Origin of the sequence: Fodinibius sediminis (genome assembly GCF_900182555.1) — a bacterium.
GTDB lineage: Bacteria > Bacteroidota > Rhodothermia > Balneolales > Balneolaceae > Fodinibius > Fodinibius sediminis.
The window spans coordinates 1-57,671 of record NZ_FXTH01000015.1; the positions used below are offsets into that span (position 1 = coordinate 1).

Below are 57,671 nucleotides of genomic sequence, written 5' to 3' on the forward strand. Positions count from 1 at the left end.
GCAGCTAGCCATTCGATTTGGAGATCGGCTGCCACTGGACTTAACCCGTAACCCTGAAAAATAAACAAACCGGACAGAGTTTAGTTTACACACCCAAATTTTAAGATGAATCAGAATCATTGATTTACGACTGATGGATGTTGGCCAGTATTTTGGCACCACTTAACTACTCCATCTTTTACCCAAAAATGACTCTGGCATCCTTTATTCCTCCATACTGAAGGATGAAGGGTCGGCCTGCTATTTTTAGAAGTATTAAAAGTTCAATTGGGATTTTGTTCTTTTTTTAGCGGCAAAGTAATGACCTCATGACAGCCACAAGGGCATTCAAAAAGAGCCCAATACAGTTTGTCTTTATATTTTACAACTATAAACTCTTCAGTATTGACCGAACTTTTTTGGGGAGTTGACTCAACAAATTTTATTGTTTGATAGTAAACATTCCTTGTGCTTTCGTCATCAAAAAGAAATGGTAAAACCCTTTTGATGAAACCGATAAGCTTTTTTTTAAGCCAATTAAACATTACTCGGGACTTTGCCTAATTGTGGAGTTTCCAGCCGATTTTTCCCTTCATCTTTAAGTAGTATAGTGCCTTCTTGACAATAGATGCACTCAGAATCTATCCTGGGCTTATTACTATGAATATCCATATGTACAAAATCAATCCAGATGTTGTCTTGCCTTAAATCCGAAGGTAATTTTCTAAATTGACTTATCAAATTCATTAATGTTGCAACAGCATTATTTGCGGTTGCACTCGTAAAAGGACCTATGCCCGGCGATTGTACGTCACTTCCAAAGATATAGTAATCTTTTGCTAAGGTCTCGGAATCTAACTCTCTTAGCTCTGGATTTTCCTTTAACTTCTGTTCTCTATAAAGCTTCTGATTATTTACTACATTTTGGCATCTTAAACACGCTCCCGACTCAGGTAATATACAACTGACTCGACCTTTCTGAGTTCTTAAACGAGGAATTCCGTTAGAGTCATCTTCTACATTCCCAGACATCCCAGAGTCTATATATACTTGACCATAATAATACATCGCTTGATTTAGATAATCTCTGCTTTGAACACTATCTGTGCACCCAAATATGATATCAGCACTGGATAAAGCATCTATAGCTTTTCCTGTTTCACCTAAGTATTCCGGTATTGCTTTCACAGTTACCTCTAAACCTAAATCTTCAATAAATGAAGATAATGCCTCAGCTTTATTTGAGGATATGTCCTTATTAACATAGCCCCTGACTCGATTCATATTAGTTTTATCTAGCTCATCACCATCAATAAGTATTAGTTCGCCAATCCCTGTTCTTGCTAATAGGGTTGCAACTGGTGAGCCCGTTCCACCTAAGCCTACCACTGCAACTCGGAGTGATTGAAGTTTTGCGTTAAATGGCTTGCCAAATGCTGCTTCTTGACGTTTAAGATTTTTAGATGTTTGATTCGGCGTTTTAATTCCTTGAAGATCTACCTTGTCTGAAAGGATACCTATATGCCTTACCTTTTTAGCCTGGCTTGGTTGTTGGCCATGTCTGACTCTTCCAATCCATTGCCTATCAACCAGTACCAATGATACCAAATAAGAGCCTTCCCCATTGCAACCAGACAAACCATAAAGAATATTTTTCTCGTTAGTGTCATCTCTCGAAGAAAAATCTACAAATCCATCTGGATGATTGTGGACGAAACCTAATTCCAGGTTTTCATTTTCACAACGGTAATATATTTCTGGAAATTGACGCATATTTATCTTCATATGCGTTTTTGAGCTCTCAATTATCCACTCCTCGGTCATCTTTATTATATCAACAGCAACGAACCTATCTGACTTTGGAAGATCCTTAATAGGTCTTGAAAACCGTCGGAATAAAATAATTGCACCCCGCTCATGTCCATGGGGATGTCCAGTTAACCAATCTTTAAGATCTTCTTCCTGCGAACCTAGTAAGGTTATTCTTGGGTTGTTCATTGATTAGTATCTGGTTTGGTTAAAGCCCAAGTAATTCGATCAATAATTTTTTGAATATTATCTTCTTTTGGTTTCCAGGATTTGGGTTTATTCCAATGCCTTGACCATCGACAATATTCTTTACCATCATAATGACGTGGATCAGTGCCATTTACATCAGAAGCTCTAGGAATGGCCTTGCCATCTGCTCTCTTTAAAACAGGATGTGTCCAAAACATGTTGTTACCCTGGGTATTATAGTTAGGTGGGATTTCTACTAAAACCTCCACCTCAGTCAGCGGGTCCCCGTCATGGACATATAATCCATCTTTTAAGGGGAAGTTTTTGAGAATTAAATACCTCTTGGACTCTTCTTCCTCATATTCTAATCCTGAACTCTCAAGAATTTCATAGTCTTCATCCAATAACAATGCCATCACGAACCAGGGGTTGAATCTGCAACTTGTGAGTAAAACTTCTCAATTCCGGGATCATCCAAATCTATCTTGTCGTCATCTTCTATTAATTCACCAGGTTCGCCGCGTCTTTTCAGAAATAAATCCATATTGTCAGGAATGCCTGGTGGTATTTCCCGTACTTCTTTTCCCGTGATATATTGCTTATCCCATTTATGGGGCTCATTTTCAATTTTAAACTGGAACTTGTCTTTAGACATAATACATCTGTTTTAATTAGATTTAATCGCTCAGAGATAGTTCCCTCTCGAAAAACTATCTGTGCATTAAACCTAAAGGGCAATGTGACAACATCCTGTCACCCCACTTGATTAGAAATTGTTAATAAAGAGAAGCTGAACAATTTACCGGCAAGGATTTAATCCCAATCTGCTTCGCCACAAAATAGGTCGAATTTCCATCTATGATATCAAAAAGACCTTTTTCTTCTTCACTTGGTCTAATAGAAATAGGCTTTCGCCTAGGCATTATCCCCTGATACGCTTGTCTCATGTAGATAAACCCATTGACAATGCCCTTCTGGCGCTTTCTTGTCAGCCGAAGCCAGCTGATAGGCACAATGGCCGTAGCTTTATTCATATCAAAGAAACAATCTAGCCGGTTGGGGTCCATGCAGAACATACGCTGGTAATTTTGGAGGTACGTCCCAACTTGTTCCATATTGATCCAACCAGTGAGAGGTACCTCTACTAGCTCATTATTAGTATAGCTGATTTGTATTAACTGACCTGTTTTATCTAAACATAGATACAGTTTATTGTAGTCATGATACTGGCGGTTGATTTCATTGAGATGATCAGTGAAATTGTGCAACAAAGTAGATGGATTACTGGTATCGGCAGTTGCTTTCATATATACCATCTATAGGTTTTCCTCCTGCGGATTATCCCTAATTAGCCTAATTATGTTATCCACTTCCGACTTTTTGCAAAGCTTAATAGCTTTTCGACCATTTTGGATGTTTCGACCATAGCTTCGGACCGTCAACAGCTCGCGATATCCGCATCGATAGAAAGAGGTGCGGGAAATACGGCCGAGCTGCTCACACATATAACTGATCGCTTCTCCAATCGTCATGAAATCCTCGTTTTGGGAGGGGTTGTTTGGGACTGGAGAGAGCTGGTTTTCAGGATTTTCGAAATTAGACATAACCTTTCTTATTTTCTTAGACGCCATAGTTAAGTGTAGTAAAAACTGATAGTTAACCGCCTAAGAAATCGCCAAAGATTCATCTTAGATGTCTTAGGCCAATCTTAGAGTTCTTAGGCGCTTCTTAGGTGATTTCTTAGATATATTATTATTAACTAACTTATTATTTATTATATACTTACAGGGGGTTGTTTTGTGGTAGAAATGAGGATCTAAGAAAATAAGATGCTTTTTTATAATTCTTGGATAATCTCATATTTCCCAAAAAAACTCCTAAAATGGAGGTTCAATTTTTGAACCATTCATTACAATGTGTTCATCCTTTTGTTTGGATTGTTGTTTCATCATGATCACCGCTTCTTCTCGTTTGCCAAAGGCCCGAAGCCAGGAGGGTGTTAAGTTTTTTCTGGGCAAGTGATACCCGTGTCGGTTTTCTTGGACAGTTCCTTTTACGGGATCTTCATAGCTGTAATAATTGGTTTTTGCCTTTCCGTGCAGGTCTAAGGCTTCTATTTCTTCACGGACAATATCCTGACTGATATACTCGCGTCCTTTATTGTAATTGGTGTAAGCGTCCCAGATACCGCTCCAATACATGACGAGTCCATCTTTGCTGTTCCATCCATAGTAGCGTTTCGGCAGTTCCCCGTTATCATTCATGATCTCAATACTGGCCAAAAACTGTTGCAGAGGTGTTTGGTGGACTTCCTTTTCAGCTGAATTAGCTAAAAAAGTTACTCCGTAGCGGAATATTTCTGTGGATGTGCGATTCTCACGGAGCAGTTGTTGCATCTCCTGCCGATCTTCGGGGCTTACTGTATGTTTGTTATCCTCCTCCAAGGATTGTTGAACAAATTCCGCGAATTCCACATCACTGGGCCGACAAACAAATAGATCCACCGTAATAAGGGCCGCCATATTTTCAATTTGACGGTCTTTAATCTGGAACCGAACCCCTTCCTGGTCACTTCTCCGTTCTAACTCTTCCTCCACGGCTTCGGTCAGCAGGCGTTTGATCCAAAGCAGCTCATTTTTGAATAGCTTTCGATTGAAGTCATTAAACTTGTAGAGCAAAGACAGAAAGAGCTGCTGCATTTCCTTTTTATGATTATCAAACCACCACAGGTTGTGAACTGAACCCCGTTTTTCTTTGGCATATTCAATCATGATACATCGCGACCGGAAGTGGTCTTCGGTCGGTTTGTAGTTTGAGATGAACATGAGCTGCGATCGTACGGGGCTCCAGGCGTTTTTAGATCGATCATGGGAGGCACTAACCCCACGTTGTCGCAACTCGTACCACATGTTAAATACCTGTGGCGTGATCTTGCCTTTGCCGGGGACAAACTCGTCCATGATCACGGGAATCTTACTGTGGTTGGCCAGTTTGTTTTCTGCGGACTTAAGCGTAGGATTGGAATCTACATCTGTAAACGATTGCCCAAAGAAATTGAGCATAATTTGAGACAATTGTCCTTTACCCGTGGAGGGTTCTCCATACAGGTATAGAAAAACTACATGTTTAAACACATCGTAGGTCTCGTCGAAAAACAGAAAGGAGAGCATATAGGAGAAAATAAGATAGCCCTCGGCCTTCTTCTCAGGTTGTTGCCCAGCAATTAGTTCTCCGAATTTATCACGGACTGTGTCAGTAAAATACCGGAGCTCATTACCGGTAAAAAGCTGATGTTCGTCGTCGGTATGAAATCCATCCTTGGCTGGGAGCAAATCTAATAGTGGCGCCGGTTCAATCCGGCCAGGCTTCACGTAAAAGGTGGTGTCGGCAGCTACCATCGGGAACAGCCCGGAATCCGGATTTGGGGCGATGATATACTGGGGTTCCCTCAGGTGATCATTGGGGATGTTGATAAGTGCATTTCGGGTTAGGTAAAACTTGTAGCCGTGATGCTCGATAAATCCGTAATAATTGAACTCATACACCGTCTGGGGCTGCCACCGGTTACACAAGAAGCTCATAAAGAAGAGGATTTCATCATCGGATTTGAACCGGGCCGACTGGTAGGAATGCTTAAAGATCTGAATCTGGAATGCCTTCTTGGACAACAGGTCCTCCGGTTCCAGTACGAAGAGCTCGCTTTGAGTCAGGGTCCTCGACTCTGGGGTAAGCCAGCTCACCTGGCATTCGTAAAGCGTAGAATCCCATTTAAGGGTCTCGGGATTGTAGCGGATAATCTTGGAGTGGATTTCAATGTCGAAGGTACCGATTCGGCGGCTGGTGCCATCGGTTTCATTACGGTACCATCCAAAATCCAGTGGATCGGAGCTGTCGATATATTCAAACGGTTCTTTTTGCGTATCAGAAAGAGCAGATGGTTCAGAGTCATCTGGGCTGTTTCGAGTGTTAGATGATAGGAGCTTCAGAGAGCCTTCCCGGGTGTTGCTGCTGCTCATGTAGTTGTTGTTGAGATATTAAAATTTTGTGTTCGCTCACATAGCTGAGCTTGTAGAGATCATTTCCATACCCATGGATCACCCACAGATCGTAGCCTTCGACGATCTGTGTTTCGATGAGACGGACAGTTTCTTTGCAATGGATACCATCGCCGTTAAGAAATTCAATGGTATCCCCAAGGGTATAGCGGGTGCGTATAGTAGCCATGGTATTTGTCAGGTAGATAATTGAATGCCTTTGGCCTTGCGAAGAGCGTCAATAGAAAGATCGAACTCATCGGTAAGCCGAGAGGTGAGCGTCTGCTCTGAAATCCCTAATGCCTGCTCCATGTTACACAAGCGCTGGTCTGAAATGTAGTATGGTTTTTTGAACCACTGCCGAAAAGTGTTAAGCTTTATCTGAGGGTATACGGCCCTCCGAAACTCATCAATGGTGTCGTATTGATCGATTATCTGGCCTTTGATGATGCTTAGCCGTAGCCGGTTTATATCATATTTAGTTATAGCTGAGTACACTGAAAAATTCTCTTTTTAATAATGTTGGTTAGCAGTATTATAAGCGCGTTATCGGTAAACATTACCGTTACCGCAGGGCCTAATTTAGTGACGCGAAAACAACGAAACAATATAAATATGTCGCGATTACAACATTATGCTATGAAGAGAGAATGCAAGTACGGCTAAAACAATCACTTAAGTAAGGACAAAAAAGTGGAAGAAATTGAACAGGATATCCTCCAGGAAAATATTCAATATCTGCTGGATGAATACTATGATGGGAACGTTTCAGAAATGCAACGCCAAACGGGAGCGAATCGCTCCGTCATATCTGAGCTGAAGAATGGCACGAAAAGTGAAGTGAATAGCTCCACGTTACGTCATTTTGCGGAGGCAGGTATTAATATAAATTGGCTGTTGACTGGAGAAGGGGCCCATTTTGTGATCGGCAATGAGGAGGAACTTAAAACCGAGCTGAAGCAAAAGCAGCTGCTTGAGAATAGAATGGTGGAGATCAAAGGATTGGTGTCAGAGATCGATCAGCAGTTGGAAGAACATCCGGAGCTAAAACTGGATCCGGATGTTATGTCAGCACTGTTGGACTTGCTTAAAAGAGCACTGTAGGAGCGACTGCCAGTTTAGCCATTCTGTTTAAACATCCGTTCGATCACACGCCGCTCAAAGTATTTTCGACGAGCCCCTGCCTGAAAACTAGGAATATGTTTTTTATGACCCGGAAGGAAATTGCTCCGGTTTAAAATCGTGCGATGCGAAATGCCAAACTCGGCCTGAATCTCTTGTGCCGTCATATATTTCGATTTGTCGGGTTGTACCATGATGGAGTCTAAAACAAAATCGAGCTTGGCTTCCAGGGTAGCTATAGTTTGGAGAAGAGAATCCTTGGGGTCTTGTGCTGTCATGAACATTCCTTTGATGCGTTTATTTTTGCCGCAAAAAGAAATGACATTTCCGAACAAAATGCACTTTTTAAATCAACATTTTTTAACAAAAACCTCTAACCAACCTGACTTTTTATAAGCCCATTTCTACTGGCGGTATTGAGCAAATCATTAGCAACCAGGTGGACATATTTGTTGGTTACCTCCAAGCTTTTGTGTCCCAACATATTCTTCACTTCTATTACATTAAATCCGTTGCGTAATAGAAAGGTAGCACAAGAGTGCCGGAGACCGTGAAAATGGATAGAGTCTTTTAGCTTGGCTTCTTCGGTTGCGTAATACTTGAAGCGTTTTGATACATTATCACCCATCATAGCAAGTTCACCATTGGGTATGGATCGGGGGCTGGGGAAAACAAGTCCCTTTTTAGGTTTCCCATTAAATTTGTGCCACTTACTTAATTCCTTATACAGCTTATCAAAAATGGGAACCGTACGTTCATAACCATTTTTTGTGTCGGTAACTCTGAGAAATCGATTCTTCAGATTTACATGCTCCCATCGAAGTTGAATAATCTCTTTTCTGCGAAGTCCGGTGTAAAAGGCTAAGGTAATAAGCGGGATAAACCAATGTTGTTTTTGCTCATAGGTAGAGATCGCGCCAGACTTTTGGTGTTTCTTCTGATATGCCTTGAACTTTTTAAAAATTTCGTTGAGCTCTTCTTCATCAATGATTTTGTCAACAAGATTATCTCTGGTCTTAGGCAAGCCGACCTTGTCACAAGGATTGACTTCTAACACTTCCTTTTCGACGATCCAGTTAAAGAAAGCTTTTAAGTGTTTTAGGTAGTTCCTTTTTGAAGCGTTTGCCAATTTAGGTCGTAGGCAAAAAGATCTGATATCATTGGCATCAATCATTGTGACTGGCATACTATGGCCAACCTGATCCATGAATTGCCGAATGATGTATTTATATGTTCTTCTCGTTTTCTCAGTAACGTTAGTTTTCTCCCTCAAGAATTGCTTCTGAAGGGTATTGATTATTGGACTGGTTAGAGAAGTTCCTTCGAGCTCTTGCTCTTTTTCATAATCCTGCAGATTCCAATTGTCATCAAATGGATTTATTTGACCGGCATCATAAAGCTTCTCGTATTCAAGCTTCTTTTGCTCGGCTATCTTTTTGTATTTCGTACCGAGGGCATAGGTCTTTTTATAAGACTTACCATTTAAGGTGGATTTAAAAACTATCGAGTAGTACCCGTTTCTCTTGGTTAAACTTGCCATGATAAATTGGTTCGGATTTGTTTAGGTGTACACCAGTAATGTAGTACCATATGTAGTACCGAACAAGGAAAATAGGGGCTATTTGGGAAAAGGTTTCCCGAAAAGTGATAGGGGTAGATATGGTATATACCAACAAAAAACCCCGCCTATCGTTAAATAAGCGGGGTTTTTGAAGTGTTTTAGAGGAGTACGCCCGGAAGGATTCGAACCCTCAGCCTTCTGATCCGAAGTCAGACGCTCTATCCAGTTGAGCTACGGGCGCATACAAAATTTGTCAAAAGTAACCTGCCTTGGTGTTAGTCATCCGTAAAAGTGTTTGGATGAATTGTAACTGCAGGTCCTGTAAAAAAGGATTCTAAATATCCCGCTTTGCAAGACAAATTACAACCTTCAATTCTTTGTTTTTGAATTGCCCCTTGAATGCCCTTGCAAAGAAATAATGAAGACGGTTTATATCTTTTTACGCTGTATATTGGTAATTATCGAACGATTCGCGTTATTTGTTAATTCAATAATATGTCGGTTTGAATGAAAATATTAGCGATTACGAGGTCATTATGTATAAATATTTGTCGATGTTATTAGCTGTAGTTTTGATTACAGCCTGTAATGCAAACACAGAACCTGATAAAGAAGCAGAAAGTGCGGATGCTGGTCAGGAGTATACCATGGAGACCATCATCACCGAAATTGATGTGCCGTGGGGATTGGATTGGTTGCCGGATGGAGATATGTTAGTTACAGCTCGAAGCGGTGATTTATGGTTGTACAGTGATGGAAGTTTGGCCGAAGAGCCCGTTGCGGGCGTGCCCGAGGTTTGGTCCAATGGTCAGGGCGGTCTGCTTGATGTTAAAGCCCATCCCAATTATGAGCAAAATGGCTGGATTTACCTGACGTACTCCAGTCCCGAGGGAAGTGAGCCCGGGGCCAATACCGCACTGATGCGTGCCAAGCTCAATGAGGATAGAACTTCACTGGTAAATCAGGAAATATTGTATAAGGCGGAGCCTAATACTGAGCGGGGTCAGCACTTCGGCAGTCGGATTGTCTTTGATAATAATGGACACGTCTTTTTTGGGATCGGTGATCGTGGTGCCCGGGATGTAAACCCGCAGGATATAACACGTGATGCCGGTAAAATCTATCGCCTTAATGACGATGGGAGCATTCCCCAGGATAATCCCTTTGTAGGCAAAGAGGGAAAGGATGCCATTTTTGCTTACGGGGTACGAAACCCGCAGGGGATGGCTTTGCATCCTGAAACTGGAGAGCTATGGGAGAATGAGCACGGTCCCCGGGGCGGTGACGAGGTAAATATTATCAAGCCGGGAAATAATTATGGCTGGCCCGAAATAAGTTTTGGCATCAATTATAACGGAACTTCTTTTACCGATGATACGGCCAAGGCTGGGATGGAGCAGCCCGAATGGTATTGGGATCCTTCTATTGCGCCGTCGGGGATGACGTTTGTCACCAGTGAAAGGTACCCCGACTGGCAGGGCGACTTGCTGGTGGGATCACTGAAATTCAGCTACCTGGTGCTGTGCACGGTGGAAGATGGGGGCATCACGGAGGAAGAAATTCTCTTTGAAGAGATCGGCCGGGTGCGCAATATTGAGCAGGGGCCCGACGGCTACCTGTATGTTGCCACCGAGGGTAACGGTATCAAGCGGATCATAGCTGAACAATAAGTCATTCGCTTTGTACGATAACCTATTGGATCAGGCAGGGGAGGGAGCTTCCACCCCCTGCTCATCCAAATTTTCCACTTCATCCACTTCTTCAAGCTTGAGGTAATCGACCAGCTCTTCTTGTAGCGAATCCATGATACGATCCGGGTGCGTTATTTTGGTATAGAAAATGGTAAAGTAAATTACCTTGATGCCGGTTACAGTACGCTCGATAACACTGCTGAACAGCTTGCCCATCCACAGGGCGATGATGACGGGAATCCAACTGAACTGAAGAGTTTCAAACCAGTAGTCTGTCGGGACCTCAGCGCCCTGTATAACCGTGGAGGGCAGGGAGCCGGCGAGGTAAATGCCCAGGGCGATGGATACGATGCCGAGTCCAAAATAGATGGGAAGCACAATCTTGCGGGTCACGCTGCCCAGAAAGTCGATGCCGAAAACTCCCACCAGTGATTCGGGAACCTGGTCTTTCAGTTTTTTCATTTTCTTGACAGCCGGTGTAATATCCAGGTGGTCGACGGCAACCGAAGGTAGCAGGTAGTGGTTGATCAGGTCCCACACCTCTTCAACGCCGTTGATAAAAAAACGGATGAGGGTCATCAGGAATCCCCCGCCGGACTGTTGTTTGGCTTTGCCTACAAAGGCCATCCCGATATCGATCCATGCAATTTTCCGGGTCTGCGACTGGATGGGTTTGCAGGCCGCTACGGCCGAGGTAAAAGAGGGGTCGTTGCCGATAATGGTTTCGTAGACGATATGACTCAGCCGAACCTCCTGCTTGTTATAGTAGAAATATTTGTAGAAGAAAAGGGCGATGGCCAGGAAAAGGCTCCATCCTTCTAGTGGAAGGTCGTACCACCAGCCCAGCCAAGCATAAAAAAGACCGCTCACCATGATGAGGTTGTAGATCAGCATGCGTATCCACGGCTTAATGATATCCTCGTCTTTCCCGATGATGGTAAAGGTGTGTTTGACCAGGTTGCCAATCGATTTCAGCCGTTCTGAAAAAGATAAGTTATCCAAGGCCTGTTCGGCTTTTTTAAAGTCCAGATCCATATCCCGTCCTGTTTTGTTGATGATAGATTGCTATTTAGATATACGTAAAGGCGGGCAAAAATAGCTCAAAGTACCGGTACAACTTTGGTCTCATTATTTTTACATTGATGCATTAACCGCAATCAAAAGAGGAGAGGGATTATGGAAAAGGCAAAAAAGCTCTGGTGGTGCCTCGGGTTGGCACTGGTGATGATGAGTTGCAACGCCGGGGAGAGTGATGAATTTATTGACCGCATGGATAAAGAACACAAAGGGGATAAGCCTGTGGCCAACGCCTCCACGCAAGCGGATGGGATGTCGAACATCGCTGGTGAAGAAGTGTCCTATGCTACCGTTGACGGCAGGGAGATCACCGGCTATCTGGCCAGGCCGGAAGATACGGAAGAAGACGGACCCGCGCTGATTGTGATCCACGAGTGGTGGGGGCTGAATGATAATATTCGCATGATGACGGACAGGCTGGCCGGGGAGGGATATACGGCGCTGGCTGTGGACCTCTACAACGGGAAAGTTGCAGACGCTCCCGACAGTGCCGGCACTTATGCCCGGTCGGTGGAGCAGCAGCAGGCGCTTGACAACCTCCGCCAGGCCTATGCGTACCTTGCCGAAGAACAGCGCGCGCAAAACATAGGAACCATCGGCTGGTGTTTCGGTGGCGGATGGTCGTTGCAAACCGCACTGGCCCTGCCCGAGCAGGTTGATGCCGCCGTGATCTATTATGGGCGCCTGATTACGGACGCGGAACGGCTTGCAAAGCTCCAGATGCCGGTGCTGGGTATTTTCGGTGCGGAGGACAGTGGCATTCCCCCGGAGCAGGTCAAAAGATTTGAGTCGGCACTTAATGAAGCAGGCGTCACGAATAGTATCCATATTTACGAGGGGGCCGATCATGCCTTCGCCAACCCCTCCGGCACGCGCTACAATAAAGAGGCGGCCGAAGATGCCTGGCAAAAGACAGTTGCTTTCCTGGCCCGTACCCTGAAGCAGGAACCGTAATGGCCAGCCATTAGGTTTTTATGGTTGGGATGAATGAAGAAGTGATGAAATGCATTGTATAGAAATCATAAGTAATGAATAAACAAGAGGACTATGAGTCATACGGTAAGTATTCGCAATATTCGCCAAGTCACCCACGATGTCAAGGAGTTCAAGGTGGACAAACCCGATGAATTTGAATTTGTTCCCGGCCAGGCTACGGAGGTATCGATCGACAAACCCGGGTGGAGAGATGAAAAACGCCCATTTACCTTTACAAGCCTGAATGGGGAGCCCGATCTGGAGTTTACCATCAAGATATATGATGACCATGAGGGCGTAACCAATGAGCTGGATTCCCTTCATGTCGGCGATCAGTTGATTATCCGGGAACCGTGGGGAACCATCCAGTACAAGGGACCCGGGATCTTTTTAGCCGGCGGCGCCGGCGTGACGCCTTTTATTGCCATTTTGCGGCGCCTGGCCCGCGAAGAGCAGCTGGAGGGCAACCGTCTTATCTTTTCAAACAAGACCGAAGAGGATGTCATTCTCCAGGAGGAGTTTGAAGCCATGCTGGGCAGGAATTTCACCAGCGTGCTCACCGACGAGCCCGCCGATGGTCATGTGTACCAGGATGGCTTTATTGACAAGGCGTTCCTGGAAGAGCATATTTCGGACTTCGATCAGCCTTTTTATGTATGTGGTCCCATGCCGTTTAACGAGGCGATGCTGGGTTATCTGAAGGAGCTTGGAGCCGATCCGGATGCCCTCGTTTTTGAGGAGTAGTATCCAGAGGCCGTTCCTTTTTTAAAACCGGTTGAAGCAATAGCCTGCTTCGGCAGATTCACAGGAATGTATTAGATATGATTGATGGCAGTTAACATAAGGCAGCTTACAGGCATAACCGAAACATTGCTGATCCCGCTGATGGGAAGAGCGCTGGAAACCCGGAAAGGGGATGGTATTCTGAGTGATCCCAAATCACTGGAGATTTTCCAGTCACTAAACTACGATTTTGAGAAATTCCGTGACCCGGGCTCCCGTCGAAGCATGCAGCGAACGACGATACGAACAGCCATCATCGATAGTATGGTCCGGGAGGTGCTGGACCGGCATCCGCAGACAACCATTGTGGAACTGGGGTGCGGGCTCAATTCCCGCTTTGAACGGCTGGACAACGGTCGTCTGCAATGGTATGACCTTGATGTGCCGGAGGTGTATGAGGTATGGAGGGCGTTTTTTAATGAGTCGGACCGACGGACTTTTCTGCCCTGCTCTGCCTTTGAGGAAGACTGGATACGGCAGCTGAAGAAAGAACAAGCCGGCCCTTTTTTATTTATTTCTGAGGCATCGGTCATCTATTTCCCGGAACGGAAGGTACAGGCGCTCTTCAGAAACCTGCATATAAATTTTGCCGGTAGCTATTACCTGTTCGACAGCGCTACCCCGGCTTTCCTGCATGATTTACAGGACCATGATGATGCACTCCGGTACTGCAGTGCCCGGCTGCAGTGGTCTATTGAACACCCGGAACTGATTAGGGAATGGGTGCGGGATATAGAAATTATCAAGACGATAGATTTGGAACATTCGGACCACCGGTTCCGTCACTTTTATCCGCCCGATTTCAAAGAGGGCACCAGGGGGTATCGATTGAATTTGGCCAGACTGTGAAAAATGCCTGCCTGCTTATTGGCGTTTCTGTCGGTGCACGAGGGAAGCGTGCGCTTCTTCCAGCATCGGGGCCCGACTCCGGTACTACGGGGAAAATTCAAGTGGATAAAAAAGCATTTTATTGAAAAATTAAATATTTCATGTTATATATAAAGTAACCGGTTAAATAGGTTGACAGAATATCTTTTATAACTGCCTGCTGTACAGATGATAAGGGGACTGTCGGGATGTGATAATGCAGCATTGTTGTGTGCCGGGCATATTGAATAAAGGGAAAGCCGCCTGAGGGATGGGCTGCTATACTGCAGTATACAGCTGTCGGTCGTGGGCGTCGTCCTGGATTAATGGCAGAGGCAGGAGTTCTTGAAATAGTATTTCAGTGTTGAACAACCCAGGGCAGCGTTCGGAAGACAAGCGCGGTATGGGTGGAAACTTTAAACTAAATAAAACTTAAATAAGGGAAAGATATGACACGTAAAAATATAACACGGAAGGACTTCTTGAAGAACGCAACAGGTGCCCTGGCAGGCGGTATGCTGGCCAAACCGATGGGCGCTTTTGCGGGCGCTCCCAAACAGGCGGCGAAAAGAAGAGTCGCGCTGGTTGGTACGGGTATTCGGGGAATCACATTCTGGGGGAATACGGTGCGCGAGCGCTATGGTGATATTATAGAGTTTGTCGGGCTGTGTGATATCAATCCCGGCCGTCTTGAATATGGCAAGGAGTATATCGGCGCCGATTGCCCGACCTTTACTGATTTCGATGAAATGATGGATACGGTGGAGCCGGATATGCTGATTGTGACAACGGTAGACGCCACCCACCACATGTTCATTATTGGTGGTCTTGAGCGTGGCGTCGATGTACTGACCGAGAAGCCGATGACCACCGACGAGCGCAAGTGCCAGGCTATCCTGGATGCGGAGGAGCAGTCGGATGCCGAACTGATTGTCGGTTTCAACTACCGCTACAGCCCGCATCACACCAAGCTAAAAGAATTACTGGTCAATCGCCGGGTGGGTAAGGTAACTTCGGTAGATTTCCACTGGTACCTGAATGTATATCACGGGGCGTCCTATTTCCGGCGCTGGCACGGAGAAATCTCAAGCAGCGGATCGCTGCTTGTTCACAAGGCCACCCACCATTTCGACCTGCTGAACTGGTGGCTGGACTCCGATCCGGTTGAGGTATATGCCGAGGCTTCGCTCGAGCATTATGGTTCCAATCACCCATTCAGGGGGAACAAGTGCCGTACATGTCCCCATCAGGACAAGTGCCGTTTTTACTGGGATATCACCCAGAACGACACCTATATGGATCTGTATGTGGATAACGAGCAGCACGACGGCTATATCAGGGACAACTGTCTCTGGAGGCATGAGATTGATACCTATGATAAGATGTCGGTACAGATTCAGTATGCCAATGATGTGCAGGTGACCTATTCGCTGACCACCTATTCGCCATATGAAGGGATGGAAATCGCCTTCAACGGTTTTGACGGGCGAATCGATGCCTGGCATGGCATCCCCTGGAGGGAACAGGAAAAAGTAAACCAGGCGGAGCTGCACAGCCAGGAGATGTCGCAGGATGAGATGGAAGAGGCTACAAACTATGAAGAAATTATGGTGATGGACAACTTCAGCAGCCAACACGAGCAGATCAAGGTCTTCCAGGAAAGCGGTGGTCATGGCGGTGGTGATGTACGGCTGCAGGACCAGATATTCCGCAATCCCGATATGGAGGATCCACTCGAGCACTCGGCTGGAAAACGAGACGGAGCCATGTCCATACTGATTGGTATCGCCGCCCGGAAAAGCATCGAATCGGGCGAGCCGGTGCGTATTGAGGATTTAACCTCCATTAAGCCGCATCCGAGCCGGGGGACATAAATGTATAGACAGGAACCTCCTTTTCCTGCTGTGAAAGGGGAGCCATGCCAGGTGGTTCCCTCCGGCCGACGTTCGGCCGGTCATCTGGGGAAGGGAGGGTCTTTATATTTCAGGACATCACTCGGCTGCACTCTGCCGGGAGAAGTGGGCTGTTTAGCTCTTTTGTGGAGTATATCTTAACTTTGGATAAAACAAGTGCGTGGCTGTATTTCGAAAGTTCAAAGCAAGCAGCAGGGAAAACCGTAAAAAACGGAGATCAGCACTTCTGGTTATTTTTAATCTTTAAAGGAAGATTAATGAAAAATGTACGGCTGAAGGACATCGCTGAGCGGTTGGATCTGACGAAAGTGAGTGTATCCAAGGCTCTAAGAGATCATTCTGATATATCAGATGAAACCAAGAGAAGAGTGAAGAAAATGGCTGAAGAGATGGGGTATCGCCCCAATCTTGTAGCCCGGTCCCTGACTTCCAATAAAACACAGATCGTCGGTGTCATTGTCCCGAAGATTGCTCATTCCTTTTTTTCTTCTGTTATAGAAGGTATTTACCAGGCGGCCCTGAAGAGCGATTATGAGGTTATTCTCGGGGTCTCGATGGAGGACGACAAACTTGAGAGAAAACATATAGAATCCATGCTCGATATGCGGGTGGAGGGACTGCTGATCTCGGTTTCCGAGAAAACGAAATCGGTGGATCAGTTCGACCTTGTCAAAAGAATGGATGCCAACCTGGTGTTTTTTGACCGGGGATTTAGCGGTTCCAGTTATACTTACCTGAAGGTGAACGACCGGGAAGGGGCAAAGAGGGGGGTTCGCCATATGATAGAGCGCGGATATGAGAAAATTGGCCATCTCTCGGGCTTTATGAGCATTGAAATTGGCAAAGATCGGCGCCTCGGGTACCAGGATGCGCTGGAGGAAGCAGGACGGAAGGTCAACCAGGCAGGTATTGTTGAAGCGGGATTCAGTGAAGAAGACGGATACAGGGGATTTGCGCAGCTTATGGAGCAGTACGGGAAGCCGGATGCCGTATTCTGCGTAACCTATCCTGTCGGGCTGGGGGTGCTCCAGTATATGAAAGACCATGAGATTGATCCCTCGGAAATCGCTATTCTGTCATTCGGAAGCAGTGAGTTCAACCAGTACCTGGCGAACCCCTTTACCTGTATCGATCAGTCGACCTTTGAGCTGGGGTACCGCGCGTTTGAGCAGCTGGTTTCAGAGATAGAGTCGGATGAAGAGGTTGTGCCGCAGCTCATCTCCCTGGAAGCTGATATCCTTGACAATTAGGGCAACAGGACAACAGCAACAAATAAATGATATGAATAGGGAATCCAACATCCGCAGACAAGGCTTTTCTGTAATCATGTGGATGGAGGGCCTCGCTTCGTGTATTCATTGGATGAACATCAGCATGATTAATTAAAAAGATGAAGACTTCAAACAGTCAAAAGGTGCATCATGCTTCGCCTGTCATGTTCTCTCGCCTCACCTACTTCCTGCTGTTAGCGGCGATTGTGGGCTGTACTTCGTCACCGGAGCTGAGCTGGCATGAGGAAAAGTATGTTCGCTGGGCTGCGCTTCCCGAGGGCTCTCCGGCCGACTATGGGTTTGAACGGCTAACCAGTTCAGCCACGGGAATATCCTTCAATAACCGAATGGGGCGGGAGGAACTGGCCGATAATCGTCATTATCTGAATGGATCCGGGGTTGCCGCCGGCGATGTGGACGGTGATGGGCTGGTAGATCTTTATTTTGCCGGTTTAAAAACGCCCAACCGGCTGTACAAAAATATGGGAGGGATGGAATTCAGGGATATTACCGAAAAGGCGGGGGTCGCCCATGAGGAGTATTACTCAACCGGGGCGGTATTTGCAGATGTTAACAGCGACGGTCATCTCGACCTCCTGGTGACCTCCGTCTATAAGGATAATACGCTGTATATCAATGACGGGAAGGGGAATTTCAAGCTTCGTAAAAACAGCGGACTGGGTCCCGGCAGAGGCAGTACTACGATGACCCTCGCAGATATCGACGGGGACCGGGACCTGGATCTTTATGTGGCGAAGTACAAGGAAAAGTCGGTCAAAGATAGGTATTCCACCGAAGAGCTGGATTGGAATAAGATCCTGAATGAACCCTATACCGAACAGCAGCAGACAGGCCCTTATACTCTGGTACCTCCGTTTGACAAACATTATCAAATTTTCATGACAGAAGATAATCGCCTGGCCGGTCTGGCAGAAACGGGGGCGGTGGACGAGTTGTATCTTAATAAGGGCGGGCGGTTTGAAAAGGTATCCGATAGCCGGGAGGTATTTCGGGATGAACAGGGCAATCCCCTTGGACTACAGCCGGATTGGGGTCTGACGGCCCGTTTCCAGGACCTGAACGGCGACAGGCTTCCGGACCTGTATGTTTGCAATGATTTTTTTACCAAAGACCGGGTATGGATTAACCAGGGAGAGGGTACGTTCAGGCGGATCAACAAATGGGCCATCCGAAACCTTAGTTTTGCCTGTATGGGAGTCGATTTCTCGGATATCAACAGGGATGGACTGCTCGATATATTTACCGCGGAAATGCTGAGCTCCGAGCATAGCCAGCGACTTCAGCAGGTGGGGTCGGATGATCCGCATCCTGAGCGGTACAGGGAAACGGGAACCCGGCCTACCTACAACCGGAACTCCCTGTACCTCGGGCGTAACGATCATACGTACGCCGAAATAGCTTATTTGAGCGGCGTGGAAGCTACCGGCTGGTCATGGGATGCTACGTTTATGGATATTGACCTGGATGGCTACGAAGATCTTATTGTCAACAACGGCTACCTCTATCATATCCTGGATATGGATGCACAGATAAATATGATGCGCAAGGGTAGAAATATGGATGAGCACTTTACTGAATTTATGCAGGGGGCGCCATCGCTGGAACTGCGCAACCGGGTCTTTATGAACAGCGGAGACTTAACCTTTAAGGAGGATGGCACAGCGCTCGGCTTTACCGAGAAGGATATCTCGCACGGGATGGCAGTAGCTGATCTGAATAACGATGGCTCGCTGGACCTGGCCACCAACCGCATGAATGATGAGGCTGGCATTTACCTGAATCAAAGCAGTGCTCCCCGTATAGCCGTTCGGCTCAATGGAAAAGCACCCAATACGCAGGCGATTGGCGCGAAGATTGAGTTGCGGGGAGGACCCACGCGTCAGCAGCAGGAGGTAGTGGCAGGGGGTGATTATCTTTCGGGCTCCGATCCGCTGGTCACTTTTGCCGCCAACCCGGATAATGCGAACCACCAGTTGATCGTCTCCTGGCCGGGTGGCGGACGAACGAGAATAGACAGTATTTCTGCCAACCGTATCTACGAGATTGATGAAGCGGGAAATGTGGAATCAACTGTGGACGTTAAGGAGACAGGAGAGCCGGAAAATCAGAGCCCCCTGTTCAAAGAGGTATCCGGCCGGATCGACCATTCCCACCGGGAAAATGCTTTCGATGATTTTCAGCTGCAGCCCCTGCTCCCCCTGGGCCTCGGTCGGCTCGGTCCGGGCATCTCCTGGGTGGATCTCGACCGCGACGGGGATGATGATCTGGTGATCGGCACCGGGAAGGGAGGAACGACAGCCATCTATGAAAACGGCGGGGATGGCTCCTTTCAGCCGTGGGATCTGCCCTTGCTCGATCGGGAAGCCCCGGGTGATCAAACAGGCATTATCGGTTGGACACAGAACGGTCATACCAATCTTATGATCGGCAATGCCAATTACGAGCAGGGAAATCTTCAGGCGCCTTCGGCCTACCAGTACCGGATGGATGGTCGCAATAATACATTCATTGACTCACTGCCCCATAATATTTCAACCACAGGACCCCTGGCTGCATCCGACTATGACGGGGATGGAGACCTGGACCTTTTTGTGGGGGGTGGCTTTATCCCCGGGCACTACCCGATGGACGCCCCCTCGCGCCTGCTGGTTAACGAAGCCGGTTCGTTTGTCCCGGATAAGAGGAACAGCCGTGCCGTTCGTCGTGCGGGGCTGATTACAGGGGCGGTATTTACTGATTATGATCAGGATGGAGACCCTGACCTGGTTCTGAGCCGGGCCTGGGATTCTATTCTGATCCTGGAAAATAATGGCGGAGCCTTCAGCGCGGCGTCGGAGAAACTTGGTCTATCGGGTATCAAGGGTTGGTGGAACGGGATTGCCAGTGGTGATTTTAACAATGACGGAAGGCCTGATCTTGTTGCAACCAACTGGGGGCAGAATAGCCCCTACCAGATGGAAGGGAACCTGCCCCTGCGCATGTACCATGATGATTTTAATCGGGATACATGGATAGATATTATTGAAACGCATGGCACTGCCGGAGGCGACTATGTGCCGCGCAGGCGGCTGTTCCATTATGGGGCGGTGCCGGCTGTTGCCAACCGGATGCACAGCCATGAGCAATTTGCAAATTCGACGATGGCAGAACTGTTCGGGAACCGCTTGTCTGTCATATCCTACAAGGAAGTCAACACCCTGCAGCACCAGGTTTTTGTGAATACCGGGGATGGATTTGCCCCCCGCCCCCTGCCCGGTGTGTCGCAGTTTAGTGCGGCTTTCCATGCGGGTGTGGCTGATATGGATAATGACGGGAATGAAGATCTGTTTTTGAGCCAGAATTTTTTTGCCGTGCCCCGGCAGGTGCCCCGACAGGATGCCGGAAGAGGCATATGGCTCAAGGGAGACGGGAAGGGAGGTTTTACGGCCGTGCCGGGAAGCGAGTCTGGAATAAAAATATATGGAGAGCAGCGGGGAGCGGCCTTCAGTGATTTCAACGGGGACGGTAAAATAGATTTGGCCGTGTCTCAGAATAATGCCGGCACCAGACTCTTTGTCAACCAGGCAGACAGCCGCGGGTATCGCATCACGCTGGCAGGGCCCCCGGAAAACAGCAGCGGGATTGGTTCTGCTGTGCGCCTGGTGTACCAGGATGGCCGAAAAGGGCCGTTGCGTGAAGTTCAGGCGGGAAGCGGTTACTGGTCGCAGAACAGTGCGACCCAGGTGTTGGGGGATGAAGGAACGGTCGATAAAATATCGATCCGCTGGCCCGACGGGCACCATCAAGTCTTAAAGGTCGAGAAGGGAAAAAAAGAATACCGGATCTTCCATCCCTCAGCAGAAGGGCATTGATATTAATATTGATATTATGATTCAATGCTTGTTTGTGAGTGGAATAAAATAATGGTTATTGATAGAAAAAAAGACAAATAGTTTCGAATTATTTTTCACAAGTATTTGCAACTTATATTAAGTTTTTTTAATTAGAAAACCGGGTTAGACTCATAACAATAATAAAGTAAGGGAATAAACCAACAAGAATAAGAAGGATCTCTTTTTTTTAACCCGTCTACTTAACCGGTTACATTAGCGTTGTGTCTGATGATAGTCTGGGGATAACCGTAACATTAACTTAGGTGATACTACAATGGGAAAGTTGATTCAAACTACTTTTTTAACATTAATATATCTGGGGGGGATTGTGCTCTGTGCTGCCATGCCGGCCCATGCACAGCAGGTGAATGGTACCGTCACGGACGATGCAACAGGGGAGCCGATACCCGGAGCCAATATTTATATATCAGAACTGCAGACAGGAGCGGCCACGAATGCCGAAGGCCAATATGAGATAACCGATATCGAGCCGGGCACCTACACCCTGGTCGCTTCCTATGTGGGATACGAAGAATATGAGACCACCTTTAATATTTCCGAAGGTCAAAGCCTGACGATGGATATTGCACTGAGCCAGCGCGTGGAAATTGGTGAGGAGCTGGTGGTGGTGGGTTACGGAACACAGGAAAAGGAGGATGTCACCGGTTCGGTGTCATCAGTTTCTGCGGATGAACTGAATGAATTGTCTATTTCGTCTGTGGATCAGGGTCTGCAGGGACGGACTGCGGGTGTAGTGGTAACGCAGAGCGGAACAAAACCCGGTTCGGGAGCCAATGTTCGTATCCGGGGCAATCGCTCGATCAATGCGAGCAATGAGCCGCTCTATGTCGTGGACGGGGTCCCCATATCAGGTGGGCTCAGGGATATCAATCCGTCAAGCATCCAGTCAATTGAGGTATTGAAAGATGCTTCTGCAACAGCAATTTACGGGGCCCGGGGGTCGAATGGCGTTGTGATTGTGACGACGAACCGCGGTTACGACGGTGATCTGTCAGTGACCTACAACGGATCCATAGGATTTTCGAAAGCCCTGGACAGAGTGGATCGGATGAACGGTGAGGAGTATGCCGAGCTTAACCGTGAAGCGCACCGGGCGGCCGGAGCATATACCGATGACTCGCAGTTTTTTGAACCGGGGGAGCTGGAAAAGCTGAACAACGGGGAATGGGTGGACTATCAGGATATGATCCTTCAGACCGGAATTCGGCATAATCATAATCTGGGCATTTCCGGGGGGAATGAGAATACAAAATTCCATGTATCCTTCGGGGGGCTTCAGGAGCAGGGGATTCTCGAGCCGGAGAAATTCAGCCGGTATAATATCCAGATTAACCTGGATATGAAGGTTACCGATAATCTCACCATAGGAACAACGACGCTGGGAAGTTACAGTATCCAGGACGGAGGCGATAGGAATTTCTACAGTGAGGCGTTAAACAACAGTCCGCTGGGTTCCCCTTTTGACGAAAACGGCAACCTGGTGTTTCAGCCGATCAATGACGGGCAGCGCTCGAACCCCCTTATCGAGGTACTGCCGGACACGTATGTGGATGAGGAGAAACGACAGCGCATCCTGAGTAATGTGTTTGCGGAATACAGCTTTACCGACAATCTCAGCTTCCGGATGAATTTTGCGCCGGACATCCGTTATGAACGGGACAGTGATTTCCAGGCGTCACGCTCCCGCTCCCAGTTCATGGGGCCTTCCGCTGCGCAGAAATCCGAGGATTTCATTTTTGAATATACCTGGGAGAATATTGTGGAATATGAACAGGCGTTTGCTGACAAGCATACCCTTGCCCTGACGGGACTGTTCAGTATCCAGGAGCAGCAGGTCGAATTATCAAGCATGGAGGTGAGGGGCATTCCCATCCAGTCGATGGAGCATTACAATTTCGGAGCCGCCCAGGATATTCTGGGTACGGATACAAGTTTCGAGAAGTGGAACCTGCTGTCCACCATGCTCCGGGCCAATTACAACTATGATGACCGTTACCTGCTGACGGCTACCGGACGGGTGGATGGTTCCTCCCGTTTCGGGGACAACCACAAGTACGGGGTCTTTCCTTCGGTGGCGTTTTCCTGGAATATTGCCAACGAAACTTTTTTCAGCAGGGAAGGCTTGTTCAGCGATCTGCGGCTGCGGATCAGCTGGGGTGAAACCGGGCAGACGGGAATCTCCCCCTATCAAACCCTGGCATTGCTGGGACGTACCACCTATAACTATGGTGATGATCTGGCCTACGGCTACCAGCCTTCCCAGATTGCCAATCCGGACCTGAAGTGGGAAACGACAGCCACAACCAATATTGGTCTGGAGTTCGGTATCCTTGATTCTCGCATTACCGGAAGCGTGGATGTTTACCGGCAGGACACCAAGGATTTGCTGCTGGAGCGGCAGCTGCCCCCTACCAGCGGATACGGAAGTATTCTGGAGAATGTGGGCTCTACACGCAATACGGGTATTGAAGTGGGACTTTCCACGGTTAATATCCAGTCGGGAAGCGGTGACGGCTTTCAGTGGACAACCGACCTAAATTTTTCTTCCAACAAGGAGGAGATTGTTGAACTTTATGGAGGCGGGGAAGACGATGTCGGTAACGAATGGTTTATTGGTGAGCCGATTAATGTCTTTTACGAATACGACCAGGTCGGCGTCTGGCAAACGGATGAAGAAAGCGTAGCTGCTGAATACAATCAAATTCCGGGTGAAATCCGGGTCCGGGATGTCAATGGGGATGGCCAGATCAACGCGGCGGACCGTACCATCGTGGGCCAGGAGATGCCTAAATTTACAGGTGGAATGACCAACAGGTTCAGTTACAAGGGCATCGACCTGTCGGTATTCCTGTATGCGAGCTTTGGAAATACCATCTTTAGCGGAATTCACAGCACAGCCCTGGTCGGCCGTTATAACGAGCATGATATAAATTACTGGACGCCTGATAATCCGGTCAACCGGCATCCGCGTCCCACTATCAACAGGGAGTATCCGGTATACAACGATGCTCGCCTGCTGTATGATGGCAGCTTTATCAAAGTCCGCAACGTTCAGCTGGGGTACAACCTCCCCTTCGATATCGTGCAGAATGTGCTGGGAGCACAGTCGCTCCGGATATACGCCAGTGCGGATCAGCCGTTTATTTCCTCTCCTTATGTCCGAAAGCACGGAGGGATCGACCCGGAAAATCCGGGTACGGGCACCCCGGCGCGCTGGCAGATGAATTTTGGAATCAATTTAACATTTTAACACAACCGGATAATATTATGTACAAGTATTTAACAATTATCACTTCAGTACTGATAGCTGGATTGTTGGTGTCGTGCTCCGATCTGCTTGAGGAGGAGGTGCATACCGAGGTAAGCGATACGCGCTATAATACGCCTGATGGCTTCAATGAGGCGGTGAATGCCGCTTATTATCCGCTCCGTAGCTTTTACGGTACAGAGCAGGGACTGACGGCAACGGTTTTTGGAACCGATACCTACCGGGAGGGAGCCGACGGCGATTTCAAGTATATGAACCGCTACAGCAACGAACTGGACGCTTTTGATTACATAAGCGAATGGATATGGCAGAATATGTATGAGGGTATCAATATTGCTAATACCGTGGTTGCACGTGCCGAGGCAGGCGTAGATGGTGTAAGTGAGGATGAATTGACACGACGCTCGGCCGAAGCTCGTTTCCTGCGCGCGCACTATTATTTTATACTGGTTCAGCTGTTTGGCCCCGTTCACCTCACTACCGAAGAAACCGAGGGCGTAGAGCTTGAGGCTTCGCGTGCTCCTGTTGGCCAGGTATACGACCAGATTATTTCGGATCTGGAGTCCGCCATTGCCAATCTGCCGGTGGAGGCGGAACAGTACGGCAGGGCCACCAAGCCGGCTTCAGAACATCTTTTGGCCCGCGTTTACCTCACAAGAGCCACTTCGGAGGCCGCCGGTTCTGATGATTATCAGCAGGCAGCCGGTCTGGCGGAAACGGTAATTAATGAGTACAATTTTCGTCTGCTCGAGGATTTTGCCGATGTTCATGCCGTAGGCAACGAACGGAATGCCGAAGTTATCTGGGCCGTACAGTTTTCTGAAAACCCACTTGCCAACGAGTCGGCTGATGGCAAGAATGGCAACTCCTCGCACCTCTATTTCAATTTTCCTTATGACCAGGAGCCGGGGCTGTTTCGAACGGTGGAATTCGGTCGCCCGTTCCGTCGTTTCCGTCCCACTAAGTTTACCACCCAGGAGATGTTCAACCTGGATGACCGCGATGTGGACTCGCGCTATAAAAAATCCTTCAAGGATGCGTTCCGTGTTATCGACCCCGGGGTGTATGAGATAGACGGGGTTGAAAAAGATCTTGCCGAGGGGGATACGGCCATCTGGTTCCCCGGCTATAATATGCCGCTGGAGCAGCAACAGCAAAAGGATATGCAGGTTATTACGCCCGAGGAGTATAATTCCATTAATTTCCCGCCACTGTGGAAACATATGGATCCCAACCGGGCCGGGGTGAATGTAACGGCCGGCTCGCGCGACTGGCTCGCCTTTCGCCTTGCAGAAACCCATCTGATAGCCGCCGAAGCCTACTTTTATATGGACGGCGCCTCTTCCGTGAATGCGGTCAATCACCTGAATGTAGTCCGGGAACGGGGGGCGTGGCCGGGCGAAGAGGCTACCGTTACGGCCCGCACGGCCCCGGCACTGGCAAGCGAGGGGATAGACTTCATACTGGATGAACGGGGACGGGAGTTACTCGGCGAGGGCTTCCGCTGGTTCGATTTGGTACGAACCAACAAGCTTTTGGAACGGGCAAAAGCACACAATCCGGATGTAGTGCCCCCGCTGGGCAACCTGCAGGAGTATCACCGGTTCAGACCGATTCCCCAGGCACAGATTGACCGTACGGAAGGAGGAAGTGAGGCCTTTCCGCAGAATCCGGGGTATTAAGAAGCTGATGATCCTATCCATGCCTGCTGGCAAGTCCCCCGTGGCTTGCCAGCTTTTTTATTTGGAGGGTAAATGTAAGAAGTGTGTCTTAATGGGTGAAATATTTGCCGTTTCGCAATATAAACGATATCCTTTCAGCCTCTGTTAATTAAACAGAAGTAATTCTAAATAAAGAATAAAAAAGATGAAGTTAGTTGATCCCTCTGGCAACGAGGTAACAAGCAAGGAGAATAAAGACGCCAAAGAGCTGGAAAAGCAGATGTCCAAGAAGATCGAAGCACTGCTTGAACCGGTCATGAACAAGGTGAAGCTGTCCGGGGCACAAGTTCCACAGCAGCAGCTGATGCAGCTCAGTTCCGCAGCACAGCAGATGTTGTTTAACCGCATGATTTATAACCTGCTCCAGAAAGTCGGAGTTGAAAGCCTGGACGAAGTGCTGTCAGAAGATGATGTGGAGGAGCTGTCAACTTCGCTGAAAAACCAGGTGAAGATGGTAGACAACAGCGATATGCAGGAACAGATGAAACAGATGCAGCAACAGCAGCAAAACCCGGAGGACTAGCGGCTTATTCTGCTTGCCTTTTTGGGTATTGCAGATGTGCAGCTAAGCACACACTGCCCTATACTATCAGCATGGCATCACCGAAGGAATAGAATCGGTATTCCTCACTGATGGCATGCTGGTATATTTTTTTCATGTTCTCATATCCTGTGAAGGCGGCTACGAGCATAAGCAGGGTGCTTTTGGGGAGATGGAAATTGGTAATGAGCGCATCGGTGGCCTGGAAAGTAAAGCCCGGACGTATGAAAATGTCCGTTTTCATGGCTGTGGATGAAAAATGATTGTTGTGCTGTGCGCACGACTCCAGTACGCGCACACTGGTGGTGCCTACTGCTGTAATATGAGCTGCTTCATTCAGCTGTTGCGCTGTTTCCCGCCGAAGCCTGAACCATTCAGCGTGCATGGTGTGTTCGTCAATGGTTTCTGACTTGACTGGTGCAAAGGTCCCCAGCCCCACATGAAGGGTGACTTCTGCTTTTGCGATCCCGGCACGACTGATTCTGGCAAGCAGTTCATCCGTAAAATGAAGCCCTGCTGTGGGTGCCGCCTTGCTTCCTCCTGAAGAGTCGGGACGGGCATAGACCGTCTGGTATTCTTCAGAAAGTGATTCATTTTGCTCAATATAGGGAGGGAAGGGTGTGTGTTTGAATTCCTCGTAGAGCTTATGGCTCAGAGAGGGGGTGAGCTCCAGCATGCGTATTCCTTCTTCATCAATATCTTGGACGGTCGCTGATATTCCGTCGGCAAGTTGAACGGTCCGCCCCTTTTTGAATTTTTTTCCCGGCCGGACAAGAGCGCGCACGGTAGTGTCATTGACGGCATCCAGGATGAAAATCTCCTTTTTTCCGTCATCAAACAGCAGCCGGCATTTTTCAACCTTGCTGTTGTTGAGCACCAGCGTGGTCTCTTCGGGCAGGTAGTCCGGAAGATTGTAAAAGTAATCGTCGGTAATCGTATCTGCAGACCGGTTGTAGATCAGCAGCCGGGCATGGTCGCGCGGCTGCGCCGGTTCCTGGGCAATCAATTCTTCTGGAAGATCGTAATCAAAATCCGAAAGGGAGTAACTCATCATACTGTTATTTTCCGCAGGCTACCGCGGATTAATCTATTCTTGTGTGACAACGGGCAGAAAATAAGAAAATAGCTGTTTGTTTGTAGAAGAGCTTCCAAAATAAAAAAAGACAGCAAAAACGGCCGACAACTGGGTTATTCAAATGGTATCTCCAGCTGTCGAAAGTGTCCGCCTTCGCTCAGATTCAGGTTTGAGAGCGTAATTCCCAGCAGGCGCACCTTGCGGCTGCCCGTTTCCGTGTCCTTCAGAAGCTGTATGGCTGTACGGGTAATATCTTCGGCATCATTGATATAATGGTTGAAGGAAGTGCTCCGGGTAAGTGTCTCGAAGTCAGCATAGCGTACTTTCAGTGTTACCGTCTTGCCGGCCGCCTGTTTGTCTTTCATGCTTTCTGCAACTTTTTGGGACAGATCGGATAGAAAATTTCGAATCCAGGCAAGGTCGTCCACATCCTCAGAGAAGGTGCGTTCCTTGCCTATGGATTTCCGGATGCGGTGCGGCTTGACTCTGCGATGGTCGATGCCGCGCACAATGCGGTAGTAATGGCGGCCAACTTTTCCGAACTTTTCAATAAGTTCCAGCTCCGACCACTCCTTCAGATCGCTGCCCATAAAAATACCCAGGGCATGCATTTTCGATTCTGTGGCCTCCCCCACGCCGTGAAAAGCACCGATTTCGAGGTTGGCCAGGAAGTCTTCAGCCTCTTCCGGTAAAATGACGGCAAGACCATCCGGTTTGTCCAGGTCGGAAGCGATTTTTGCCAGGAACTTGTTGTGCGCCACTCCCGCCGAGGCAGTCAAACGGGTTTCTTCCTTGATAAGATGCCTGATTTTCCGCGCAATCAGCGTTGCCGAAGGCAATCCGATGTGGTTCTCGGTGACATCGAGGTAGGCTTCATCGAGTGAAAGGGGTTCTACCAGGTCCGTGAAACGGAAAAAGATGTCACGGATCTGGCTGGAAACTTTGCGGTATACTTCGAATCGCGGTTTCACAAACACCGCATGCGGGCAGAGCCGAATGGCACGGGCAGCGGGCATGGCGGAATGTACCCCGAATTTGCGCACTTCATAACTTGCGGCCGCCACGACCCCCCGGCCTTCGGGAGAACCGCCGACAATCAGTGGTTTGCCGCGGTATTCTGGAAAATCGCGCTGCTCTACCGAAGCATAGAAGGCATCCATGTCTATATGGATAATTTTACGGGTTGACTTATCAGTCATCTGCTCAGGCCGTGGCATGATCTGTTGTAGATCCGGATATTAGAATTCCAAATTCGATAAAAAAAAGTTATTTTCCGCTTTCGTAATTTTAAACATAAAACAGCGAAAGTCGAATGGAAGTTTTGGATGGCACTACAATATTTTGGTTGTTAGCCCTCGGGTTGCTTGTAGGAGGGGTTGTAAAACTGGTGATGTGGAATACAACGGTTGATCTGATTTATAACCTGGCGGCAGGAGTAGTCGGCTCCATTCTTGTTGGTGGACTGACGGTGGCTCTTGATTTGCCCGGGGGAATGCTTTTTGCATTTCTGGGCAGCCTTTCCATTCTCTTTATATTAAATGTTTTTCACATGCAGAGCCAGAAGGCGCACTGAATACCGGGCGGCCTGTAGGGGCTGAAAGATCCGGCTTTGTGCTCTTGCGCCGGGTGGTTTTGACAAGCGAAAATAACCGAAACTTCCTGGTATGCTGGAGGTTGGAGCTGTAATGCGCTGGCAGAGCCCCGCCTGAGGCACTACGTAGGGAGGCGGACAGGTTCTCCCCCGATGGTGTCATTTTTTTAAATTTGTATTGGCATCTTATCACAATTTTTTTAAGATTGCTTTCAGGGATTGTGATGAGGTGTACAAAAAAGGACTCCGACACAGGTTGGAGTCCTTTTTTATTTTCATGCCATTCTATGGGAGAGGTATCAGTGCCGGCTATACCATTGAACAGCACGGTAACTAGGTGTATCTGAAGTCACTCATCTATATATAATATGAGTATTATATCGTTGACTGATTAGAAAAACTCTTTTAGCTTATTGTTGTGGTGTTATGCAATCCCATTCCCGGACGTAAGGGAAAGTTTGTCCGGTGAATGAATACTGTGTCCTCATTTATAATTAAGATTGGAGGGGTTATATGTCAGCATCGTCAGTCTACTCGCTTTGGCTGCAGCCAAGTGGGGATGTCGCCTTTCGTTTACAGGAACGCATTAATAAAATGAGTGAAAAATATGAAACGCCCGCCTTTGCGCCTCACATTACACTGCTTGGCGGATTGGAATTATCTGAGACGGAACTGATTTCACTGACTGATACACTTGCCGCCTCACTTCATCCTTTTGAAGTTACGCTCACAAAGGCGGGCTATCATGACCAGTTTTACCAATCGCTTTTCATCCATGTTCGAAATAATAAAAGCCTGAATGCAGCACGGGATAGGGCGTGCCAGCTGTTTGATCTGGAGGATAATGGATATATGCCCCACCTGAGCCTGTTGTATGGCAATTTGTCTCAGAATGAAAAGGAGCGCATTCTGAACATAACGGGCCGGGAATTTTATATTACCTTTCCTGTGAAGAGTGTTGTGCTCATGCAAACCGAGGGCCGCCCGAGAGAATGGAGGAAAATTAATACGGCTGTGTTTAAGCTGAAATAATGACAGACTATTGGAGTTGATACTCTTAGGTAATATTCCGATTCTCATTTACTGTTGAGATTTACCAGATGACAACGTAATTAATCATCGAAAGGATTATTATTTATGTCTGAATATAAATTTTTTAAGCAGGTGAATCGGGCCTTCGATGAGGCTGCAAAACATTCTCGTTTCAAGAGAGGACTGCTGGATCAGATAAAAATTTGCAATAATATCTACCACATTACTTTTCCCTTGGAGCGCGATGATGGCACTATTGAGGTTATCCACGGGTGGCGGGTCGAGCACAGCCACCATAAACTGCCTACCAAGGGTGGCATTCGGTTCAGCATGACGGTCAATGAAGATGAGACCATGGCCCTCGCCGCCCTGATGACCTATAAATGTGCCGTGGTGGATGTTCCTTTCGGTGGAGCCAAGGGAGGAATCAAGATTGACCGGACCAATTATTCCGATAGGGAAATCGAGCGTATTACCCGGCGCTATGCCTATGAGCTTATCAAGAAAGGGTTTTTAGGTCCCGGGACAGATGTGCCGGCCCCGGATTACGGGACAGGGGCCAGGGAAATGGGGTGGGTGCTAGATACCTACCGCCAGCTCAAGTCAGATTTGAATGCGGAGGCCTGCGTTACGGGCAAACCCATTCCTCAGGGAGGCGTTCGGGGCCGTACAGAAGCAACTGGCCGCGGGGTCTATTTTGGTATCCGGCAGGCCTGCAGTAATGCCGGGGACATGAAGGAACTGGGGCTGGAGCCCGGTATAGAAGGCAAGACGTTTGTTATTCAGGGACTGGGGAATGTAGGCTATCATGCCGCCAAGTATATGACCGAGGGGGGCGCTACGATGGTTGGAGTGGCTGAGATTGAAGGTTCTATTTATGATCCCGACGGCATAGACCTGGAAAAATTGATGGCTTACAGGGAAGAGACGGGTTCCATCATGGGTTTTGAAGACAGCCGGGCTCTGGAGAATAATACCGCTGTTTTAGAGGCCGAGTGTGATATATTGATTCCCGCCGCACTCGAAAATCAGATCAATGAGAGTAACGCCGCGAATATAAAGGCAAAGATATTGGGCGAGGCCGCCAATGGGCCGACAACGGCAAGTGCTCATGAGACCCTGAAGGAGAAGGGAGTGCTCATTATTCCCGATAACTACCTGAATGCCGGTGGGGTGACCGTTTCCTATTTCGAGTGGCTGAAAAATCTGTCTCATGTCCGTTTTGGACGCATGGAGAAACGATTTGAAGAAGGGAGCTACAGAAAGATCCTGAATGTTATTGAAAACAGCTCCGATCGGTCGTTTACGGAAGAAGAACTCAAGGAGCTAGCACACGGTGCCGATGAATATGACCTGGTTGATTCCGGGCTGGAAGAAACGATGATTAATTCGTATGATCAGTTGAGTGAGCTTCGTAAAAAACATGATATCGATCTGCGTACTGCTGCTTTTCTCAATGCCATTGAGAAAGTGGGCGTAATGTATGAGCAAATGGGAATTTTCCCATAAAATAAGACAGGAGAAGAAGATAGCCCGGATGTCAGTCCGGGCGTTACTGTTACCTGATTCAATTATGAACAGGCAGAGATAGGCCGGATGCAATGACCCTGCACCTGGAACTAACGCATACTGACAGGCAAGGTCGCATATATTGACGATTGCTTTTTGCCTTGCTTAAGTATTGGCCGGGGAGGGGCGTTTGCAGGCATGTCAGGGTATTTACACGAGCATATATAACTGAATGGAGTTACGGATGGAGAAAAGGCTGACTACTGAGCGTATTAAACAATGGAATGAAGGGGTATACCACAAAGCATTTACTATTCTGGGGGCCCATACCACAGAGGAGGGCACTCATTTTGCCGTCTGGGCCCCCCATGCCCATTCGGTGAGTGTGGTTGGTGAATTTAACAGTTGGGATGGTCGTAAAAATCCCATGGAAAAAGAGGACTCCACCGGAATTTGGACGACCTTTGTTCCCGGTGTGGAACAGTGGGCCTTGTACAAGTATGAGCTTAAGACCGCAGAAGAGGCCCCGCCCTTCCTCAAATCAGATCCCTATGCGCGGGTCGCGGAAGTGAGGCCCAAGACGGCTTCCCTGGTATACGATCTCGATGGCTTTGAGTGGGAGGATCAGAGCTGGTTGGATAACCGGGAGGAGCTGCAGTCTTTCCGAAAACCCATCTCCATTTATGAAGTTTATCTGGCTTCCTGGAAAAGGAAAGGTCCCGATAACAATGAATACCTCAGCTACCGGGAATTGGCCCGGGAGCTGGTACCCTATGTCAAGGAGTCCGGATTTACCCATATTGAATTGATGCCCATCGCTGAACATCCGTACGACCCTTCCTGGGGCTATCAGATAACCGGCTACTATGCTCCAACCAGCCGGTTCGGTGAACCCAAGGATCTGATGTATTTTATCAATGAGTGTCACAAGCACGGCATTGGTGTGATCGTGGACTGGGTGCCCGGGCACTTTCCGAAAGACGAGCAGGGGCTGCAGATGTTTGACAGTACGCCTCTCTACGAGTACGCCGATCCCCGCAAAAGGGAACAGAAGGAGTGGGGCACCTATATTTTTGACTACGGGAAGCCCGGCGTTCGCAACTTTTTGCTGTCGAATGCCCAGTACTGGTGCGAAAAGTTTCATATTGACGGGCTCCGCGTGGATGCAGTGGCTTCCATGCTGTACCTGGATTATTCCAAGAAAGAGGGCGAATGGACGCCCAATAAGTACGGGGGCAATGAGCACCTGGAGGCAATCGATTTCCTGAAAGATTTCAATACCATTATCCATCGCGAGTTTCCGGGCATCCTTACCCTGGCTGAAGAATCAACCTCGTGGGAGGGGGTTACCAAACCCGTACATCACGGGGGGCTTGGATTTGACTATAAGTGGAATATGGGCTGGATGCATGACACGCTGAGTTATATCAAGAAGCAACCGGAGCAGCGAAGCGAAGATCCCGATAAGATTACCTTTCCCATGATGTACAACTATTCGGAGAATTTTCTGCTTCCCTTCTCGCACGATGAAGTGGTCCATATGAAAAATCCCATGGTTTGGAAGAGCTCGGGCAGTGAGCAGCAGCAATTTGCCAATCTTCGTCTGCTTTATACCTATTTTTTCAGTCATCCCGGCAAGAAACTGTTGTTTATGGGCAATGAATTTGCCGAAACGTCAGAATGGTCGGAAGACTTCGCGCTGCACTGGCACCTGCTGGACCATGAACGCCACCGGGGAGTCAAGAGAATGGTCAGTGATCTTAACCGGCTGTACCAAAAAGAGGCATCATTGCATGAGATAGACCGCGAAAACGAGGGATTTGAATGGATAGAGCTGGGCCGCGAAACGCCCTGCTTTTTCGCCTTTTTGCGCAAGGCGAAGGACCCCTCGGATCATCTCCTGGCTATTTTGAATTTTGCCGACTATTCCATCGACAATTATCATCTGGGGCCGTTCGACGGGGTGCAGTACGACATCATATTCAATAGTGATTCGGAATACTACGGGGGACAAAACCGGGGTTCTCACTACGGACAGATGGGTAAACAGCATGTTTCTGTTCCTTCTTTTACAGGTCTGTTGCTGAAGCCTGTTGATCAGTAGCTTTGCGGGACGGTATTTCACCGCGGTATTCTTTTGGGCGGAAACAGGGCCTTCTCCGCTTGTAAAGCCAGGCGGGGGAACAAGCCTGGCGGAACAATTTTGTTCTTTATGAGCTAAACCGTTTGTGAATAAGATCGGGTTTCATTTTATTACCAAGCTGTATTTTAGTATATTTGTTCGTTTAATTTGTCAAAATTGTAATGTTCAATGGCTTTCAAGCTTAATCATCTTCCCAGTCGTACTGAAAAACCCCGCGAAAAAGGAATGACACTCATCCTGGATAAGGGATTGAGCGTCCGCCAGGTCGAAGACTTTTGCGAGTCCTGTTCCAATTATATAGATATCGTGAAGCTGGGGTGGGGTACCAGTTATGTTACTCAAAACCTTGAAGATAAACTTGCCGTATATGCCAATGCGGACATCCCCGTGTACTTCGGGGGCACGTTGTTTGAAGCCTATGTACTGCGTGACCAGCTGGATGCCTATATGAAGCTGCTGGATCGATTCAAGATTGGCCATGCCGAAGTTTCAAACGGCACGATCTGGCTTTCCGACCAGCGAAAGGTGGAGATAATTCAGCTTATGAGTAAGCACTTTACAATTTTGTCAGAAATTGGCAGTAAAAATCCCAATGATATCATCCCTCCCTACAAATGGGTGAAAATGATTGAGCGAGAGCTCGATGCAGGGGCGTGGAAGGTGATTTGCGAGGCCCGGGAAAGCGGAACTGTGGGGGTTTTCCGACCCAACGGGGAAGTGCGGTCCGGTCTCATCGATGAAATTGCTGATCAGGTTCCGGTGGAAAATCTTATCTTTGAGGCTCCACAGAAAGAGCAGCAGGTTTGGTTTATCCGCAAATTCGGAAGCAACGTAAACCTGGGCAACGTCCAGCCGTCGGAAGTAATACCGGTGGAAACCCTTCGGTTGGGGCTTCGGGGCGACACCCTTTTTGATTTTTATTCTCTTGATGATGAGGATATGAATCAGCTCTATCCCGACCGCGAGAACAGCAAGTCGGAAGATTAAATCAATGAAATACCAACGAAGTTACTCCTATAACATATGAAAGTTTTATACGCTGCAGCTGAGATCTCTCCCTTTGCCCGAATGACGCATACAGCAGATCTGCTGCGTTTTTTACCGGCATCATTACAGGATAAGGGGTATGAAATTCGTATTCTGTTACCAAAATACGGTACCATTAACGATCGTAGAAACCGGCTGCATGAAGTAATTCGGCTCTCCGGCATTGAAGTTGAGGTGGGTGACAAGATTGAAAGCATGCGCATCAAGGTGGCAAGCATTCCGAACGCCAAGCTGCAGGTTTATTTCTTGGATAACGACACCTATTTCGAGCGGAAGGCGATGTTTATGAATCCTGACAATGGCGAGCATTACGACGACAATGATGAGCGCATCGTCTTTTACAGCAAAGGCGTCCTGGAAACTGTGAAGAAGCTGGGGTGGAAGCCCGATATTATTCATTGCCACGACTGGCCGGCGGGACTCATTCCATTGCTGGTCAAAGAAAAATATAATGATCTGGATCTTTTCAAGGATACACAGCTTATATATAATATCCATCATCCGGAGAATAATGGTGTATTTAATAAAAAGCTGCTCGACCTTATTGGGTTGCCGGATTCTTTTAACAAGGACAATCTTGTTGAGGGTGACAACGTTGACCTTCGCACCCTTGGTCTGAAATACAGCGATCACGTGGTCACCGGAAACCATCTGACCGATCAGCTGGATGATCTTTTTGCGAAGCTCAATATTACGCCAAAGAAAATTCAGGGTTCCCCGGAGAATGTATCCGACAAGTTCGCACGGTACTACGATGAGATAGCCGGGACTGAGGAAGAAACTGAAGAATCCTAATAAAATTATTAGAGTAGCATTTTGTTGCAAAAGATAATGAGCAGCACCCTTCGAAGTGCCGAAATAGTTCCTTTTCTAGTTGTTTTCGGCATGGCAGTAGCTCTGGCAAGTTGTGAAAGTCCCGGTTCGGTTGGTAGTGGATTGAGTGACTCCAAGGCCCAGGTTCAGGTTGTCCGTGATACGATTGAGGTGGTCGATACGACCGGCTTTAATTCGTTTTCGGGGCGTTATGCCTACTTTTCGGCCGGGGGCTTCAGTGATCCGCTATTTGGAGATCTGGCAGCCACGGGCCTTGTAAAACCATCTCTGCCCTCTCCGGATGACAGCCTCGAGGAGAATGCCACCATGAAGATGCGTATCATTTTTGACTCGCAGAATGTCTACGGGGATACACTGGCTAACCAGAGCTTCGAGATTTATCGAATTACGGAATACTGGCGCGACAAGGCCATTAAGTTGAAGGATAATCTGACCCTTGATGAGAGCCAGTCGCTGGCTACGTTCACGGTGGAACAGGAGGATTCCCTGGATGTGCCGCTGGATCCTGCCTGGGTAAGCAATTATTATCGCAAGTATGCGGAGTCCGATGATGCCAATGCGGATTCAGTCTATGCCAACGAAGTGCACGGCCTGGCACTGGTTCCAACCGGAAGTAATAAAATTATTCCTCTCGATGCACAGTCCACCCGGTTTGTGATAGAAAACCCGGAAACGGACACTTTTCAGGTGGCCAGCAGCCAGTGGGCGTATCAGCTCAAGCGGCAGAATGAACCGGCGACTGCCGAGGGAAAGGCTGCAGTCTATAATATGCTGGAGCAGATTCTGCACTTCCAGCTGGACATCTCCGATGTCGATATTACGGGACCCAGTATTGCCAAAGCGGAGCTCGTCTTTCACCAGGATGAGTTGATGATGGAACAATCTGTTTCCGGCTCGGTCAGACGCGCCCGGTCGCGTTCAGCCCAGCTGCACTTTGTAAGTCCGGAACAGACACCGGATAACCTTATAGCCGGCACGCCCGTCTCTACAGGCATCTATTCGGAGGAGGACCAGGCTTTTCATTTTAATGTGACAGCTTTTATGCAAAATGCCTTCATCAACGGATTTCCGGAGAATCGGAAATTTTATCTGATGCTGCCCGCTGATGGTGCAGTAAGGGCAAGCCTGTTGACGATTGATCCGGACAGTATTAATGCTCCAGAACTTGTAATTACCTATTTAAACAACAGCACTGACTAACGTTGAAAAAACTTCTATTTGTAGCGTTACTTTTATGTTTTTGCAGTACTGCAGCACTAGCCCAGTCGGAGGACCAGCAGGCTACCAGTGGGTCCGTATATTCTAAATTGGGCATTGGATTCCCGTCGGGCACAGCCAACATTTCGTCCCGGTCAATGGGGCTAACGGGGGTGTCGTATGATGAAACATCGGTTGCCAGTCTCACAAATCCCGCTCACTGGGGTAATACGGTATATGGACTGGGATATGGCGGTGTGGGAATCACCTCATATACGGCCAGCGAGGGAAATTCCGAAGCCACGAATGTTAATTTTGGCATGAGTCAATTCCAGCTGCAGCTGCCACTTGTCAGGGGCAGGTTTGGGATGTCTGCCTCTTTTAGCCCGGTGACACAGTCAAATTTCAGAAATTACCAGGAAAATGTTAAATATGTAGGCGAAGGGGCCGCCCAGGATACGCTGCTTTACGGTATTGAAAACCGTGGTAACGGCGGTGCCAACCGGGCGGAACTGGGCTTTGGATGGCGCATTACGCCAAACATATCAGTAGGATATGCGGCTTCTGTTGTTTTTGTTTCTCTTGATGATGCCTATACGGGCGTTTTTGCCAATACCGACTACCAGGCCGTCGGCTATACCCTTGAAACCAGCGGCAGTGGGTTTGGGAATCGGTTTGGAGCCCATATTCGCGTGCCCGGACTGCTGGGGTCGGAAGATCAGCTCGGAATAGGGGCCAGCGTAAATCTCCCTGTTTCTGTTGATGCAGAACGCAAACAAACCGCTGATATGGGCGTGCGTTCCCTTTCCACAAAGGATGGGGAAAACCTGGGAAGCGGAACCATTACCCTCCCCATGACCATCAATGCCGGTTTGAGTTATCATCCGAACAGGTTGACGATGTTTGCAACCGAGGGAACCTATGAGCGGTGGTCGAACTTTGACAACGATTTTAAGCCCTCGGAGAGTGATTTATTTGTCGATCGCTATAAATTTGGTTTGGGATTCCAATATTTTCCTTACATTACAGGTTCCAACAAGTTTTTATCGCAGTTTAAGTATCGCATAGGGGGTTCATACGATACAGGGCACTTGCAGATCCAGGGAGAAAAAATCAATACCTTAAAACTTTCTGTAGGACTGGGCATCCTGTCCCCGGGCTCAAATACGTCTAATTCTTCTATTGATTTAAGCTTTGAATACGGAATTCGTGGAACAAAAAGCACGGATTTGGTCAAAGAACAGATATGGGGTGTGCGCTTATCCCTGAATCTATCAGAATTAATGTTTTACCGGCCAAAATTGCAGTAGACAAAATAAATGGTGCGGAAACGAGTTTATAACATGAACCATAGATAAAAAATACGAGTTATGAAAAAGCTACTTCTTTTATCGGCTTTTATCTTATTCAGCAGTAGCTGGGCTACGGCACAATCTACCCAGGAGCCGCCAAGTGGGATGAGTGAGATACAAGCTTATTCTATATTTTACGAAAATTATAAAAATGAGTCCTATGAAGGGGCACTACAGTTCGGCCGGTGGATCTGGAAGGGCATGCCGGAAACCATCGAGGGGTATCCCAAATTCGATCTGAAGCGTAACCTGCGCCGTCTCATCACAATTTATTCAAAACTCGGTGAGAATGCGACTGACCCGGCTGTGGCTGAAGCCTATGCGGATACGGCTCTGACCATATTTGACAAGGTTTCCGAGAAATACGGGAGTGACCTGGATGCCTACCAGTGGTCGGTGCGAAAGGGCCGTTTCTATGAAACTCATGCCGATAATATAGAAGATGCCTCTGCCAAAGCCGCCGCGGAATACAAGAAGGCGTTTGAACAGAAACCCGAGGAGTTTACTAAAATGGGTGACGGTTACTATGTGCAGTCCATGCTGCAGAATCTGATTGCACAGGATAAAAAAGATGAGGCGCTGGCCATAATCGAAAAAGCTGAACCGCATGCCCCCGAAAAGCTCCAGAATTATTTCAGTAATGCACGAAATAAGCTGTTCGATTCTCCGGATGAACGCATCGCTTTTCTGGAGGGAGAGCTGGCGGATGACCCGGAAAATGAAGAGCTTTTGAAACAGCTTCAGGACATCTATGAGAGCCAGGACATGGTTGCCAAGTTGACCGAGATAAATAAAAAGCTGTACGAGATTAACCCGAATTACGAAAACAGCCTGGCGCTTGGAGAAAGTGCACAGAGTGATGCCCGCTACAGCGAGGCCATTGAATATTTCAAGGAGGCGCTGGACAAGGCTGAAAATGCTGATCAGAAAGCCGCTATCGCCCTGAATATTTCAAGCGCTTATTTAAACAGCGATCAGCTGCAGAGTGCACGGCAGTATGCCCGAACGGCGCTGGAGCACGACAGCGACTGGGGGAAACCCTATATCAACATTGCGGATGCCTATTCTCAGGCTGTGAACCAGTGTACCAGCAACCGAAAACTGGAAGTGGAAGACCGGGTTGTATACTGGCTGGTCCTGGATTATCTGAATAAGGCAAAGAGTGTTGACAGTTCCGTCAGCAGTGAAGCCAATAATAAAATTAATGCTTATGCGCCGGTAACACCGACTACCGAGCAGCAGTTTTTCAAAAACTGGAAAGAAGGCCAGCAGATCAGTGTTGATGCTTCTTTGAACTCCTGCTATGGTTGGATTGGCGAAAGCACAACCGTTCGCCGATAAGTTTTAACTGTTGGCAAAACTTTTTATCTTTACATACTTCAATAAATAGTGCAGCGGATGAGCGCTGCACTATTTATTTCCTCCTTCCAGTTTTTTAATTCAAAAAAAAATCATTTCATGTTCCTGCCGCAGAATGACGGACAGGAATATTAGACTTTAAGCTAAAATCACCGGATGTAATGGGACGTTCAAGAAATAACAGAAATCGGGGTCGCAATAATAACAAAAATGTATTCGTGCCACGATTTAACGACAATCAACAGGTAGAAGTGGCAGGCCGATACCGGGGTGTTGTGGAAATCAATGCCAAAGGGTATGGTTTTGCCCGCCAAGTGGACCATGAGTTCAGTTATGAACCCAGTGATCCTTTCCTGAAGCCGGATGAGGTAAAGCACCACAATTTACGGCCGGGATTGGTAATTGAAGGGGAATATGAAGAGGATAACCGCGGGCACCGCCATATTTATTCGATTGAAAAGATCAATGACCGCGACCCGATGGATTGGCAGCGGTCCACGCGTTTCGAACTCCAGACCCCCATCATGCCGGTCGATTACCTGAAACTGGGCCAGGAACCCGATAATATTGAGATGCGGGTGCTTGACCTGGTAGCCCCCATAGGAAAGGGACAGCGGGCCCTGATTGTGGCTCCACCACGAACGGGAAAGACGGTCTTGCTGAAAAAAATAGCCGAATCGGTGACGGCCCATTACCCGGATGTTACCACCGGCGTGCTGCTGGTTGATGAACGCCCGGAAGAGGTCACCGACTTCCTTCGGACGACAGATGCCGAAGTATTTGCTTCGTCCAATGACAAATCAACGGAGAGTCATATTCGAATTACGGAACTGGCACTCGGCTATGTAAAGCGAAAGGCGGAAATGGGGGAAGACGCCGTGCTGCTGGTTGATTCCATCACACGGCTGGGTAGGGCCTATAACAATGCACAGGAAAGCAGTGGGCGGACCCTGTCAGGCGGGCTTGACATACGCGCGCTTGAAATCCCCAAAAAGATATTCGGATCGGCCCGTAAAATTGAGGGCGGGGGATCACTGACCATTATAGCCACCTGCCTTGTCGAGACCAACTCCCGCATGGATGATCTCATTTTCGAGGAGTTCAAAGGAACTGGAAATATGGAGCTGGTCCTCGACCGGGAGCTGGCCAACGATCGCATCTTCCCGGCGATCAACATCAGCGCTTCCGGAACAAGAAATGAGGATAAATTTATCGGCGGCTCCATTGAAGAGCGTAATATGGTGCGACGCTACCTGCTGAAAAAGTCACCCAAGGAATCCATGCAGAGTCTGTTGAAGGTATTGAAGAATACCGATAGCAATGAGGAGCTGCTTAATCAGATTGCCGCAATGGTGTAAGGCTAACGATTCAGGAGGGATACACAATTGACTACGGAAGTTGTTGTTTATAATATTGAGTCAGCTCTGAATGCCCAAGAGGGCGGTGCAGACCGCGTTGAACTGTGTGATAATCCCGGTGGAGGAGGCACAACCCCTTCTTCAGGGACCATAGCTGTTTTGAGCAAGGAACTCAAAATTTCACTCTTTGTCATGATTCGCCCCCGGGAGGGTGATTTTTGCTATTCGGATCTTGAATTCGAGGCGATGAAACACGACATCCGGCACGCCCGCGAGCTGGGAGCTGATGGCGTGGTTTTTGGAATCCTCTCCCCCGATGGCAGCATTGATATCGAACGAAACCGCGAGCTGGCAGCACTGGCCCGTCCCCTGGAGGTCACCTGCCATCGTGCTTTTGATATGACGAAAGATCCAATGGCAGCCCTGGAAAGCTGTATCGAGGTTGGGTTTGATCGCATTCTCACCTCCGGCCAGCAGGCCCGGGCCCAGCAGGGCATTCCACTGATAAGCCGACTTGTAGATGAAGCCGGCGGTCGTGTTTCCATAATGGCCGGCTGTGGAGTCAATGAGGAAACCGTGGAGCAGATTATGGAGAAGACCGGCGTTGACGAAGTTCATCTTTCAGCGGAGAGCACCCGTGAGAGTAAGATGAAGTTTCGCAATCATGCGATTGCCGGTATGGGAGCGACGACGGGCAAAGAATATCTGCTTGACATTGCCAACGCTGCAAGGGTAAAGGAAATTCGCAGCAGGGCACTGTCTGTCTTTAAAGGTTAGGGTTGCATTCCGGGGCTGTTATGGTCTGATTACCATTCCCCGGTGATGTCTATGCAACAGATCCCTGACGGGTTATCCGCTTTTGTCGGCGATTGATTTGTGGTAACTGGCAGGTGATAACTCAAAACCCATGACATTATATATCCCAACAGAATAGCGCTGCTGTTGGTTTCGGATCTGCCGGAGGTACCGCGGTGAGCTTATCAAGGGCATGAAGGTGCCGGGTTAATAGACAGGCAGGGAGGGGTCGATCTCCTTGGCCCACTGATTGATGCCGCCCTGCAGGTTTTTAACGTCTGAGAATCCTTTCTCTTCGAGAAGCTGACACGCCTGGGCACTGCGCGATCCGCTCCTGCACAGGCATACGACTTCCTGGTCTTTTTGAGACTCAATTTCATCCAGCCGGCCGGCCAGTTCACCAACAGGGATGAGCGTGGCATTGCTGTAGTCTATTTTGGACTGGTACTGTTCAAAAGGTTCACGAACATCCAGCAGGAAAACTTCGTTATTGTCAATCTTTTTTTTCAGCTCCTGAACGGTGATCTCTTTCATGGATGAGATAATTTTGGGTTAGGGGAATAAAAATAATCGTTTCTTGCGGCTGTATCTGTTCGAAGGCGTTAGCCGTTTTCTTCCGTATTGTAGCGATCCAGGCGAAACTGGCTGCCCAGGTAAAGCCGGCGGGCTTCCTCGTCTTCAGCCAGCTGATCGGCCGAACCTTCTTTGAGAATGTTTCCCTCGAACATAAGGTAGGCCCGGTCGGTAATGGCGAGCGTCTCATGGACGTTGTGGTCGGTGATGAATATGCCAATATTGCGGTGGCGAAGCTGGGCTACAATCTCCTGAATATCTTCCACTGCTATAGGGTCCACGCCGGCAAAGGGCTCGTCAAGCAGTATGAAATTGGGATCCGTAACCAGTGCGCGGGCAATCTCTGTGCGTCGGCGCTCGCCGCCGGAAAGGCTGTATCCTTTGTTGTTGACGACCTTCTGAAGTCCGAATTCTTCAATGAGCTGGTCAGTGCGATTCTGTACTTCGGTATCGCCCAGATCAAAGAATTGCAGAATGGATTCCAGGTTTTCGCGTACCGTGAGATTTCGAAACACACTGGCCTCTTGCGAAAGATAGCCGATACCCAGTCGCGCCCGCTTGTACATGGGCATGCTGGTTAGGTTCTGGTCGTCCAGGAAAATCTGACCGCTTTTGGGGGTCACAAGCCCCACAAACATGTAAAAAGTGGTGGTTTTTCCCGCGCCGTTGGGCCCGAGGAGGCCCACAATCTCACCCTGGGTAACATTGATGGATACATCCGAAACAACCGTTCGCCGCTTATAACTTTTCGTCAGTCCCTTGCTGTAGAGCGTCTTTTTGTTGGGTTGTTCCGTCATGAGAAGACGTTATTTCTTAAACCGCGGCAAGTTCGTTCAGGACCGATTCAAAAATGCGTTTTCCGTCATCAGAGCCGAGGATGCTTTCAACCGCACGTTCGGGATGGGGCATCATGCCCAGGACGTTGCGTTTTTCGTTGCAGATGCCTGCTATATTGTCGACCGAGCCGTTAAAATTGGCTTCCTGCGTAGTTTCGCCCCGGCTGTTGCAGTAGCGAAAGACAATTTGATCGTTATCCTGTAATTTTTTCAGCTGATCCTCGTCCGTCACATAGTTACCTTCGCCGTGGGCGACGGGCAGCTGAAGCACCTCTCCCTTGTCAATCGTTCGCGTAAAGAGGGTGTCCGATGTTTCGCACCGGAGGTGGGTCTGCTTGCAGACGAAGCGAAGTTGCTCGTTATGAAGCATGGCGCCGGGCAGCAGTCCGGCCTCCAGCAGGATCTGGAAGCCGTTGCAGATACCCAGTACGGGTCCTCCTTTTCGGGCGAAATCAATAACCGACTGCATAATGGGAGAGAAGCGGGCAATAGCCCCCGAGCGCAGGTAGTCGCCGTAAGAAAATCCGCCGGGCACAAGAAGAAAGTCAATATCCGACAGGTCAGTATCTTTATGCCAGAGAAACTGGGCCTTGGCATTCATAACATGCGCCAGTGCATGGTAGGCGTCATGATCGCAGTTCGAACCGGGAAAAACAATTACTCCAAAGTTAGCAGACACGGGTTTATCCTTTAATTTCGGTGATGAGTTGAATTTCTTTGAGCACGCCATTGACTTCGAAGCATTCTTCAAAGCTGCCTTCGAAGACTTCGGCCTTGCCCTCGTTATGTACTTTATAGGTTAGTTCTTCGGCATGAGACCGATTGCATCCCAATGCTTTTTTGAGTTGACCGATGACTTCTTCGAACGTGTGAACATCGTCGTCATAGAGTATAACTCGCCAGGGACTCTTTTCTTGTTCATCTTCCTGTTCTTTTTCAAGAACATCGACGTCAATGCCGGGTGTTTCCTGTTGGCTAGGTTCAGATCCCCAAACGTTCGCAAGCGGATCACTCATAGCAAAAAAATTAATTTTCGTGAATGGTGATCTCAAAATCCTCCATAACCTCATTAGCCAGCAGTTTTGTGCAGGCAGTCTCGGCAATATCAAAAGCAGCGTCCTTGCTATCGGCATCGATGTTTAACTCTATGAGCTTGCCAATACGGACGTTTTTGATGTCAGACAGCCCCAGGTTGGTTAATGCATGGTGTGCTGCTTTGCCTTGTGGATCTAATATGGATTTTCGTAATGTAACGTTGACTGTAGCCTTGTACATCAGTATAAAAAGTTGTGCAAGTTTAAATGAGGGTAAAGTTAATCTTTATTTAGCTTAGCTGCTAGCCGTTTACGGATAAAATTCCGGGCTCCTTCCCGCGACAGGTGATCAAGGTCAATCCATTGAATAAAATTCCACCGGCGGAACCATGAGAGCTGCCTTTTGGCGTAGCGCCTTGTCTTCGTCTTAATATCTTTAACCATCTGTTCACGGCTGATATTGCCTTCCAGGTACTGAATGGTTTGTTTATAGCCGACCGTATTAAGTCCGGGATCCTGCAGGCTGTATCCGCCCTTCAGGATGGCTTCTGTTTCTTCCAGCAGGCCTTGCTCAAACATGCGGTCCACGCGCCTGTTAATCCGACTATAGAGGACCTGTCGATCGCGTTTCAGACCGAACACAAGCAGGTCGTCGGGGACGGTAATGGTGTCCTCATCCGAATGAAAGGAGCTGAAGGGTTGTCCGGTCTGCATCCATACGTCAAGCGCACGGATAATCCGCTGGGTATTCATGCCGTCCATCTTCTGTGCGTATTCGGGATCGACCTTTTTCAACTGCTGGAAAAGGGGTTCAATACCTTCCTGTTCTATTTGAGCTTCGAGCTGTGCCACATTGGATGCGCTGGCTTCAGGCACATCATCCAGCGGTTGAATGGTACACTGAACATGCAGCGTACTCCCTCCCACATACAGCACATGGTGCCCGCGTCGGCTTATTTTCTCCTCCCATTGGCGGGCGCGTTCTTCGTAATTGGCTGCACTGTCTTTAACAGCGGGATCAATAATGGAGAGGTTGTAATGGGGGATGTCCTGCTGTTCTTCTTTTGAGGGTGTGGCGGTCCCTATATTCAGGTACTTGTAGCATTGACGGGAATCTACAGAAATAATTTCTGCACCCAGGGTGTGAGCTATGTCCACAGAGAGAGCCGTTTTGCCGACTGCTGTGGGACCAAGAAGTAAAATACGCACAGAAGAAAATTACATTCGTTAATTGCTCGGGAATTGATACCAATATAAGAAATATGCTCTTAGTTTTTGAATCGTATTCAGGTGGCAAAATTCTGCTTCCCAGCTGCGTTTTTTCTTGTATAAAGGGTGCGTTATTTGGTTGCTAAGAGAGCGAGGATTTATTAGTATACGGTACTTATTCTGCAGACTGTTTTCCGGTCTGCTAAAACGCTCAGCAAAATATTTTTTCTATGAGATTCAATTTATCAAGTAGTGAATTAGTTAAAGCACTCTCAGCCGTTTCGGGGGCTGTTCCTAATAAAGCTACACTTCCTATCCTGGAAACTATTCTTTTCAAGAGTGAGGATGGTCAACTTCGGCTGACAGCCACTGACCTGGAAATTTCGATTATCGAGTACATGGATGCTGACATTGAAGAAGATGGGGCCGTTGCCATACCGGCACGACGGTTAACGGAGACCCTGCGTCAGTTGCCGGATATTCCCGTGGCTTTTGAAGTTGATGAGAAATTTAATGTTAAGTTCCGCACCGATAAGGGAACCTACAAGCTGGTCGGGGAAGATCCGGATGAATTTCCCGAAGTTCCAAGTCTTGATGAGGGACATACGCTCGAGACAGCCAAGGATGATATGCTCAAAGCCATTAATAAAACCCTCTTTGCTGTATCCAACGACGATCTCCGTCCGGCAATGATGGGTGTTTATTTTGATATCGGTTCTGAGGAAAGCAAGTTTGTTGCTACGGACGGCCATCGGCTGGTCCGTTATATAAGGCAGGATTTGACCAGCGACAAGGACATTAACTTTATTGTTCCCGAAAAGGCGCTGAGCCTTGTTCAGAAAGCCCTGCACGGGGAGGAGTGTCTGCTGACCATTACAGAGGACCACGCGCGGTTCAAAAGTGGGAACACCATTGTTATTACCCGTCTGATCAATGAGCAGTACCCGAATTACGACTCTGTTATCCCTAGGGAAAATGACAAGACATTGATCATTAACAAGGAGCAGATGCTGGCTACGGTCAAGCGTGTAGCTATCTTTTCAAGCTCAACCACCCGGCAGATTCGGCTGCAGCTTCAGCCCGACAAGTTGACAATCCGGGCTGAGGATATTGATATGAGTAGTGAGGCAAAGGAAACCATCGCCTGCGAGTATGACAACGAGGAGGAGATGGAGATCGGTTTTAATGCCAAGTATTTAGCCGATGTATTGGGGAATGTGGATGACGAAGAAGTGCATTTCGAGTTTTCGACCCCCAACCGGGCAGGTATTGTAAAGCCTTCGGAAGAAGACCAAAATGAGCAAATGCTCATGCTTGTGATGCCGGTGATGCTGAATACCTATGCGTAATGTCATAACCCTTACAACCGATTTTGGGCTGAAGGATTATTATGTAAGTGCTATGAAGGCGGTGATGCTTGGCATCGCGCCCGAGGTTCGCCTGATCGATGTCTCCCACGACATCCCGTCCCAGGATATTATGGCGGGGTCATGGGTGTTGAAAAATTCAGCCATGCTCTTTCCCTCTAAGACGGTGCATGCGGTGGTTGTAGATCCCGGTGTGGGCACCGAGCGCCACCCGATTGCCCTGAAAGTGGAAGATCAGTTTTTTGTAGGTCCGGATAACGGTATCTTTTCGCTGCTCACGGCCAGCCGGGAGTATACGGCTGTACGTTTGACCCGCGAGCAATACCTGCGAGACAGTCCCTCTAGTACCTTTCACGGTCGCGATATCTTTGCGCCGGCAGCGGCTCATCTGAGCAGGGGCGTGCCGCTCGAGGAACTCGGGGAACCTCTCGACGAGCTGGTCAGTTATCGGTGGATGCAGCCGATAGCGGATAAAGACGGCGTGCAGGGAGCCGTTATTCATATCGACAAATTTGGCAATCTCGTTACCAACATACCGGAAGACCTTATCCATGAGGTAATCGGAAATCAGAAAGTCAAAATTTATGTTGGAAATGTGATCCTCAACGACATCTCAACCACTTTTGGCGATGTGACGGAAGGGGAGCCGGTGGCCTATATTGGGAGTGCCGGTATGCTCGAAGTGGGTATCAACAAGGGGAATGCTGAAGAGATGCTGGGAGTTCAGAAAGGGGCTCAGATATCCCTGGTATTGCAAAAGTAAGGTTCATTGTAACTCTTGCAGCCCATTCACGTATTATTTCTTAGTTCATACATTCACCTGAGTTGTAATGAATATGCCCGGGATCCGGAACGCTGAATAGGGATCTCCTTGCTGTTCAGAATGACCGAATCGCTATGTCTATGTCTCTCGAAATTCGATCTCCCAAATATGAGCGGGCCGCAATAACCATTCCCGCCGAAGCGGCCAATCTTCAAAAGAGATTCAACGGTACGGTATGCTCGAGCAAGGGCGATGAGTATGTGATCCGCAACAATATTATTGATCTGCTGGAGGATGACATCCCGGAGATGTCGTGGGCTCAGAGTTCCAATCACTGGAAAGTGACAGCGGCTTTGTATGAGGATATCTGGCGTAAACGTTCTCTGTCCATTTTATCGGGCGAGGATTTTCCGATTCAGAAGGAACAGGAGCTGCTGATGAGCTGGCTGAATCCCCAATCACACCATAAATACCTGGACATCGGCTGTTCAACAGCTCTGTACGGCCGGCTGATTAAAAAAGAGGTGACTGACTGTGAGGTCGTATCGCTGGATTTTTCTCACCAGATGCTCGAGGAGGCGCGAATTAAATCGGAGGTGGAAGGGGTCGATCAGTACCTGCTGCGGGCTGATGCACGTCATTTACCGTTCTTCAGTGCCACTTTTGACGGCTTGGCCATGGGCGGGACGCTCAATGAATTGACCGACCCGGCCAGAGTCTTGTATGAGGCCCGCCGGGTGATAAAAAAGGACGGGGCCTTCTTTATGATGCATTTGATCAAGGCCGACGCCTGGTATGTTCGGCTGCTGCAGGAATCAGCGGAATTCGGTGGTATCACGTTCTGGTCGACGGAGGAAAGCAATGAACTGTTTGAACAAACCGGCTTCAGGGTCGCTGACCAGTTTAGCAAGGGCATCGTCTGTTTTACGAAACTTATTCCGGCATAATGAAAACAGATACAGAAGAGCCTGAAGCAGGCCTGCAGCTATGTAATGCGGTATCTACATCTGTTCGGGGGCACTGATGCCCAGGATGCCAAGGCCGTTGGCCAGGACCTGTGCGGTTGCTTTGGCGAGGGCCGTTCGGGCCTGCACCAGCTTTTCGTCTTCACCAAGAATACGGCAGTCGTGATAAAAGGAGGTGAAATGGGATGCCAGGTCATCCAGGTAGTTGATCAGACGGTGCGGCTCACGGCTCTCGGCAGCGCTTTGAATCATCTCAGGAAAGCGGATCATGCTTTTGATGAGTTTATTCTCCGATTCATGGGTCAGGATGGTTAAGTCCGGTGCTTCCCCAAAGGCGTATTCCTGTTTCACTTTCCGGAGGATGCTGTGGATCCGCGCATGGGCATATTGCAGATAAAAAACAGGGTTCTTTTCGCCTTCCTCCTTGGCCGCGGCCACGTCAAATTCCAGGTGGGTGTTGGGCGCCCGCATCAGGAAGAAAAAGCGTGTGACATCCGGGCCCACCTCATCCATTAACTCATCAAGGGTAATGAAATTGGCTTTGCGGGTGCTCATCTTAAACGGTTTGCCTTCTTTTACGATGGTAACAAACTGGTAGACGATCACATCCACCCTGGATCGGTCATAGCCGAGGGCTTCGAGGCCGGAGAGGACATCCGGGTAGGTATCGATATGGTCGGCCCCAAAGACATCAATGCACTGGTCATATCCACGCTCCAGCTTGTTGGCATGATAGGCTATATCCGGGAGGCGATAGGTGGGTTCGCCGGTGCTTTTGACGAGCACGGTGTCTTTTTCCTTGCCGAAGCGGCTGGTTCGAAACCAGGTGGCCCCGTCCTTGTCGTACGCCAGGTCTTTCTCGCGGAAGGCGTTTACGACTTGATCAATGGAACCGTCGTCGTAGACTTCCTGCTCGTTGAAGAAGAGGTCCATCTTAATGTTCATCCGCTGCAGGGTCGCCTGGATTTCCTCGAAGATTAATTGTTCGGCCTTCTCTTTGAAGGCGGTGATGTCGCTGGTGTCCAGAAGGGCTTCGCCGTGTTCCTCAACAAGGGCATGTGCAATATCACGAATGTATTCTCCCTCATAGCCGTCCTCGGGAAGTTCCGCATCCTGTCCCAGCTCCTGCCGGTAGCGGGCCTGCACGCTTTGCCCCAGCATGCGCATTTGACGGCCGGCATTGTTAAAATAATATTCCCGGTCCACCTCAGCCCCGGTCCATTCTAACAGGCGAGCCACCGTATCGCCCAGGACGGCATTGCGACCGTGCCCAACGGTGAGGGGGCCCGTGGGATTGGCGCTGACAAATTCGATGAGAATGCGCTGCCCGGCCCGTGTTTCTGTTTCCCCGAAGCGGGCCCCCTGGTCCAAAACACCCTGCAACTCTTCAAATAAATAGTTTTCAGCATAGCGAAAATTGATAAAACCCGGTCCCGCTATCTCAACAGCATCAATTTTCCGGGGATCATACTCCATCTTCTCCACGATCTCCTCGGCAATACTCCGGGGATTCATCTTGAGCGTGCCGGCCAGGTTTAGGGCAATATTGGAGGCCGAATCGCCGTGTTCGGGCTGGTTCGGTTTTTCAATCTGAATCTCGGGTATCTCCTCCTTCGAGAGGTCGAACTGATTCAGGGCCGTAGTGATAATAGAGCGCAGGTAGTCCTTCATGGTTATGGTATTCATTTCAATAAATTCAAAATGCTAAATATAACCAGTAGAATTAGGAATTGAGAATTTAGAATGATGATTTTTTGGGGTTTTGTTGACAGCACTGCAAGCGGCTGGCAAAGAGGGGTGCGGCGTTCTCGATGAGCGGTCAGCTCAACGTTTACCATTTGGATGGCCGGGCACTGTGTTTTATCCGGTGCGGGGTTCCCTTATTTTACATCCCTAATTCAGATGCCCTTTGGCCCGGAAACTGGTATAACTGTCGCCGGCAATGATGATATGGTCATCGACAGGAATTCCCAGTAGTTTTCCTGACTCGGCAATCCGTCTGGTCAGCCGGATGTCTGCCTTTGATTCTTTGTTTTGTCCACTGGGGTGGTTGTGCAGCAGAAGGATGCTGTTTGCCTCGTTCATCACGGCCTGGCGCATCACCTCGGCCGGGTCCACAATGGTGGCTGTGGCGCCGCCGGAGCTTATCTTTTTATGCCCCATGACAATCTTGGCATTATTCAGGAATGCCACGAGGAAGACTTCCCTGGTGAGATCGCGCAATTTGGGCCCGAAATAGGCGACGGCATCTTCCGGGGAGGTGATCTGGACCTGCTCTCCAAGTCCGGCCACCTGTATGCGTCGTGAGAGTTCAAATACCGCCTCCAGCATGAGCGATTTTACATCACCCATGCCTGGTATCACCTTTAGGTCCTGCCATTCTTTGCGTGCGAGATAGCGGAGTCCGTCAAAATGGTTGAGCAGGGCTTGTGCCATTTGAATGACATTCATCTTTTTGCTTCCGGTACGCAGGAGTATGGCAAGAAGTTCTGCGTCCGAGAGGCTCTCACTGCCGTAAGTCATGAGTTTTTCCCGGGGCTGTTCATCGGGGTTCATCTCCTTGACGGTTCTTCTGAAGAAATGGTCGGCTTCGAACTGTTCTTGGTCAGACATAAGGTTGGACTGTATTTTGAGTTGCCGTTTATACAGTAAGACCCCCGAATGCCTCATCCCTTACAAAAAAAATGAGAATGAGGATAATCGGGCCTGGCGACCAGACTATGTCATGAGGTCATGCATGGTTGTTATGCCCTTTTGTTTTGCTTTTTTCAATAATTTTAGAAAAAGCTGAGCCGTGAGAAAGGCGTCTCCTGCCGCGGTATGGCGGTCATCCAGGGGGATGTGATACCGCCGGCACAGCGCGTCCAGGCCATAGTCCCTGGCAGGGATGAACTGATGGCCTGCATGCTTTCCCATTTCCAGTCGAATGGCCAGCTTCCGGGTATCCAGGCGGGCATTGAGCAGTTTCTTCAACCCCAAGGGGCGAACGGCTTTTTCAAGCATGGCGATATCGAAATGTATGTGATGGCCAACGATGATGGCATTTTCTATATCATCCAGAAAGAGTTTGACAAAATCTCGCAGGGACAGGGCATTCTCCACGTTGATGATCTGGTGAATTTTAATAGCCTCCCGTCCCACTTTTTTCTGCTTGAGGAAGTAGTGGCGTGCTGAGCTTATGCTGATGGCGTAGTTTTTGACTTTTATGCTCCCGTACGAGATGATATAATCTTTTTTTACATCCAGACCTGTAGTTTCGGTATCCAGGATGATAAAAGTCGCGTCCCCAATGCGAGGTGGGTAGACCGGCCCGCCTTCAAATTTTTGGCGATACCGGTCCACAAAGGACGGCGTATGCATATTGGTTTGGCGGAATAACGATGACCAGTCCATATCAGATACCTAAAAGGTCAAGCTGAAATCTGACCCTGATGATTCTTTGGAGCTCATGGATCGGGTAAAAGGCATTTTTTAGTAACTGACGCTGCAATTTACCCAGGGAGTCGGGGTCAATATACCGGCCCGAGTCATGTGCTTTCAACCCTTCCAGGGCCCTGAGGCGCATAAAAATTTCATATGCTTTCCCCGCCTCCAGAAATAATTCAGCCTGGTTGGGCTCCAGATCAGCCAACTTTTCATACCGTTTGCGAGTATTGGTAATATCGATGATACCATGACCCAGCACCAGCAGCCGGGCCGCATCCACCAGGGGCATCATGGCGCGCCGTTTTATATCAAATTTGTGCCTGTGGCGTCCCGATTTCTCAACCATCAGGTTTCTGAAAAAGCCGAGTGGCGGGGAATTGAGCAACGCATTTTTGGCCAGGAAATTCAGGAACAGTTCGTTGTTTTCAATCATGGTGGTGATGTGGTGGCCTAACTGCTCTGCCAGCGATGCATCGCCATGGACCGGACGGAAATCAAAAAAAATAGAGGCGTGCAGGAGCGCTTTCTCATCCGGAGTCTTGATCCAGTCTCCGAAGCAGTCTTTCCATGCCGACAGGGGTTGACACCAGCGGGGATTGCTGGCCATCATGCCGGCCGGGCAGTGTTGGAAACCACATCTTGCCAGTATGCTGACCACTTCCCTGGCCAGGGCCTGGAAATAGGCACGGGCGCGGTCGGCCTTGGGGTCCGGTGGGTCTTCATAGATGAGGGCGTTATCCATGTCTGTACGCAGCAGCTGTTCTTGCCGACCCTCACTTCCCAGCGACAAAAAACAAAATTTCAGATTGTGGACGCCGGGATAGTCTGTAGCATGTTTGGCCTGTGCCAGCTCACATGCCTTCTGTATGATAATATCATTAATCTCTGTGATGACATTTGTGATAAAGGGGATGGAGACTTCATTTTCCAGGTAGTATTCCAACAGCAGTTCGGCCTTGTCTCGCAGCCGTACCAGTTCATTCACGCTGTCTGAGCCGAGCAGCGCTTTGATGATGACTGCCGGACTATTTCCCTGCGAGAGCAAGAGATCGTGATCCGAGACAATACCGATCACTTTGCTCTGGTCCGATCCGTCCTCGGTTAAAATGAGATGATGCACCCGGTGATTGATCATGGTCAAATAGAGGGTGGCAAAATCAGCCTTCTCGTCCAGCGTAATAACCGGGCTGCTCATAATTTCCTTTACCGGCGTGCTGTAGGACTTGTCGGCGGCTATGACCTTGTTGCGAAGATCCTTATCTGTGATGACCCCCCTGGGGTACCCCTGTTTGTCGACAATGACGATGGAGCCTACTTTCCGTTCGCTCATCATTCGGGCGGCCTGCCCTACTGTTTCATGGACGGCACAGCTAAGAACATCCCCGGAGAAATGCAGGTCCGATTGGCCCGAGAAAATAGCCAGTCCCCGCTGATCCGTCTTGCCTGAAAATCCGGTGGTAGCCAACTCAGCCCCCGAAAGATCGCGCTTCACGACGACCTGGCCCGAAGCAAATCCGGCAGCAAAATATTGGTTAACCCGGTTATTTTCGGTCAGGATTCGTTTAAAAACGGGGGTGGGGATGGCGTAGACCAAACTGTCTTCATCGGCCAGGGCGTCTAGTACATAAGACCTTCTGCCCAGCAGGGCCCGTACGCCAAAGACATCGCCTTCATCGCAATACGCTACGGGTACAGGCTCTCCCTGCCCATCATCTTCTGTCAGAACCACGGCTCCCTCCTTGAGGACATAAAAGTGATTTTTAGCGGTCTCACCCGTACGAAAAAGGTACTCACCCTTTGCAAAGTAGATGATTTCTACTTCGGACGCTACCGTTTGCAGCAGCTCCTCCGAGAGAAAGCTGAACGGAGGGTATTGTTTGAGGTACTCCTTGACCCTGTTAACAATGACATTTGCCATGACAGAATAGTGGCTTGATAAAAATAGCTGGCTCCTTTACTGACAATGTATAGAAGTAATAACAAAAAAATGACAATAATTGAACCGGGCAAGGCTTTTGCTCAACGCTCTGCCTCTTGAGCAGAAAAAATGGTTTTCACGGTCAATCCATGGGGCTTCATTCATCATCCGGGCCGCCCATCAGGGGCTCGTTCATCGCCCGGATGCTGGCGTTGGGCAATCCCTCGGGATAGTTGTGTTTGCAGATGTCAAGAACTTCAATGACCATCGCCAGGTGCAGCTGTTTGGAATCTTCGTAAAACTGTTGTGCCTCCTCGCTCAGCTTGGGTTTGCCGTGCAGGGGTTTGTCACTCACGCAGAGCAGGGTGGCATTGGGGATGCGGTAGCGATAGCCGTTGGTGGCCACCGTAGCTGATTCCATGTCCACAGCAATGCTCCTGCTCATGTGGATCTGCTCGACGGTACGTCGTTTTACGAATTCCCAGTTGCGGTTGGCGGTGGTGTAAATGGTGCCCATCCGGTGACTGCGGTCGTATTTGTCCAGTATTTCCTTCAGGTAGACATTCAGCAGATAATTGGGCGTGATCGGGATGTTGAGCGGCAGGATATCATCCAGAATACCGTCATTGCGCATGAAGCCGGTTGCCAATACAAAGTCCCCAATATCCTGGTGGTTGCGAAGTCCGCCACAGTGGCCCACCATAATCATGGCGTCGGGACGCAGTACTGCGATATGGTCGGTAATGGTTTTGGCGTTGGCGGGCCCCACCCCGATATTTACAAGTGAGATCCCCTTGTTATCGTCCAGCTTGTGATGGTAGGCCGGCATCTGGACCCCGCTGCGGACGGGACCGGTGCAGTCGGGAAATTTATCCTGGAAGACCTCCACATGCATGTCATAATTGGTAAAAAGGATGTAGCGTTGAAAGTCTTCGGGCTTGGTGCCGGTATAATGCTCCAGCCGGTTGAGTGAGATCTCAATGCGTTCGGGGCTGAAAAGAAATAACTTCTTTTGCGTGATGTCCCACTGGTCTTCGTCGGTGTTATCCAACAGGCTGGGATCGTTCATGGTCAGCCGCTCGCGCGAGGGGTGGATGTTGATTTCCGCTCCCTTCTGGGCCAGTTTCCTGAGTTCGCGCAAGAGGTACCAACGGTAGGATTTCGGGCGTGCCATCTCACCGGTAATCACCGGATTGTGTTTGGACCACGACCGTTTGACCAGTACATTCGGATAGTCGCCGTTTTCATAAATGGTTTCCATGATATCACACGCTTTCTCAACCCGCTGGTTGATTTCATTCTCAGAGTGAATATCTTCAGGTTGAAATTTAAAGTGATCAGTCATAAAAAAACGTCTTATGAATAAAAAATCCTTTCAATTTACCATTGAGCCATGGTCGGTAGAGCATGAAAATAAGGAATATCAGACACCAATATTCAATCTTTTGCAGCGAAAAATGGTACTGGAAGCTGCCGGGGAGTATAATGAGGGTGACTTCTACGTGCTGGAAGCTCCTGAATGGGTTAATGTGATCCCGGTGACGACGGATCAGCAGGTTGTGCTGGTCGAGCAATACCGATATGGGATAGAGCAGCCTACACTCGAGATTCCCGGCGGGTTGGTTGATCCCGGAGAAACCCCCGGGGAGACAGCGAAGCGCGAACTGGTGGAGGAGACGGGCTACCGCTCGGATTCGTGGAGCAGCCTGGGCAAAGTTAGCGCCAATCCCGCAATGATGAATAACTTTTCCCATGTTTTTCTGGCCGAAGGCTGCAGGTACGAAAAAAAGCAGAATACCGACCAGCACGAGCGCATACATGTCCACCTGCTTCCGATCGACACCTTCCTGGATTATGTAGCCGACGGTACGATTCATCACAGCATCGTGGTGGCTGCCGCCGCCAAATATTTGCTGTATAAAGGAAGGTACAGCTAATTTCGGATGGAGAGCTATTTCCGCCGCCGGGAGGGGCATGGGTGATCATTTTCCCCTTATGCCGGCCTATGATGGGGCTGTCCGGCTTCTGGGCTTCATCGAATCTTCAACTTGGCACCGTACCTTTGCTTCATCAAAGAATAATTGCAGTATCAGGGGAATCCCGTTATTATACAACGGCCGTAAAACAGCCTGGCACAAGTCCAAGATTTCCGGTTCAGATATTTGCCAAATAACCAATCCAAAACAGGTGTAACATGATAGAAGTCGGAGCCAAGATTAATACGGATTTTGCGATTGATATCGTTAAAAAGGGGGAAGAGCAAACGGTCATCTTCGACGAACTGCTTGACCGGCCAACCATTGTTTCGGTCTATATGCGAAATAATACTTCGGGCTGTGACAAACAGAACAAGAGTCTGGCCGCCGAGGCCGACTGGTTTGATGAGCAGGGCTACAACCTGGTAGCAATAAGCAAGGATACCTGCGGCTCGCACAAGAACTATGCAGAAAAGCTGGGCATCAACTATGTACTGGCTTCTGATCCCGAGTATAAGTTTGCCGAAGCCACCGACTCCATTGTGGAAAAAAATATGTTTGGCAATACGTACGAAGCTCCGACCCGGTCGGCCTACCTCATTGATACCGATGGGACGGTCAGGGCCGTTATAGAAAAAGTAAATACTAAAGATCATGCCGGAGAGTTAAAGGATATGATCAAGAATTTGTAGAAAAAGTATTATATGAAGTCTCTTGTAATTGTAGAGTCACCTACTAAAATTAAAACGCTCAAAAAGTATTTGCCGGGCGACTATGTCATTGATTCGTCGATGGGACATATCCGTGATCTCCCGGCCAATGCCAAGGAGATCCCCAAGAAATTCAAGGGGAAGGACTGGGCAAACCTGGGGGTGAATACGGAGGAGGATTTTGAGCCCCTGTATGTGATTCCATCCAGTAAAAAGAAAGTGGTTAAGCGCCTGAAAAAAGAGCTGAAGGATGCTGATGAACTTATCCTGGCGACGGATGAAGATCGCGAGGGTGAAGCTATCTCCTGGCATCTGACGGAGATTCTGAAACCAAAGGTGCCGGTTAAGCGAATGGTGTTTCGTGAGATTACCAAGGAAGCCATACAGGAAGCCCTGAATCATTTTCGGGATATCGATCTTAACCTGGTCAATGCCCAGGAGGCGCGCCGGATTATCGACCGCCTGGCCGGTTATACCATTTCTCCCCTCCTCTGGAAAAAGATTGCTCCTGGCCTATCGGCTGGACGCGTGCAGTCGGTGGCTGTACGATTCCTGGTGGAGCGCGAACGGGAGCGCATGAAGTTCCGCTCGGCCCGCTACTGGGATTTGAAGGCCCGTCTCCATAAAACAGGCCAGGAAACAATTTTTGAAGCTGACCTGACGCACCTGGATGGCAAACGACTGGCTTCCGGCAAGGATTTTGATGAAAATACCGGAAAGCTCAAAAAGCCTGAAAAGGTTGTCCTGCTGGATGATGAGTCGGCCGCTGAGCTCCGTGATGACCTGGACAAGGCGCAGTGGAAGGTTTCAGAAGTCAAGAAAAACCGTAAGAAGCGGAACCCTTCGCCCGCTTTTATTACGTCAACGCTGCAGCAGGAGGCAAACCG

At 48.7% G+C, this 57,671-nt stretch carries 52 protein-coding genes, 1 tRNA gene and 1 pseudogene (1 of these 54 running past the window's edge); 28 read left to right on the forward strand and 26 right to left on the reverse strand.

What is annotated here, in order from left to right; all coding sequences use genetic code 11:
• Positions 1 to 116: 116 nt before the first annotated feature.
• The 9 genes and pseudogenes from FN808_RS19265 to FN808_RS14985 all read right to left on the reverse strand — a co-directional run bounded on the left by FN808_RS19265 (position 117) and on the right by FN808_RS14985 (position 6,509).
• A pseudogene (locus FN808_RS19265) lies at positions 117 to 524 on the reverse strand (ubiquitination-like system serine protease family protein).
• A complete protein-coding gene (locus FN808_RS14950; RefSeq protein WP_142715421.1) occupies positions 517 to 1,977 on the reverse strand; it encodes a ThiF family adenylyltransferase in 1,461 nt (486 codons plus the stop codon). Before FN808_RS14950 ends, FN808_RS19265 begins: the two are co-directional and overlap by 8 nt.
• A complete protein-coding gene (locus FN808_RS14955; protein WP_142715422.1) occupies positions 1,974 to 2,393 on the reverse strand; it encodes an E2/UBC family protein in 420 nt (139 codons plus the stop codon). Before FN808_RS14955 ends, FN808_RS14950 begins: the two co-directional genes overlap by 4 nt.
• Entirely contained in the window at positions 2,393 to 2,632 is a 240-nt protein-coding gene (locus FN808_RS14960) for a multiubiquitin domain-containing protein (protein WP_142715423.1), read from the reverse strand. Before FN808_RS14960 ends, FN808_RS14955 begins: the two co-directional genes overlap by 1 nt.
• Before the next feature lie 121 nt (positions 2,633 to 2,753).
• Complete coding sequence (locus FN808_RS14965; protein WP_142715424.1) at positions 2,754 to 3,284, reverse strand: hypothetical protein; 531 nt, start codon at positions 3,282 to 3,284, stop codon at positions 2,754 to 2,756.
• Positions 3,285 to 3,293: 9 nt separating this feature from the next.
• On the reverse strand, positions 3,294 to 3,581 hold the full coding sequence (locus FN808_RS14970) for a hypothetical protein (RefSeq protein ID WP_142715425.1): 288 nt from the start codon (positions 3,579 to 3,581) through the stop codon (positions 3,294 to 3,296).
• Between the two features lie 273 nt (positions 3,582 to 3,854).
• The gene (locus tag FN808_RS14975) at positions 3,855 to 5,993 is read right to left on the reverse strand and encodes a hypothetical protein (protein WP_142715426.1); all 2,139 of its coding nucleotides are present in this window, start codon (positions 5,991 to 5,993) and stop codon (positions 3,855 to 3,857) included.
• Positions 5,944 to 6,201, reverse strand: coding sequence for a hypothetical protein (locus tag FN808_RS14980; protein ID WP_142715427.1), 258 nt, complete (start codon positions 6,199 to 6,201; stop codon positions 5,944 to 5,946). Before FN808_RS14980 ends, FN808_RS14975 begins: the two co-directional genes overlap by 50 nt.
• Positions 6,202 to 6,209: 8 nt before the next feature.
• On the reverse strand, positions 6,210 to 6,509 hold the full coding sequence (locus tag FN808_RS14985) for a hypothetical protein (protein WP_142715428.1): 300 nt from the start codon (positions 6,507 to 6,509) through the stop codon (positions 6,210 to 6,212).
• Positions 6,510 to 6,704: 195 nt separating this feature from the next.
• On the opposite strand from FN808_RS14985, the gene FN808_RS14990 reads away from it, so the two are divergent.
• Entirely contained in the window at positions 6,705 to 7,115 is a 411-nt protein-coding gene (locus tag FN808_RS14990) for a helix-turn-helix domain-containing protein (protein WP_142715429.1), read from the forward strand.
• Positions 7,116 to 7,129: 14 nt separating this feature from the next.
• Here FN808_RS14990 and FN808_RS14995 read toward each other — a convergent pair whose 3' ends face one another.
• The 3 genes from FN808_RS14995 to FN808_RS15005 form a co-directional block, all read right to left on the reverse strand.
• The gene (locus FN808_RS14995) at positions 7,130 to 7,411 is read right to left on the reverse strand and encodes a hypothetical protein (RefSeq protein WP_142715430.1); all 282 of its coding nucleotides are present in this window, start codon (positions 7,409 to 7,411) and stop codon (positions 7,130 to 7,132) included.
• A 95-nt stretch (positions 7,412 to 7,506) separates the two neighbouring features.
• The gene (locus tag FN808_RS15000; RefSeq protein WP_142715431.1) at positions 7,507 to 8,673 is read right to left on the reverse strand and encodes a tyrosine-type recombinase/integrase; all 1,167 of its coding nucleotides are present in this window, start codon (positions 8,671 to 8,673) and stop codon (positions 7,507 to 7,509) included.
• A 188-nt stretch (positions 8,674 to 8,861) separates the two neighbouring features.
• Positions 8,862 to 8,935, reverse strand: a tRNA-Arg gene (locus tag FN808_RS15005).
• 295 nt (positions 8,936 to 9,230) lie between these two features.
• On the opposite strand from FN808_RS15005, the gene FN808_RS15010 reads away from it, so the two are divergent.
• Positions 9,231 to 10,364, forward strand: coding sequence for a PQQ-dependent sugar dehydrogenase (locus FN808_RS15010; protein ID WP_142715494.1), 1,134 nt, complete (start codon positions 9,231 to 9,233; stop codon positions 10,362 to 10,364).
• Positions 10,365 to 10,394: 30 nt separating this feature from the next.
• Here FN808_RS15010 and FN808_RS15015 read toward each other — a convergent pair whose 3' ends face one another.
• The gene (locus FN808_RS15015) at positions 10,395 to 11,420 is read right to left on the reverse strand and encodes a hypothetical protein (RefSeq protein WP_142715432.1); all 1,026 of its coding nucleotides are present in this window, start codon (positions 11,418 to 11,420) and stop codon (positions 10,395 to 10,397) included.
• Positions 11,421 to 11,561: 141 nt separating this feature from the next.
• On the opposite strand from FN808_RS15015, the gene FN808_RS15020 reads away from it, so the two are divergent.
• From FN808_RS15020 to FN808_RS15060, 9 genes are all read left to right on the forward strand, one after another.
• Complete coding sequence (locus FN808_RS15020) at positions 11,562 to 12,416, forward strand: dienelactone hydrolase family protein (protein ID WP_142715433.1); 855 nt, start codon at positions 11,562 to 11,564, stop codon at positions 12,414 to 12,416.
• A gap of 93 nt (positions 12,417 to 12,509) precedes the next feature.
• Complete coding sequence (locus tag FN808_RS15025; protein ID WP_142715434.1) at positions 12,510 to 13,181, forward strand: FAD-binding oxidoreductase; 672 nt, start codon at positions 12,510 to 12,512, stop codon at positions 13,179 to 13,181.
• A gap of 84 nt (positions 13,182 to 13,265) precedes the next feature.
• A complete protein-coding gene (locus FN808_RS15030) occupies positions 13,266 to 14,069 on the forward strand; it encodes a class I SAM-dependent methyltransferase (protein ID WP_142715435.1) in 804 nt (267 codons plus the stop codon).
• 467 nt (positions 14,070 to 14,536) lie between these two features.
• Positions 14,537 to 15,961 carry a Gfo/Idh/MocA family oxidoreductase gene (locus tag FN808_RS15035; protein WP_221930072.1) on the forward strand — a complete coding sequence of 475 codons (1,425 nt, stop codon included), beginning with the start codon at positions 14,537 to 14,539 and terminating at the stop codon, positions 15,959 to 15,961.
• A gap of 296 nt (positions 15,962 to 16,257) precedes the next feature.
• On the forward strand, positions 16,258 to 17,250 hold the full coding sequence (locus FN808_RS15040; RefSeq protein WP_185958437.1) for a LacI family DNA-binding transcriptional regulator: 993 nt from the start codon (positions 16,258 to 16,260) through the stop codon (positions 17,248 to 17,250).
• A gap of 140 nt (positions 17,251 to 17,390) precedes the next feature.
• Positions 17,391 to 21,143 carry a CRTAC1 family protein gene (locus tag FN808_RS15045; protein WP_142715437.1) on the forward strand — a complete coding sequence of 1,251 codons (3,753 nt, stop codon included), beginning with the start codon at positions 17,391 to 17,393 and terminating at the stop codon, positions 21,141 to 21,143.
• Between the two features lie 295 nt (positions 21,144 to 21,438).
• Complete coding sequence (locus FN808_RS15050) at positions 21,439 to 24,435, forward strand: SusC/RagA family TonB-linked outer membrane protein (protein ID WP_142715438.1); 2,997 nt, start codon at positions 21,439 to 21,441, stop codon at positions 24,433 to 24,435.
• A gap of 17 nt (positions 24,436 to 24,452) precedes the next feature.
• A complete protein-coding gene (locus FN808_RS15055; protein WP_142715439.1) occupies positions 24,453 to 26,135 on the forward strand; it encodes a RagB/SusD family nutrient uptake outer membrane protein in 1,683 nt (560 codons plus the stop codon).
• A 184-nt stretch (positions 26,136 to 26,319) separates the two neighbouring features.
• Complete coding sequence (locus FN808_RS15060) at positions 26,320 to 26,697, forward strand: hypothetical protein (RefSeq protein ID WP_142715440.1); 378 nt, start codon at positions 26,320 to 26,322, stop codon at positions 26,695 to 26,697.
• Positions 26,698 to 26,755: 58 nt separating this feature from the next.
• Here the strand turns inward: FN808_RS15060 and queA are convergent, their stop codons facing one another.
• Together queA and dinB are read right to left on the reverse strand one after the other, a co-directional pair.
• Positions 26,756 to 27,769: a tRNA preQ1(34) S-adenosylmethionine ribosyltransferase-isomerase QueA gene (gene queA, locus FN808_RS15065; RefSeq protein WP_246068368.1), complete on the reverse strand. Its 1,014-nt coding sequence runs from the start codon at positions 27,767 to 27,769 to the stop codon at positions 26,756 to 26,758.
• Positions 27,770 to 27,903: 134 nt separating this feature from the next.
• Positions 27,904 to 29,007 carry a DNA polymerase IV gene (gene dinB, locus FN808_RS15070; protein WP_246068369.1) on the reverse strand — a complete coding sequence of 368 codons (1,104 nt, stop codon included), beginning with the start codon at positions 29,005 to 29,007 and terminating at the stop codon, positions 27,904 to 27,906.
• A gap of 95 nt (positions 29,008 to 29,102) precedes the next feature.
• Here dinB and FN808_RS15075 point away from each other — a divergent pair, with 95 nt between their 5' ends.
• The 11 genes from FN808_RS15075 (at position 29,103) to FN808_RS15125 (ending at position 41,989) form a co-directional block, all read left to right on the forward strand.
• Positions 29,103 to 29,363 (forward strand): hypothetical protein, encoded by a 261-nt coding sequence (locus FN808_RS15075; RefSeq protein ID WP_142715442.1) that lies wholly within the window; start codon positions 29,103 to 29,105, stop codon positions 29,361 to 29,363.
• 531 nt (positions 29,364 to 29,894) lie between these two features.
• Positions 29,895 to 30,413, forward strand: coding sequence for a 2'-5' RNA ligase family protein (locus tag FN808_RS15080; protein ID WP_142715443.1), 519 nt, complete (start codon positions 29,895 to 29,897; stop codon positions 30,411 to 30,413).
• Between the two features lie 105 nt (positions 30,414 to 30,518).
• The gene (locus tag FN808_RS15085) at positions 30,519 to 31,922 is read left to right on the forward strand and encodes a Glu/Leu/Phe/Val family dehydrogenase (protein WP_142715444.1); all 1,404 of its coding nucleotides are present in this window, start codon (positions 30,519 to 30,521) and stop codon (positions 31,920 to 31,922) included.
• Positions 31,923 to 32,166: 244 nt separating this feature from the next.
• The gene (glgB, locus tag FN808_RS15090) at positions 32,167 to 34,026 is read left to right on the forward strand and encodes a 1,4-alpha-glucan branching protein GlgB (RefSeq protein WP_185958438.1); all 1,860 of its coding nucleotides are present in this window, start codon (positions 32,167 to 32,169) and stop codon (positions 34,024 to 34,026) included.
• 207 nt (positions 34,027 to 34,233) lie between these two features.
• Positions 34,234 to 35,052: a phosphosulfolactate synthase gene (locus FN808_RS15095; protein ID WP_142715446.1), complete on the forward strand. Its 819-nt coding sequence runs from the start codon at positions 34,234 to 34,236 to the stop codon at positions 35,050 to 35,052.
• Positions 35,053 to 35,088: 36 nt separating this feature from the next.
• On the forward strand, positions 35,089 to 35,907 hold the full coding sequence (locus tag FN808_RS15100) for a glycogen/starch synthase (protein ID WP_142715447.1): 819 nt from the start codon (positions 35,089 to 35,091) through the stop codon (positions 35,905 to 35,907).
• A gap of 21 nt (positions 35,908 to 35,928) precedes the next feature.
• Entirely contained in the window at positions 35,929 to 37,146 is a 1,218-nt protein-coding gene (locus FN808_RS15105) for a hypothetical protein (protein ID WP_142715448.1), read from the forward strand.
• Positions 37,147 to 37,148: 2 nt separating this feature from the next.
• Positions 37,149 to 38,453, forward strand: coding sequence for a hypothetical protein (locus tag FN808_RS15110; RefSeq protein ID WP_142715449.1), 1,305 nt, complete (start codon positions 37,149 to 37,151; stop codon positions 38,451 to 38,453).
• Positions 38,454 to 38,513: 60 nt separating this feature from the next.
• The gene (locus tag FN808_RS15115; protein WP_142715450.1) at positions 38,514 to 39,836 is read left to right on the forward strand and encodes a tetratricopeptide repeat protein; all 1,323 of its coding nucleotides are present in this window, start codon (positions 38,514 to 38,516) and stop codon (positions 39,834 to 39,836) included.
• Between the two features lie 236 nt (positions 39,837 to 40,072).
• Positions 40,073 to 41,212 (forward strand): transcription termination factor Rho, encoded by a 1,140-nt coding sequence (gene rho, locus FN808_RS15120; protein WP_246068370.1) that lies wholly within the window; start codon positions 40,073 to 40,075, stop codon positions 41,210 to 41,212.
• Positions 41,213 to 41,239: 27 nt separating this feature from the next.
• Positions 41,240 to 41,989 (forward strand): copper homeostasis protein CutC, encoded by a 750-nt coding sequence (locus FN808_RS15125; protein WP_142715452.1) that lies wholly within the window; start codon positions 41,240 to 41,242, stop codon positions 41,987 to 41,989.
• Between the two features lie 225 nt (positions 41,990 to 42,214).
• Here FN808_RS15125 and FN808_RS15130 read toward each other — a convergent pair whose 3' ends face one another.
• The 6 genes from FN808_RS15130 to miaA all read right to left on the reverse strand — a co-directional run bounded on the left by FN808_RS15130 (position 42,215) and on the right by miaA (position 45,659).
• Complete coding sequence (locus FN808_RS15130) at positions 42,215 to 42,541, reverse strand: rhodanese-like domain-containing protein (RefSeq protein WP_142715453.1); 327 nt, start codon at positions 42,539 to 42,541, stop codon at positions 42,215 to 42,217.
• A 68-nt stretch (positions 42,542 to 42,609) separates the two neighbouring features.
• Complete coding sequence (lptB, locus tag FN808_RS15135; protein ID WP_142715454.1) at positions 42,610 to 43,377, reverse strand: LPS export ABC transporter ATP-binding protein; 768 nt, start codon at positions 43,375 to 43,377, stop codon at positions 42,610 to 42,612.
• A gap of 16 nt (positions 43,378 to 43,393) precedes the next feature.
• A complete protein-coding gene (gene purQ / locus FN808_RS15140; protein ID WP_246068371.1) occupies positions 43,394 to 44,095 on the reverse strand; it encodes a phosphoribosylformylglycinamidine synthase subunit PurQ in 702 nt (233 codons plus the stop codon).
• Positions 44,096 to 44,099: 4 nt separating this feature from the next.
• Entirely contained in the window at positions 44,100 to 44,432 is a 333-nt protein-coding gene (locus FN808_RS15145) for an ATP-dependent Clp protease adaptor ClpS (RefSeq protein WP_142715456.1), read from the reverse strand.
• A gap of 10 nt (positions 44,433 to 44,442) precedes the next feature.
• Positions 44,443 to 44,691: a phosphoribosylformylglycinamidine synthase subunit PurS gene (gene purS, locus FN808_RS15150; protein WP_142715457.1), complete on the reverse strand. Its 249-nt coding sequence runs from the start codon at positions 44,689 to 44,691 to the stop codon at positions 44,443 to 44,445.
• Positions 44,692 to 44,729: 38 nt separating this feature from the next.
• Positions 44,730 to 45,659: a tRNA (adenosine(37)-N6)-dimethylallyltransferase MiaA gene (miaA, locus tag FN808_RS15155; RefSeq protein WP_142715458.1), complete on the reverse strand. Its 930-nt coding sequence runs from the start codon at positions 45,657 to 45,659 to the stop codon at positions 44,730 to 44,732.
• A gap of 230 nt (positions 45,660 to 45,889) precedes the next feature.
• On the opposite strand from miaA, the gene dnaN reads away from it, so the two are divergent.
• The 3 genes from dnaN (at position 45,890) to FN808_RS15170 (ending at position 48,736) form a co-directional block, all read left to right on the forward strand.
• Positions 45,890 to 47,008 (forward strand): DNA polymerase III subunit beta, encoded by a 1,119-nt coding sequence (gene dnaN, locus FN808_RS15160; protein WP_142715459.1) that lies wholly within the window; start codon positions 45,890 to 45,892, stop codon positions 47,006 to 47,008.
• On the forward strand, positions 47,001 to 47,789 hold the full coding sequence (locus FN808_RS15165) for an SAM hydrolase/SAM-dependent halogenase family protein (protein WP_142715460.1): 789 nt from the start codon (positions 47,001 to 47,003) through the stop codon (positions 47,787 to 47,789). The genes dnaN and FN808_RS15165 overlap by 8 nt, the downstream gene beginning before the upstream one ends.
• A 134-nt stretch (positions 47,790 to 47,923) precedes the next feature.
• Positions 47,924 to 48,736 (forward strand): class I SAM-dependent methyltransferase, encoded by an 813-nt coding sequence (locus tag FN808_RS15170; protein WP_246068372.1) that lies wholly within the window; start codon positions 47,924 to 47,926, stop codon positions 48,734 to 48,736.
• Between the two features lie 54 nt (positions 48,737 to 48,790).
• On the opposite strand, the gene argS is transcribed toward FN808_RS15170, so the two are convergent.
• The 5 genes from argS to FN808_RS15195 all read right to left on the reverse strand — a co-directional run bounded on the left by argS (position 48,791) and on the right by FN808_RS15195 (position 55,443).
• On the reverse strand, positions 48,791 to 50,440 hold the full coding sequence (gene argS, locus FN808_RS15175; protein WP_246068373.1) for an arginine--tRNA ligase: 1,650 nt from the start codon (positions 50,438 to 50,440) through the stop codon (positions 48,791 to 48,793).
• Positions 50,441 to 50,647: 207 nt separating this feature from the next.
• The gene (gene radC, locus FN808_RS15180; RefSeq protein ID WP_142715461.1) at positions 50,648 to 51,367 is read right to left on the reverse strand and encodes a RadC family protein; all 720 of its coding nucleotides are present in this window, start codon (positions 51,365 to 51,367) and stop codon (positions 50,648 to 50,650) included.
• Positions 51,368 to 51,472: 105 nt separating this feature from the next.
• Positions 51,473 to 52,147, reverse strand: a complete 675-nt coding sequence (locus tag FN808_RS15185; RefSeq protein WP_142715462.1) for a 3'-5' exonuclease — start codon at positions 52,145 to 52,147, stop codon at positions 51,473 to 51,475.
• Position 52,148: 1 nt separating this feature from the next.
• Entirely contained in the window at positions 52,149 to 54,098 is a 1,950-nt protein-coding gene (locus tag FN808_RS15190) for a DUF294 nucleotidyltransferase-like domain-containing protein (protein ID WP_142715463.1), read from the reverse strand.
• Between the two features lie 157 nt (positions 54,099 to 54,255).
• A complete protein-coding gene (locus tag FN808_RS15195) occupies positions 54,256 to 55,443 on the reverse strand; it encodes a phosphorylase family protein (protein ID WP_142715464.1) in 1,188 nt (395 codons plus the stop codon).
• 13 nt (positions 55,444 to 55,456) lie between these two features.
• On the opposite strand from FN808_RS15195, the gene FN808_RS15200 reads away from it, so the two are divergent.
• The 3 genes from FN808_RS15200 to topA form a co-directional block, all read left to right on the forward strand.
• Positions 55,457 to 56,035 carry an NUDIX hydrolase gene (locus tag FN808_RS15200; RefSeq protein ID WP_142715465.1) on the forward strand — a complete coding sequence of 193 codons (579 nt, stop codon included), beginning with the start codon at positions 55,457 to 55,459 and terminating at the stop codon, positions 56,033 to 56,035.
• A gap of 257 nt (positions 56,036 to 56,292) precedes the next feature.
• Positions 56,293 to 56,766, forward strand: coding sequence for a peroxiredoxin (locus FN808_RS15205; RefSeq protein WP_142715466.1), 474 nt, complete (start codon positions 56,293 to 56,295; stop codon positions 56,764 to 56,766).
• 12 nt (positions 56,767 to 56,778) lie between these two features.
• Positions 56,779 to 57,671, forward strand: partial view of a type I DNA topoisomerase gene (topA, locus tag FN808_RS15210; RefSeq protein ID WP_142715467.1) — the 5' portion only. Its footprint extends 1,657 nt past the window's final position; the window shows 893 of its 2,550 coding nt (coding positions 1-893); the start codon lies at positions 56,779 to 56,781; its stop codon lies beyond the right edge, outside the window.

Bases quoted from the DNA above. Each gene is read 5' to 3' on its own strand.
- FN808_RS14950 (WP_142715421.1), bottom strand. From the start codon at position 1,977: ATGAACAACCCAAGAATAACCTTACTAGGTTCGCAGGAAGAAGATCTT.
- FN808_RS14955 (WP_142715422.1), bottom strand. From the start codon at position 2,393: ATGGCATTGTTATTGGATGAAGACTATGAAATTCTTGAGAGTTCAGGA.
- FN808_RS14960 (WP_142715423.1), bottom strand. From the start codon at position 2,632: ATGTCTAAAGACAAGTTCCAGTTTAAAATTGAAAATGAGCCCCATAAA.
- FN808_RS14965 (WP_142715424.1), bottom strand. From the start codon at position 3,284: ATGAAAGCAACTGCCGATACCAGTAATCCATCTACTTTGTTGCACAAT.
- FN808_RS14970 (WP_142715425.1), bottom strand. From the start codon at position 3,581: ATGTCTAATTTCGAAAATCCTGAAAACCAGCTCTCTCCAGTCCCAAAC.
- FN808_RS14975 (WP_142715426.1), bottom strand. From the start codon at position 5,993: ATGAGCAGCAGCAACACCCGGGAAGGCTCTCTGAAGCTCCTATCATCT.
- FN808_RS14980 (WP_142715427.1), bottom strand. From the start codon at position 6,201: ATGGCTACTATACGCACCCGCTATACCCTTGGGGATACCATTGAATTT.
- FN808_RS14995 (WP_142715430.1), bottom strand. From the start codon at position 7,411: ATGACAGCACAAGACCCCAAGGATTCTCTTCTCCAAACTATAGCTACC.
- FN808_RS15000 (WP_142715431.1), bottom strand. From the start codon at position 8,673: ATGGCAAGTTTAACCAAGAGAAACGGGTACTACTCGATAGTTTTTAAA.
- FN808_RS15010 (WP_142715494.1), top strand. From the start codon at position 9,231: ATGTATAAATATTTGTCGATGTTATTAGCTGTAGTTTTGATTACAGCC.
- FN808_RS15015 (WP_142715432.1), bottom strand. From the start codon at position 11,420: ATGGATCTGGACTTTAAAAAAGCCGAACAGGCCTTGGATAACTTATCT.
- FN808_RS15020 (WP_142715433.1), top strand. From the start codon at position 11,562: ATGGAAAAGGCAAAAAAGCTCTGGTGGTGCCTCGGGTTGGCACTGGTG.
- FN808_RS15025 (WP_142715434.1), top strand. From the start codon at position 12,510: ATGAGTCATACGGTAAGTATTCGCAATATTCGCCAAGTCACCCACGAT.
- FN808_RS15030 (WP_142715435.1), top strand. From the start codon at position 13,266: ATGGCAGTTAACATAAGGCAGCTTACAGGCATAACCGAAACATTGCTG.
- FN808_RS15035 (WP_221930072.1), top strand. From the start codon at position 14,537: ATGACACGTAAAAATATAACACGGAAGGACTTCTTGAAGAACGCAACA.
- FN808_RS15040 (WP_185958437.1), top strand. From the start codon at position 16,258: ATGAAAAATGTACGGCTGAAGGACATCGCTGAGCGGTTGGATCTGACG.
- FN808_RS15045 (WP_142715437.1), top strand. From the start codon at position 17,391: ATGAAGACTTCAAACAGTCAAAAGGTGCATCATGCTTCGCCTGTCATG.
- FN808_RS15050 (WP_142715438.1), top strand. From the start codon at position 21,439: ATGGGAAAGTTGATTCAAACTACTTTTTTAACATTAATATATCTGGGG.
- FN808_RS15055 (WP_142715439.1), top strand. From the start codon at position 24,453: ATGTACAAGTATTTAACAATTATCACTTCAGTACTGATAGCTGGATTG.
- FN808_RS15060 (WP_142715440.1), top strand. From the start codon at position 26,320: ATGAAGTTAGTTGATCCCTCTGGCAACGAGGTAACAAGCAAGGAGAAT.
- queA (WP_246068368.1), bottom strand. From the start codon at position 27,769: ATGATGAGTTACTCCCTTTCGGATTTTGATTACGATCTTCCAGAAGAA.
- dinB (WP_246068369.1), bottom strand. From the start codon at position 29,007: ATGCCACGGCCTGAGCAGATGACTGATAAGTCAACCCGTAAAATTATC.
- FN808_RS15075 (WP_142715442.1), top strand. From the start codon at position 29,103: ATGGAAGTTTTGGATGGCACTACAATATTTTGGTTGTTAGCCCTCGGG.
- FN808_RS15080 (WP_142715443.1), top strand. From the start codon at position 29,895: ATGTCAGCATCGTCAGTCTACTCGCTTTGGCTGCAGCCAAGTGGGGAT.
- FN808_RS15085 (WP_142715444.1), top strand. From the start codon at position 30,519: ATGTCTGAATATAAATTTTTTAAGCAGGTGAATCGGGCCTTCGATGAG.
- glgB (WP_185958438.1), top strand. From the start codon at position 32,167: ATGGAGAAAAGGCTGACTACTGAGCGTATTAAACAATGGAATGAAGGG.
- FN808_RS15095 (WP_142715446.1), top strand. From the start codon at position 34,234: ATGGCTTTCAAGCTTAATCATCTTCCCAGTCGTACTGAAAAACCCCGC.
- FN808_RS15100 (WP_142715447.1), top strand. From the start codon at position 35,089: ATGAAAGTTTTATACGCTGCAGCTGAGATCTCTCCCTTTGCCCGAATG.
- FN808_RS15115 (WP_142715450.1), top strand. From the start codon at position 38,514: ATGAAAAAGCTACTTCTTTTATCGGCTTTTATCTTATTCAGCAGTAGC.
- FN808_RS15130 (WP_142715453.1), bottom strand. From the start codon at position 42,541: ATGAAAGAGATCACCGTTCAGGAGCTGAAAAAAAAGATTGACAATAAC.
- lptB (WP_142715454.1), bottom strand. From the start codon at position 43,377: ATGACGGAACAACCCAACAAAAAGACGCTCTACAGCAAGGGACTGACG.
- FN808_RS15145 (WP_142715456.1), bottom strand. From the start codon at position 44,432: ATGAGTGATCCGCTTGCGAACGTTTGGGGATCTGAACCTAGCCAACAG.
- purS (WP_142715457.1), bottom strand. From the start codon at position 44,691: ATGTACAAGGCTACAGTCAACGTTACATTACGAAAATCCATATTAGAT.
- dnaN (WP_142715459.1), top strand. From the start codon at position 45,890: ATGAGATTCAATTTATCAAGTAGTGAATTAGTTAAAGCACTCTCAGCC.
- FN808_RS15165 (WP_142715460.1), top strand. From the start codon at position 47,001: ATGCGTAATGTCATAACCCTTACAACCGATTTTGGGCTGAAGGATTAT.
- FN808_RS15170 (WP_246068372.1), top strand. From the start codon at position 47,924: ATGTCTATGTCTCTCGAAATTCGATCTCCCAAATATGAGCGGGCCGCA.
- argS (WP_246068373.1), bottom strand. From the start codon at position 50,440: ATGAATACCATAACCATGAAGGACTACCTGCGCTCTATTATCACTACG.
- radC (WP_142715461.1), bottom strand. From the start codon at position 51,367: ATGTCTGACCAAGAACAGTTCGAAGCCGACCATTTCTTCAGAAGAACC.
- FN808_RS15185 (WP_142715462.1), bottom strand. From the start codon at position 52,147: ATGGACTGGTCATCGTTATTCCGCCAAACCAATATGCATACGCCGTCC.
- FN808_RS15190 (WP_142715463.1), bottom strand. From the start codon at position 54,098: ATGGCAAATGTCATTGTTAACAGGGTCAAGGAGTACCTCAAACAATAC.
- FN808_RS15195 (WP_142715464.1), bottom strand. From the start codon at position 55,443: ATGACTGATCACTTTAAATTTCAACCTGAAGATATTCACTCTGAGAAT.
- FN808_RS15200 (WP_142715465.1), top strand. From the start codon at position 55,457: ATGAATAAAAAATCCTTTCAATTTACCATTGAGCCATGGTCGGTAGAG.
- FN808_RS15205 (WP_142715466.1), top strand. From the start codon at position 56,293: ATGATAGAAGTCGGAGCCAAGATTAATACGGATTTTGCGATTGATATC.